Consider the following 57671-nt stretch of genomic DNA (forward strand, 5'->3'; position numbering starts at 1 on the left):
CGGCCGTTCTGGGGCGTGGCCCATCTGCTGAAACGGGGGTACGACGTCGCTTCCGATCGGGATTCCGACGTTGTCCTGTTACAGCGTGAAATGCTCTCCAGCTTTTTCACCTGGGAGCGGTTTACCCGCCGTCCTCGCGTGCTCGATGTCGACGACGCCATCTGGCTTTACCGCGGCGGTCACTTCGCGCGCCGTCTCGCGCAGTGCAGCGACGCCATCATTTGCGGGAACAGCTACATAGCGGATTGGTTTCGCCAGTGGTGCGATCGCGTGCGCATCGTGCCGACACCGGTTGACACCAGCCGTTTCAGACCGATTGCCTCGCCGCCTCGCGGTCGGGTGGTGATTGGCTGGTCAGGCACACGCGGCGGCTTCGTCTATTTCAAGGAGCTTGCCGCGGCGGTCGCGGAGGTTTTGCAAAAGGTTCCGGGCGCCGTCTTCCGGATCATTTCCGATGCCTCGCCGTCGCTGCCGCACATACCCGCCGAGCGAATCGAATTCATTCCCTGGTCGCAGGCCACGGAAGCAACCGCTTTGCAGGACATGACGTTGGGACTTATGCCGCTCGACAACAGCGAGTGGTCGCTCGGCAAGTGCAGCTACAAAATGCTTCTCTATATGGCCTGTGGCGTTCCCGTCGTGGTCACTCCGATCGGGATGAACGTAGACGTGCTGCGCCGGGGGCAGGTGGGCTATGGCGCCGCCACCCACAAAGAATGGGTCGACGCGATGATGGCCATCATCGAAGCCGAACCGCTGCGTGGCAGCATGGGCCAGGAGGGTCGGCGGGTCGTCCTGGAGCATTACAGCCTCAGCCGCTGGATCCCCGCCATGGCAGCAGCATTAAAGGATGTGGCGGCCAATCATTCTGCATTAACCGCTATTGCCGCCCAGCCCCAGGCTCGTTGATTCCCCTTCACATGCTTTGCAGAACGAAATGTCCACCTTGGGGCAGGTGGATCATCGTCCTGGCGCCGTTTTCGGTGAGTGTGCCTACGATGGTCGAGCCGTTGACGGACACGTTGGCGCTGCCGCTTGGCGTTGGCATCGATACCCAGGCATCGACGGCCGCCGGAACATCGAGCACAACGGCCGTGCCTCCGGGTTGAATATCGACCGAGATCGTTCCGTTGGGCGTCGATTCCGTTCCCTTTGCCCACTGCAGCCCGGCGATGTCCGGGCGGATCATGACGGAAGAGAATCCTGGATTTAACGGGTTAATGCCCAATACCTGCTGATGAAGCCAGGCCGCAGGGCCGCTGGACCAGGCGTGTGCGAGGCTGACGAACAGGCGGTTACTGCCTTGATCGGCGAACGAGTTTACCAGAGCCACCAGGCAGGAATGATACTGGGTTGCGCTGGCGCATGACGGATCATAGACCTCAAAAAAGCTGGTCGCTCCCAAGTTGACCATTCCGCCCCAGTACTGACGCATCAGGGCCAGCGCTTCGACACGATGTCCGGCTTGCGCCATCGCGCTGAGCACGAAGTAATTGAAGTAAGGGGACACGGGAAGCTGCGGCGGTTTGCTGAGCACCTGGTCGTAAATGCGGGAGGTGGCATTTTGATCCGCGATGCCGGCAAATACGGCCATTGCGTTGGTCTGCATGATGGTGCCGAACGTGCCGGTGGTCGTGTCCAGGTACGCGGACAATGCAGCGGCGCGAATCGCGCCCGCCTTCTGCTCGTAGCTGCCCGCCAGGGCATCCTCTCCGAGCGCTCGCAGCAGTCTGGCGCCTGCCACGAATGCGTTGTAATAACTGAAAGTTGTGATCTTCACGGCGTCGGGAACGGTTTTGGCGCCGAACTGCACCAGCGTCCAATCCGCGAATATCGTTGCGCCCGGGGTGAGGGCCGGATCGAACAGGTTCGCCCCATTCACCTCGGAGGCCATTACGCCCAGAACCTGCACCAGGTTGTCCCGGGTGCCGCGAAGGTAAGTAATGTCTCCGGAAAACTGGTATTCATCGGCCAAGTCCAGGACCCAGTACGCGTTGTAACCCGGGATGTTATTGATGTCGGTGCTGGTGAAATCGTTCACCGACGCGGTCACTCGCCGCAGCAATTCCGTCAAGGTGTCGCGAACAATCGGCAAGCTGCCGAAGGCGGCCTGCGTGGTGCGCGCGGAAACGAACATGTCTCCCGAGAACGGATTTCGGTCCCGCTTGGGCGCATCCCAGAATGTCGCCTGCAATCCCAATTGCGCCGTGTAGACGCTGGTTTCCCAAATCGTGTTGATGGTCGCGTCGGAGGATTGGAATGTGCCCTTCCGCGGAACATCGCGGAAGACCACATCGCTTGTGACGTGCACGGCCGACAGGCTCTGCGGAGCATCGACCGCGATTTGCGCATACCGGTATGCGGTCATCGGACCTGGCACCGTCGCCAAGGGCGGCACGAAGATGTCGACAGTGCTCAAGAACGAAAGATCCGGTGTCGCCTCCTGCAACGACTCACCGAGATTGACGTGTACTGTCACCGGGATGGAGGCCGATGACGTAATCTTCAGCCGCCCGGAAATCTCCTTGCCGAAATCGAGAATCGCCGATTGCTGCGACAGGGCGCTCACCTGGACAGGGTCCAGCTGCGCATGGTTGAGCTGCGCCGCCAATCCTTGATATCCCGGCCATTGGTACATACGGACGTCGTAATTGCCTTGGAAGCGGTGCCAATCTGCTTCCAGGCCTCCCAGGGCCTGCGCCGTATTCCAGCTGCTGTCATCGAATGCCGTCTGCTCCCAGCCTGCCGCGGCGGTAGTCGATGCTTTCCAACTGCCCTCGGAAACCAGCAAGGCAGGGGCCTCGACTCCCTGCCCAGCTGACATCAAGCTGGCGGCAATGGCTTCGCCTGCGGACGCCGAAATGGCAACCGCGTTGAGCCCCTGGTGCAGATTGGAACTGACGTTGGCAACTGTGACCGGCCGGTCGTGCAGCAGTCTTGGACCGCCGAGCAGAACGTGATTGACCAGAGCACCGTTCACATAAACGTCGAAATTGTACGGGCCGACAACGTAGAGGGTGGATTGCGCCGGTACCGAGTTCACCGTGAATGTCTTGCGGAAATAACGCGGGAAATTGGTGTCCGGTGAAGGCGCTGCAAACCATATGTATTGTGCGGCCCCTGCAATCTGGTTGGCTGCCGGAGCGGCGGCCGGGGCTTGCGCACCGGAACCGCCTGAACCGCACCCGATGAGCAGGAGCAAGGCAATAGCAACCGGAACGCCGAAGAAAAACGCAGCCGATCTCATCTGGTCGCTTGTGCCCACGGCACTCGACCGCTGGTTACGGATTGTAGCGGCAAGTTGCACACTCCGGCGTTCGCGAATCCATTCGGCTTAAAGCATGTTGAATTGCACTGCACGACACTGTGCCACAAAGCTACACAGATCGGTACCCAATTTCCACGTTGGGGACAGAGTCGAGCCAAGAATGGAGACCCAGGCATTTTCGCATGAAGTAAAGAAGGCTTTGAAAAATGTGGTTCTCAGTCCGGCTTCGGATCAGCTCCGAATCTGTGGAGCACGTTGCGGGTAATCTGCTGCGCCGCGGGGCTAACAGGAACATGCTCCGGCTCGTCAGGAGCGCGATATTCGTCAAGCCCGAGGTTCCAATTCATGGAGCCAGTAGCAAAGACGGTGGGCGCGTTGGACGCGGACCATACGGTCATGTCCGAGTACGCGGCGGTTCCGCGCGACCGGTAGGGCGAATGGGCAATGCGTTGCGTCCCTTGCGGCGCGTTGCCGTATACGCGGTCGGCTTCATAGCCCAATAAACCCTGAATGTGATCCCCGTTGTGCAGCCCCGTGCCCTCAAACGCCCAGTGGGAAGCATCCTCAACCACCACGTCCCCGTGAACTGGCGAGTGATAGTACATGACGCCTACCATCGCGTCCTCCGGACGTCTGACGCGGAAGTTGCGGAACAGTATGGTAGTCCGCCGTGCCAGTTCCGGGTCCGACGAGCGACTCATGGGATCCAGGCTCCAGCTTTTGTAGCACACGATCGTGCGATCGGGCGCACCGGTAATCCGGCTGGGCTCGAGTCGAATTTGAAAATAGGACACGTTGGCCCCAAAAAATCCCAGGCTGACACCTTGATCGCGCGCGCTTTCGACGTGGTCCCGCATCTGCCATGACCAGTATTCATCGTGGCCAACCGAGAGAAACGCTTTGTGATTCAAGAGCAGTTCGCCGCGAGCGTGGGTATCGACATCGGTGGTGTAGGTGACGTCGTAACCTTCACGTTCCAGGAAGCGCAGCATGTTGTATTCGAAATGCCGTATGCCCAGGAACTCTCCCGCGCTGCCGCGTTTTTGACCGTAGGGACGGTCAAAAGAGATTTGGTACGCGCGCGGCTTGCTGTAAAGAGAAAAACCACCCCACTCGTTATAGGCTTGAAACGTAGTAACGCTCGACTGAAATAAGAGATCGGAGGCGCGCGCGTCGTCGCGAACGACGAACACGACGTAGCTTTGCTTGCCGCTGCTCAGCCCGGTTAATTTTGCGAGATAGATGCCGCTGGCCCAATCCGTAGGGTCGGAGCTATGCGGGATGTGCAATACGAACGGATCTTTCCAGTCACACTCCACCAGCCGCGTGTGGGGATCAAATTGCGGTTTAGGCTGGACTTTCCCGGCGCGGATGGTTGGCTCCATCACTCTTCGCCCGCCGGCGCCGCCGTACCAACCCATCCGGAAAATCTCGATCAGGTAGCTCGGCTCGGCCGTATTTACGAATATCTGGATGTCCTCGCCACGATTGACGCTCGCCGCTGACGCATAACCCTCAATTTCATGCTCTAACGAGACGTCGGTAAGGACCCACTCCGTGGATCCTGGTTTTGCATTCTCCTGTCGAATGGCCGTCGCAACCGCAGCACGCGCATCGTAGTGCGGCGCCGACGGATGAATCGTCGTCCCCAAAGGCTCACACGCCGTCCAGATCATCACCGGGACGACAAAATAAATCCAACCTATAACAGACTGCCACCTCAGGCTCATAAAGGCGAAAGGCTTAAAGAAATCAATTTGCCGGCCGACAGCTGGCGACGGAATTCCCTCGGATTTCATCGACCGACACCAAGCGCATCTGATTTTCAAACTCCATCGATTTCGCTGACCGAGAGGAGCCTTACCGGCGATGTTTCGTGGCTGGGCCGGTTAGGCACCTTAGCACAAAAACCGCAATCCGCGTGATGTTTGCGGCATCCTGGCACAAACGTGCTACTCGCGTTGCTGAGATGCCGAAGATGGGACCGTGGGATGCAGGCCTGGTGTGCAGGGCGCGCGACGCAGTCTCAAACACCAAGACGTTCACACTGTGGCTGCGGAGCGCAAACTCATGAATTGATGCAAGATTTCTTCGAGTGACACGCGGATGCGCCAGTTGGGATAATCGGACTGGAACCGCCGCAGGTCGCTGATGTAGCAGATGTGGTCGCCGACGCGGTTCTTGTCGACATACTCGGTTTTCAGGGTCTTCCCAAGCAAGTCTCCCATACGGCCGATGGCTTCGAGAATTGAAATCGAATTGCTACGTCCACCGCCCAGGTTGTACACCGCCGCACAGCGCGGCGATTCGTAAAAGGCATAGAAAGCATCGCAGACGTCCCGCGAATGAATGTTGTCGCGCACCTGCTTGCCCTTGTAACCGTAAATGCGGTAGGTGCGGTCTTCGTGGAAGCAGCGCGCCAGGTAAGCGAGAAAGCCGTGCAGTTCAGCGCCGGAGTGATGCGGTCCTGTCAGGCAGCCGCCTCGGAAGCACACCGTGGGCATGTTGAAGTAACGTCCATATTCCTGGACAACGAGGTCAGCCGCCGCTTTCGAGGCGCCGAACAAGCTATGCAGGGTGGCATCGATGCGGCAGGACTCGCTGATTCCGTTGTAGTTTTCCGGCTGTGCGTAGTCCCAGCGAGTTTCCAGTTCCTGCAGGGGCAGTTCATTGGGCGCGTCACCGTAGACCTTATTGGTGCTCATGAAAATGAAAGGCGATTCGGGGCAATAGTGGCGGGCTGCTTCCAATAAGTTGAGTGTGCCGGTAGCATTGATTTCAAAGTCATCGAAGGGCCGGTCCTTGGCGAGATCATGGGACGGCTGCGCCGCGCAATGGATCAGCAGGTTCGGACGGAATTGCCTGACTAAGCCGAGAATGCGCTCACGCTCGCGGATGTCGAGTTCGTGATGCTCGAAATTGTGGGTCGTGTTGAGCAGGCGCTTCAGGTTCCATGAGGTATCGCCATCCGGCCCGAAAAAAGACATGCGCATGTTGTTATCAATACCGTGAACGTGCCAGTCGAGGCGATCGAAATAGCTAACACATTCCGACCCAATCAAGCCCGAAGAGCCGGTCACCAAAACAGATTTCATGAGGCCACCTTGGCGATGAATAGGAAACGCAAGTTTACAAGAACTCCTCAAATTGCCAACCCCGGGGAGCGCTCGATACACTCGCGGGGAGCACATCGTCTCTCATGGAGTCCGGATGAAGGCATTGGTGACAGGTGGCGCTGGTTTTCTCGGTTCGCATCTTTGTGAAAAACTCCTGAGTCACGGCTGGGAAGTGGTATGCGTGGACAATGAATCGACTGGGGCTAGGAGCAATATCCGGCAGCTGGAAAACAATGAACGCTTGGAATTTGTTCGGGCCGATTGCAGTTCCGGACTGGCCTATCCCGGCACGCTTGACTATGTGCTGCACTTCGCGTCGCCGGCCAGTCCCCCGGATTACCTGCGCCTGCCGATTGAAACCCTGCAAGTCGGTTCCTCCGGAACGTACCACGCCCTACGATTGGCGGAGGAAAAGGAGGCCAAGTTCCTGAACGCCTCCACCTCGGAGTGCTACGGCGATCCCGAAATCAGCCCGCAGCCGGAGTCCTATTGGGGACACGTCAATCCGGTCGGCCCGCGCAGCGTTTATGACGAAGCGAAGCGCTTTTCTGAAGCCTTGACCATGGCCTTCCACCGGTCACGCGGAGTGGACACAAGAATCGTTCGCATCTTTAACACTTATGGCCCGCGAATGCGGCTGAACGACGGACGCGCTTTGCCCAACTTCCTCTACCAGGCGCTCACCGGAAAACCAATCACGGTGTATGGGGATGGGTCACAGACGCGCAGCTTCTGCTACGTTTCGGACTTGATCGAAGGCATCTACCGCCTGATGCAGAGCGACGAACATCATCCGGTAAATATAGGCAATCCAAACGAAATCACTATTCTGGACTTTGCCCAACGGGTGAAGTCACTGACGGGTTCCGACGCGCCTATCGTGTTTAAACCGCTGCCCCAAGACGACCCGAAGCAACGCTGTCCAGACATTAGCAAAGCCAAAAGGCTGCTCGGCTGGGAGCCAAAAGTATCGTTGCAGGAAGGGTTGGAACGTACCTTGCGCTACTTCCGCGATCAGGTCAGCGACGAGACCAGCTCGGTTACGGAATCAAATCCCACGCCGGGCTAAGCCGTTCTTACCAATCGCTGCTCCCGGTTACCGCGCGGCGGCCACTGCTTGCGTGCGGTACCACTCCACGGTGCGGCGCAGGCCTTCTTGAAACGTAACCACCGGCTTGTAACCGATCGCCGCCTGAATGCGCGAAATGTCCGCGTGCGAGTGCTTGATGTCGCCGACGCGTTCCGGCCCGTATTCGGCGGGTCCAGAGTAGCCGGTCAGCTTCTGCAGCTCCCCATACATTTCGTTGATCGTGACGCGGCGGCCGGTAGCCGCGTTGAAGGCTCGTCCGGCAACCTGTTGCGGCGAGGCGATGCAAGCTCGCAGGTTGGCGTCAACGACATTTTCGACGAAGGTGAAATCCCGGCTTTGCTCCCCGTCGCCGTAGATGGTCGGCTGCTCGCCACGCAGCATCGAGGAGATGAACTTGGCCATCACCCCCGAATATTGCGACGTAGGGTCCTGGCGCGGTCCGAAAACATTGAAGTATCTCAGGGCCACCGTTTCCATGCCATAGACCCGGTAGAACGACGCCATGTAGTATTCACCGGCGAGCTTGGCCACCGCATAGGGAGAGATGGGCGCGGGCAGCATGCCTTCGTGCTTGGGCAGGGTCGGCGTGTCGCCGTAAAGCGAGGACGAAGAGGCATATACAACGCGCTTCACCCGCGCGTCGCGCGCCGCCACCAGCAGGCTGACGGTGGCGTCTATGTTGGCCCGGTTGCTCTCCATGGGGTCCTTGACGGACCTGGGCACGGAGGGAATGGCGGCCTGGTGCAGCACGTAGTCGACGTCACGACATGCCTGTGCGACGGCGGCGGGGTGGTTCAGGTCAGCCTCGATGAACTCGATGCGCGAACCAATATCGGCGACATTGGCGGCATTTCCGGTGCTCAAGTTGTCGATGCCGCGCACGCGCTCGCCACGGTCCAGCAGGGCGTGTGCCAGCGACGATCCGATGAAGCCGGCGATTCCGGTAATTAAGTAGAGTGCCATCGTGATATGGGCAGGTCAGCAGCGAACGATATTGTTTCCCTGGAGGCCGCGGGTCGCGTTGCGGCTGTCCACCACCAGCTTCGATTCGCGCACAATGCGGGCATAGTCGTAGTCAGAGTGGTCGGTGACGATGAGCACGCAGTCGTACTGGCCGAGATTTTCCAGCGGCGTATTTTTCATCTGCAAGTCGTATTTCCGTCCTTTGCCGACGAAGGAGAAATACGGATCGTTATAGGAAACCGCCGCTCCCTCGCGCTGCAACAACTCGATGATGGTGAGCGACGGCGATTCGCGCAGATCGTCGATGTCCTTCTTGTAGGCGACGCCCAGCACCAGCACCTCGGCGCCATTCAGCGCTTTCTTGTGCCGGTTCAGCGCCGCCGAAACCGACGCCACAACGTGGTAAGGCATGGCGCTGTTCACATCGCCGGCCAACTCGATGAAGCGCGTCTGGAAGTCGTATTCCTTCGCCTTCCATGAGAGATAGTAGGGATCGACCGGAATGCAGTGGCCGCCCAGCCCCGGACCCGGATAAAACGCCTGGAATCCGAACGGCTTCGTCTTGGCCGCCTCGATGACTTCCCAGATGTCCACTCCCATGCGCAGGCAGAGCAGCTTGAGTTCGTTCACCATGGCGATGTTCACGCAGCGGTAAATGTTCTCCAGCAGCTTGGTCATCTCCGCCACCGCGGGAGTGGAAACACGGACCGTGCGCCGGAAGATGGCGCCGTAAACCGCTGCCGAAAGCTCGCCCGCCGTGCTGTCCAGCCCGCCCACGACTTTCGGAATGTCATGGCGCTCGATATCGGTGCGTCCGGGATCTTCGCGCTCCGGGGAGAAGGCGACGTAAAACATGTCATCCCCGGATTGCCCATTGCGCGCCGCTTTCAGCGCATGCCGGTTTCCCTTCTCCAGGATCGGGACCAGCACCTCTTCGGTGGTCCCCGGATACGTCGTGCTCTCCAGGATGATGAGCTGGCCGGGATGAATGTGCGGCGCAATCGACTCCGCCGTATTGATGATGTAGCTCATGTCCGGCTGGCGAAACTCGTCCAGCGGCGTGGGCACGCAGATGATGACCGCATCCATGTCGGCGATATGCGTAAAATCGCAGGTCGGGTCAAACCCGTTCGCACGCGCCGACTGGATGTGCGCCGCCTCAATGCGGACGATGTAAGAACCGCCCTTGTTCAGCGTTTCCACCTTGCCCTGGTCGACGTCGAAGCCGGTGATGGCGAACTTCTGCTCGGAAAAAAGAAGTACCAGCGGCAGGCCAACATAGCCGAGACCGATGACGCCGATCTTCGCGGTGCGGGCCTCGATTTTGGACAGGAACTGGTCAGGAGTACGGACGGCGGCGGTGGTGGGCATTCAGCTCCTCTGCAGGGACAACTTTCAGGATTCTAGCATTGCGAGAAGATGCTGTTGGGTGATGATTTATCGACTTGGCCGTCAGCAAACTCGACAAAAGTCCGGAGCCTGGCCACCTTCTTCGCCTTCAGTCCATGGTTGCGGCTGCCGGTCGTGAGGCCGGTTCAACATCAGCCCGTCCCACGCTGTAATACTGAAAACCCCGCGACGCCATGGTGGCCGGGTCGTACAGGTTGCGGCCATCCACGATGATGGGATAGGCAAGAGCGCTACGAATGAGTCCCAGGTCCAGGGAGCCAAACTCGGCCCAGTCGGTCAAAATCAGCAAGGCGTCGGCTGCCTTGGCCGCGTCGTAAGCCGAGTCGGTATAGGTGACGCCGGAAGCTGGTAAGACCTGTCGCGCGCTCTGCATCGCGGCGGGATCGTAAACCTGGATTGTGCAGCCCTCTTTCAGCAGCATCTCGGCGATCGCGATCGCGGGGGACTCCCGGATGTCGTCGGTCCCGCCCTTGAATGCCAATCCCAGTATTCCCAGACGCTTTCCGCGCAGAGTCCAGAGAGCCTTGCGCACCTTGCGCAGGAAACGGTGGCGCTGGTCTTCATTGATATTGATCACTTCATCCAGGAGCCGAAAATCGTATCCGCACTCGCGCGCCACCGCCCGGAATGCCATCAGGTCCTTGGGGAAGCAAGAACCCCCGTAGCCGATGCCCGGATTCAGAAAACGGTGCCCGATGCGGGAATCGGCGCCGATGCCGTCGCACACCTGGCGCACGTCGGCACCCACCGACTCGCACATGTTGGCGACCGCATTGATGAAGGAAATCTTCGTGGCCAGGAATGCGTTACAAGCGTGCTTGATGAGTTCGGCGCTCTTGGCGCTGGTTTCAATCAGACGGGGCGGAAGCTGGGCGTTGTCGGGGGCAGGAATCGGATTGCCTTTGCTGTAGTATTCGCCCGTCGTCAACGGCGCATAAATCTCGCGCAACATGGCGGCCGCGCGTGGGGTATCCGCGCCGATCACGATCCGGTCGGGATACATGAAGTCGCTGACCGCGGTGCCTTCCCGCAGAAATTCCGGGTTGGAGGCGACGTCGAATGAGTCGGCGCGCGCTCCGTTCAACAACATCACCTTGCGCACCCAGTCGTGGGTAAACACCGGGACCGTGCTCTTCTCCACGATCAGCTTGTAGCCTTTGATCGAGCGCGCCAGCTCGCGCGTGACCGACTCCACGTACGACAGGTCGGCGTATCCGTCGCCTCCCTGGGGCGTGCCGACGGCGATGAAAATGGCGTCGGTTACTTCCACCGCTTTCGCCAGGTCGCTGGAGAAACACACGCGGCCGTTGCGGTGCCGGGCCAGCAATTCGGGCAGGAACTGCTCGTGAATCGGAATCTCCCCACGCTGCAGCTTCGCGGTCTTTTGCGCATCGTTGTCAACCGAAATGACTTCGTGTCCGAGTTCTGCAAAGCAGGCGGAAGCGACTAATCCTACGTAGCCGGATCCGACAACCGTGATCCTCATGAATTCTTGCTCCATCCGGGGGACGAAGACTTTGAGTGGAATTTCCTTCTTCAGGGTACCACGACACCCTGCGGCCAAGCGCTGCTCATAGCGGAATTGCAGCAGGAAAATCCGGGGGAATCCACGGAAGTAACCGGCACGCCGCTCCGATCAGCGATAGTATAGTGGTACTGCTGATGTCGATCTACAGCCTTATTTTCCCCGCCTTCAATGAGAGCGAGCGACTCGCGCCCACTCTTGAGAAAGTGCTGGCCTACGTGTCGCAGCAGCACTGGCAGGCGGAAATCATCGTCGTCGATGACGGTTCCACCGACGGTACTGCGGACGTGGTGCGGGAGTTCGCGCGCAGCCACGGCATCGTTCAATTGGTGCAAAATCCCGGCAACCGCGGCAAGGGATACAGTGTCCGCAACGGAATGATGCATGCACATGGTGACGTGCTGCTGTTCAGCGACGCGGACCTGTCCTCGCCGATTTCGGAGGCGCAAAAATTGATTGCCGCTATTGAAAACGGCGCCGAGGTTGCGATCGGTTCGCGCTGGCTCCAATCCGAGGTGCAGACCCAGCGGCAATCGCTGGTGCGGCAACTTTTCGGCCGGGTTTATAACCTGCTGCTGCGCCTCGTCCTTGGCCTCGACTACAAAGACACGCAGTGTGGATTCAAAGCCTTTACCCGCCAGGCCGCGCGGCTGATTTTTTCGGCGCAAAGGATCGAGCGCTGGGGGTTCGATCCCGAGTTGCTGTTCCTGGCACACACCTACGGATTGCGCGTCGCCGAAATTCCGGTGGAATGGGGGCACGCAGGCGCCTCGAAAATCAACCCGTTCAGCGACGGCATACGCATGTTCGGGGAAATGCTCAGCATTCGCTGGAATGCATTGACTGGAAAATATGCCTCGCCGGCGATCACGCGGGCGGCCTCTCGCTGACACCCATTCGACAATGTAAAAAGTAAGCCGCCTAGCCGGCGCCCTGGGATATTCGGACGGGGCAGTCGTCGCCACTCCTCCGGTGCAGCTCGCACCAACAACAAAATTAAGGTCAAAAATCCTACAGTACTAAGTAATCCTGATTAATGCGGATTAAGGCCGCCGGCAGGATACTCCGCGAACCGTTTCCCATCAGGCTTCCCGGAGAACATCCGTATGCGCCCAGCTGTCTTCGTCGCCCTGGCTGTAGGACTATCCCTGTCCACCGCCTTTGCCAGTACGCCGCTGCAAATCACGCCCACAACCACGCTGGCCGCTGAGACTGGCAACAACACCAGCACCTCGAATCTATTTGCGACTACGGGCAATGGCGACATGGCTGCCGGCAACGTGAGCAAGGTGGATACTCACACCCTGCTCTACCCCGGCTTCGACGGGAAGATCTACGCGCACCTGATGGGCTGGTTCTGCATGACCGCGGGCTCTACCGCCACCGGCGCCGGGACACTGTGCGGAAGCCATGTCCAGGTCGGCTACAACTCCAACGATCCTGCCGTGGTGCATGCGCAGGTGAACGACATGATCAGCCGCGGCTTCGACGGCGTAATCCACGACTGGTACGGTCCCGGCAACTCGAGCGACGACATCGAAACCACGAACTACATGAACGAGGCGCAACAGCACCCGAATTTCACATTCGCGTTGATGATCGACAAGGGCGCCATCGAGTGGTACTCCTGCTATCCGACCTGCACGGCGACGCAGGCGCTACTGAACCTGACGCAATACGCGGCCAACACCTATTTCAACTCCCCCGCCTACATGCGGATCAATGGCCGGCCGGTGCTGACCAATTTCGACATCGACCTGCATTACACCGTCGATTGGAACTACGTCGCGGCCAACACGCCGGGAAACCCGATTTTCATCTTCCAGAACAGCGGTGGATTCACTCACACCCTGAGCGCAGGCGCTTATTCGTGGGTCATCATCAACTCCCAATACGGCTTGGACTATCTCACCAACTTCTACAACACGGGCCTGCAGTATCCATCCGAGCTGACCGTGGGCGCCATGTACAAGGGGTTCAACGATACCCTGGCGTCATGGTCGGGAAACCGCGTAATGAGCCAGCAGTGCGGGCAGACGTGGCTGCAGACCTTCGCCAAGGCCAACTCCATGTACAACAGTTCCAGCCAGCTTGGCGCCATCCAAATGGTGACTTGGGATGACTACGAGGAAGGAACGGAGCTAGAGACCGGCATCGACAATTGCCTTGCGGTGAGCGGCGGCATGTCGAACACCACGTTGAAGTGGAACATCAGCGGCGACGAGAGCACCCTGGATCACTACACCGTGTTCATCTCGACCGATGGCCAGAACCTGATGTCGCTGGGCGATTTCGCGGTGGGGACACGGCAGCTTGATCTTGCCTCTTACACCCCGGCAGTAGGAAGCACCTACACGCTGTACGTGAAGGCGGTGGGCAAACCGTCGATGCGCAACCAGATCTCAGGTCCGGTGACGTTCTCCTACACGCCGGGCGTGCACATGACGCCCAGTAACGGCGCGACCGTGAGCTCCCCGATGACGCTGAGCGGCTACGCAGTGTCAGCCAACCCAATCTCGGCCATGATCGCCTATGTTGACTACAACGAGGTATACCGGACTTACTCGGGGTCGCTGAGCACGACCCTCTCTCTGAGTTCGGGCGCCCACCTGGTCGTCATCAATGCCTGGGACAGCACCGGGGCGCTGATGCAGGCGCAGGCAAACATCTCGGTGGCTTCGCTGTCGCCGAATGCAGCACTCACATTGTCGAGCACGAGCGCCGTTGCGCCGGCAACAATCACTGCGTCCACCTCCGGTTCCACCGACCCCAACAGCGGCGGTACCATCTCCTCGTCCACCATTAACTGGGGCGACGGCGCGACTTCGTCCGGTCCGAATGCTTCCCACGTTTACAGCCAGGCCGGCAATTACACGGTGAGCGCCACGGTGACGGACAACTACGGGCTGAGCGCAACGACGACCAAGGCGCTGACAATCAGTGCGCCGTCGATAACCATCAGCAGTCCGCTCAATGGCTCGACCGTTTCTTCGCCGGTACAGGTGACCGCCAAGGCGGTTTCAGGGCTTCCGATATCGGCAATCATCGTTTACCTGGACAACAACGAGGTTTATCGCACCTATTCAGCGACGGTGAACACCAGTATTTCGATGGGGTCGGGCCAGCACCAGATCGTCACCAACGCGTGGGACTCAGCCGGCACCTTGATGCAGGCCAAGGTCTCGATCACGGTAAAACGGCGGCACTGAACTTCGGCAAGCCAGGGACTGCAGAGCTGGAACAGGCTGAAGTGACTTCAGCGGAGCACGCGCGCGGAGAACCACCACGCCGCGGTGCAAGGTTCGGGTCGCTAGTGAATCGCCTGTTGAGGAAAGAAATAAGACCGGCATTGCCGCCGCATGCCGGTCTTATTTCTTATTCCTGCGATGCGTAATAACCCTGCTTGGCGTGCAGGTTGAGCATGGGCAGGCCGCGGGGAGGCAGGAGCTTGACCTTGATTTTGTGCCACTTGCCATCCCTGGGCTTGGCGACCGGCTTGTAGGCAATGACGTATTGATTGCGCAATTCGGTGCCGATCTTGGTGGCCACATCGGGCAATTCATTGGGATCGTTCAGGGTAAAGGTGCGTCCGCCGGTGACTTCGGTCATATCCGAGAGCAGCGTGGGACCAAGGCGCTCTTCCTGCGTCCGCGGCGCCTGGTCGAACAGGCCGATCGCGAAGATCTGAACGTCGGCTTCCTTCACGGCCGACTTGATTTCGCTTTCGCTGTAGCGGCTGTGATTGTCGCCGCCATCGGAAATGATGAGCAGCGCCTTGCGTTCGCGCTTGGCCTGCTTCATCTTGTTCATGCCCATGTAAATGGCATCCAGCAGTGCGGTCATGCCCTTGGGCTGCGCCATCACTAGCCTGCTCTGGATGTCGCCGACCGAACCGGTAAAGTCAGACAGCAGCAGCGGACGGTCGGAAAAACCGATAATGAAGAACTCGTCTTCCGGATTCGCAGTCTGCATGAATTGCACGACCGCTTCCTTGGCCTTGTCGAACTTGTTGTTCATGGAACCGCTCATGTCCAGGATGACGCCGACGGAAACCGGCGCATCCTCGGAAGAGAGGTTGTGAATTTGCTGCTTCTGCTTTCCTTCGAAGACTTCGAAATTGTCCTTCTCCAGTCCGGTTACCAGGCGATCCATGGGATCCGTGACAGTGACCGGAACCAGGATCAGCTCCACATCCGAACGCAGCGGCTTGGTGTGCGTCTTCAGCGACGGATCGATGGAAACGTCAGGAGACGCGGCTGGCCTGGAAGCGATACGCGGCGTGATATGTACGTCCGCGTCCTGGGCGATGGCCATGCCCGTGAGCAGGATGGTGAGCAGCACTGCGAAAAAGACAACGCCGCGTCGAGAATCGGAGGTGGTCTTGCGACGCCGGGGCATACGCGAAATTAGGGGACCCATAATGCACTCTGCCGGCCAGAGGTGTCACTGCTCATAGGATGTAAGTTTGCGCCAAGCAGTTATCCGTGGGATGGACTACTGCTGGCCTGGTTCGGCCAGGGCGGGGATTTCGTCCCTCTTTCCGCTCTCTTGTTATGCTGTTGGGCCGGAGGTGATCATGATCTCTCGCGGAACGGGCAGGTTTGGGTGGCTGCTAGGGTACGGATTGGCGATTGCGGCGTTGGCCCTGCCGGCTGCACCCCAGTACAAGGTGGTCAAGCACTTTGCCCTGGGCGGAGAGGGAGGCTGGGATGCCCTGACCGTGGACAGCTCGGCGCGCCGCGTGTATGTGTCGCGGGGGACTCGTGTGATGGTGGTGGATGCGGATACAGGCAAGCCGGTCGGCGAGATTCCGGACACTCCGGGCGTGCATGCCGTCGCGCTGGCTCCCAAGCTGAACAAGGGTTTCATCAGCGCGGGACGAGCGAACAACGTCGTGGTCTTCGACCTGGAAACCCTGAAGTCGTCCGGCACCGTGGCGGCGGGCGAAAATCCGGATCTCATCCTGTACGAGCCCCATACCAGGCGCGTCTTTGCCTTCAATGGGCGCAGCAAGAATGTGACGGTCATCGACGCGGAGTCGCAGAAGGTGCTCACAACCATCCCTCTCCCCGGCAAACCAGAATTTGCCACCTTCGACGGCCATGGACGCGTCTTCGTCAACATCGAAGATAAGGGAACAGTCGCGGTGATTGACGCTTCCAGCATGAAGGTCGGCAAAGAAATGTCGATGTCGCCGTGCGAGGAACCAACCGGCCTGGCGATGGACCGCAAGAAGGGCCGCCTGTTTGCCGGATGTTCTGGCAACAAGGTGATGGCGGTGATGGAGGCTGGCAGCGGTAAGCTGCTGGCTTCGGTGCCGATCGGCGCGGGCTGCGACGGAACGGAGTTTGACGCCTCTGTTGGACTGGCGTTCGCCGCGAATGGGCGCGATGGCACACTGACCGTAGTCGGAGAGACCTCGCCGGGAAAATTTGAAGCCGTGCAGACGGTGACCACGCAGGTCAGCGGGCGGACGCTTGCCCTCGACGAGAAAACACACCAGTTGTTTATCCCTGTAGCGAAGTTGCAGCCGCCGGCAGCTCCAGGCCAGCGTCCGACGATGGAACCGGGGACCTTTGAGCTGTTGGTGGTCGGCCGCTGAAGGGACATACAGAAGGTACGACAGGAACTCAAGAATGAGGCTCGTACGCGGCGGCGGCTACGTCTGGTACAGCACTTTGCTGCTGGTGTTCTGGGCGGGGGCAGCCTTCGCGCAGGGCGGTCCGCCCATGCGGACCGACGATCCCGGCACTCCCGGCAACGGCAATTGGGAGATCAACACCGGCCTGACCACCGACCGGCGCGTCCAGGAACGCAACTTCGATGCGCCGGTGTTGGACATCAACTACGGCGCCGGCGATCACCTTCAACTCAACTTTGAAATTCCATATCTCGTGCGCGGCACCAACAACGGCCCGACGCAAGCGGGACTGGGAAATTCCGGCATCGCGGCGAAGTGGCGGTTCTACGAGAATGAAAAACTGGGATTGGATATCTCCATGTACCCGCGATTGGAATTTAACAATCCGACCGCGTCGGTGCGTAGAGGCTTGGCGGACCGCGGACAGAGGTTCCTGATGCCGTTTGAGCTCTCCAAGAAATTGGGGCCCATCCAGGTCAACCCGGAGGCCGGGTACTGGTTCACCCAACACGGTCCCGACCTGTGGATCGCGGGAATCGCGGTTGGTCACCAGGCAAGCGAGCGCCTGGAGTTGCTGGCAGAGCAGTACAACACCGGAGATGTCGGGGGGAGTTACCACGAGAGCACGTTCGGCGGCGGCGGACGTTTGCGGCTTCACGGGCCCGTGCTGCTGATCTTCATGGCCGGACGCAGTTTTCGCGGCGCGGCCAGCGGCGAGCCCCAGCTCATCGGCTACCTCGGCCTGCAAATTCAAATCAAGAAGAAGCCTGCGCCTGACCTGCAACCAAAGCACAAGTAATCGGCGGCGCAGAATTCGTGCGCTGAGGATCGGCGAGCGCAACTCAAACGATACCGGCTATCTCGCCGGGCTCAGATCATTGCCTCCGCCCTTGAGTGCCTGCCGCATCATGGTGTCAACGTCCTGCTTCAGCTTCGCCAGCGAGGTCACCTGGATGTACACCATGTGCCCGGCGGGATACTGGGCGGAGGTGATGTTCTTGCGCATCGACGGATCCAATCCCATGTGACCCAGCGTGTACTCGATGCCAAGAATCGGGGTGGCAGCGTCGTACCAGCCTTCCGCGACCAGCACGTGCATGTAGGGATTCTTGACGAAGGCGCGGCGAAGGGCATCGGCAGTTTCAGGAAACCCGCCGCGCGCCGACACCCCCATGTCCCACTGTGCGCCGATGCCGCCGCCGAGAATGTAGTAAATGAGATCGGACTTGTAGCCGAGATCGGAGCGGACGTACTCGTTAAACACGGTGGTGAAGGGGGGGCGGATAGCGGCTTCGCTCGGGTCGAAGCCGAACGGTCCCATCTCCGGCGATGCCGGGCCGACAAAGCGGCTATCGAGACGTCCGACCTGAAGCTTGCGGTCGCGCAGCAGTTCGCGGCTGAAGGTCTGCTGGTCGATGCGCAGGTCGTGCTCGTCAAGAATGATATTGCTCAATCCGGTGTAGCGGGCCAGGCGGTCGATGGCAGCACGGCGCTCCTCGGCCGTTAGACGATCGCCCTTCTGCAACGCCTCCGTATAGCCGGTGTTCGCCCACTGCGTTACCTCGGCCAGCAGCTTCGCCGGATCCATTTGCTGGACCTCGGCGGGCAGGCGCTTGTGATATTGCGCGGTCATGGCGTAGGTCGGCAGGAAGGCGATGTAGGCCAGGTCGTTGCCGCGGGCGAAGCTCAGGGTCTCAAAATTGAGCACCGAGGAAATCAAAGTGATGCCGTTGAGCGGGATGCCACGATCGATGAGGTAGCCCGACAATCCCGCGGCGCGCGTGGTACCGTAGCTCTCGCCGGCAAGGAACAACGGCGAGGTCCAGCGCTGCGAGCGCGTCAGGTACATGCGGATGAATTCGCCGACCGATGCGATGTCACCCTGCAGTCCCCAGAATTTCTTGCCCAGCTCCGGCGTGAGCGCGCGGCTGTAGCCAGTGCCGACCGGATCGATGAAGACCAGGTCGGTTGAGTCGAGCCAGGTGTACGGATTGTCTTCGAGCTGGAATGGAGGCGCGGGCATGCCGCCTTCGGGCAGCATCTTGACGCGCTTGGGCCCGATGGCGCCCATGTGCAGCCATACCGAAGACGAACCCGGCCCGCCGTTGAAAGCGAAAGTAAGCGGACGTCCCGGCTGCGAATTCTCGAGCGCGTAGGCCACATAGAACATGTGCGCCTCGACCTTGCTGGTCTGCTCGTTCTTGATCGGCATCGTGCCGACCGTCGCCGTGTAACGCAGCGCCTTGCCGCCGACGGAGATCTGGTGATGGGTGACCACCGGCTTTTCCTCCGGCGGCTCCTTCTCCTTGTCTTTTTCCTTGTCGGCAACGGGAGGCTTAGGTTCCTCGGCATCGGCAGGCGCCTCGGTGACGCGTTCAGCCGGCGGCGTGCCACGGCGTTCCGCGGCCCGCTGCTGTCCCATGGCAAGTGACGAAATAACGGCGAAAAGCACCAGAATGACGAAGTGGCGCATCTCAGCTCCTGAAACCTTTGTCCGCAAAGCGGGCATTGTACGCTACCGCACTGAATTTTCATTTCGTCAATCGATGCTTACCTGGGACGTGTACGGCTTGGCCGAGCCGCGTGAGCTGTCATAAAATCCAGAGTTCGTTACGGGAGGCTGATTGAGCGGTCGCGCGCTAATACTGGTGTTCTGCCTGCTGGCGTTAGTTGCCGGCGGCTGGGCGCAAACTTCAGTGGAAGGAACCGTCAGGACCAGCGATGGACGCGCGATTGCGGGCACACATCTGGTCCTGCGGCATCTCAACGGAAGCGTCGCCGAGGAAAGTACCGCCGACGCCTCGGGCGCCTTCCGCCTGTCCGCGCAGCAAGCCGGCGCTTACGAACTTCTCGCCGACGCTCCCGGCTTCTTCACCGTCCAGTACCACTTCATCGCGAGAGCGCGCCAACCGGTAAGCGTGGAGATCGAACTCGAGCCGAAAGCGGCGCGCAAGGAATCGGTGGAAGTTCGCTGCAGCTTTGCCGCGGTCGATCCGGAAAAAACTGGCAGCTCTTACAGCTTCGCGCGGCAGCAACTGGAAACTCTGCCCGATCCCATGGTTGAAACCGCCACTCGACTGGCCACGAACCTGATGCCCGGCGCCACCCAGAGCCACGACAACTTTATTACCGTCCGCGGCACCGAGTTTTCGCTGCACCAGTTCATCAACGGCGTGTCGTTCCTCGACAACGAGCAGCCCCAGTTCAGCCCCGGCGTGAGCCCGCAAATTTTCGAGACGGTGGACCTGCTGACCGGCGGCTTTACCGCCGAGTATGGCAACCGTTTCGGCGGGGTCATGGACATCACCACTCGCTCCGGACGGGAGATGGCCAAGCACGGCTCGGTGAACTTCATGGGCCTCACCAACGATAACTACGACGTGAATTCCGAATTGGGCGGCGCCAAGGGAAAGCTCGGTTATTACTTTTTCGCCGATGGGTTTACCTCCGGACGCTACCTGGACCCGCCCACGCGGAAAGAACTTTTCGATACCGGCCGCGGTCTTCGCGGCACCACCCAACTCGATTACCAGGCGGGGCATGACTCTTTCAAGCTGCTGTTGCTTGGCGGCGGCGTACATTTCGACCAGCCGAATATCGCGGATGACCAGGACGTGGGACGCAACGCCACGCGCCATCTCGGTTCGCAAACCGCCATCGTGACCTGGACGCACGCCTTTTCCCAGGACTCCGTCTGGCAAACCTCCGCCTACCAGAGAATCAACGGCGATCGCATTCATCCGACCAGCGACCTGGTAACGCCGTTGTCGGTGGGATCGCGCAGCACGCTGACTGCCGGGATGAAGAGCGACTACACGCGGAACTGGCGCGGTCACACGCTAAAAGCCGGCATCGATCTTGTCCGCTTGCGCGAAAAAGAAAGCTTCTTCATCGACGGCCGCGGTGACCCCGAAGTCTTCCCCATCGATTTCCGCGGCGCTGTCCTGGGCGGGCAAGCCAGCGCGTACGTGCAGGATCATTTTCACCTGGCCCCGAACCTCACCGTCGATGCCGGCCTGCGTTACGACTACTTCGACCTGGTGAACACGGAGGCGCAGGTCAGCCCGCGCGTCGGCCTTGCCTATCACATCCTGGCGACGAAGTCGGTGGTCCACGCCTCCTATAACCGGTTGATGTCGCCGCCGCCTATCGAATATTCGCTGCTGGCGAGTTGGATCGGCCACAACGCGCCTGATCCAACCCAACGTGTCGGCAACGTCCACGCCTATAAGCAGAACGCCTTCGAAGTGGGATGGGCACAGGAGTTGCACCGCACCGCGTCGCTGGAGTTGAACGCCTGGCAGCACACCGGGCACAACGCATTCGAGAACCACGAGATCAGCGTGTCGCGGCTGTTCCTGCCGATTAACTTTTTCGCTGCCCGCGCGCACGGACTGGATTTCGTGCTCAACCTGCGCCCGCTGGAACGGTTCGGCATTACCGGCAGGCTTTCTTACACGGCGCAGCGGACATTCTTCTACGGACCCACCACCGGCGGATTCACCGGAAACGAGCCCTTGGCGGCCGGCGAGCGAATCATTCCCGCCTTCGACGAGACCCATGTCGGCGCCGCCTACCTGGTGTATCAGAAACCGCGCTGGCGCAATTTCTGGGCCTCCACCAACATGCGTTACGGTAGCGGCAGCAAGCCCGAGCAGGCCCTCACGCGTCTGCCGCAGCATTTCACCACCGACCTGGCCACCGGCTTTGCCTTGTGGAACTCCGAGCCGCGACGTCTGGATTTGGAGTTCAACGCTACCAACGTCTCCGATAGCCGCTATCAAATCGCCAAGGAAAGCGAAGAGATTCCCATCCAGTACTCCCATTCGCGCGCTGTCGGCGGCAGCCTGAAATTCCATTTTTAGGAACCAGATTCCGCACGCGACCGGCGCCGGATTGCTCACATTTGAATCTGCCTCCAGTCTAAGGAACCTGTAGGGCGTGCGCTCCGTAACTATCGAAGAGAGCCCGTGCAACTGCGCTTGGGAGGTCCTGTGAACCTGCGAGAAATCGCGCGTCAAACGCTCAGCTCGATGCGGGCGCACAAGATGCGCAGTTTCCTCACTATGTTCGGGATCATCTGGGGCATTACCTCGGTGGTGCTGCTGGTCGGGCTGGGGCGCGGCTTCAATCAAGACCAGAAGCGGCGCATGCGGACCATCGGCGTGGACCTGGTCATCGTTTGGGGAGGGCGGACCAGCACCGGCGAAGGAGGCTACGCGGCCGGCCGGCCGATTCGCCTGAATATCAGCGACGTTTACGCGATCAAGCAAGAAGATTACCTGATTAAGTCGGTCAGCCCGGAGATGATCCGGCCGGTCCCCCAGGTGAGCGCGTTCAATGCCTCCAACCGGCCCGTCCGCGGCGTGTGGCCGGAGTATCAGGGTTTCCGGTCGCTGAAGGCGACGGAAGGCCGGTTGATGACGAGCGAGGATGAAGACCAGGCTCGGCGGGTTGTGATTCTTGGCGACGAAGCCCGCCAGCAACTGTACCGCGGCAAGCCCGCTGTCGGGGCGACCCTGGAAATTGCCGGTTATCCCTACGAGGTCATCGGCGTACTGGAGAGGAAAAAACAGAACGGCAGCTACGGCTCCGGGCCTGACAACACGCAGTTGTTTGTTCCCTACTCCGCGATGGCTCGGGACTTCCCGCCGCCCAGCAGCCCGGAACGTCCGTGGATCGACAAAGGTTATCTGAACAACATTGTGTTTGAAGTTGCCGACCCTGCGCAGCACGAAGCGGCGATTGCGCAGGTCTATCGAACGCTCGGCCGCGTACATCACTTCGATCCCCAGGACAAGTACGCGCTGTTCACCTGGGACACCATGTACAGCGCGAAGCTGACGGAGCGCATTTTCAATGTCATGACAATTTTCTTTGCCATAGTGGCATTGATGACGTTGTCGCTGGGCGGCATTGGGGTGATGAACATCATGCTGGTTTCGGTGACCGAGCGAACGCGCGAGATCGGCGTGCGCAAAGCGCTAGGCGCAACCGCAGGCGATATCCAGCGTCAGTTCTTCGCCGAATCGGCGACGCTGACGGCGCTGAGCGGAACTATCGGACTCATGCTGGGCCTGGCTGTCTGCATCGTGATGCAGAAGGCGCCTCTGCCCGACTTCATGCCGGCGCCCATGATTGTGCCTGGGGCGATCGTGGCCTCCATCGTGACCTTGTCGTTGATCACGATAACGGCGGGAATGTATCCCGCCCGGCGGGCCGCTTCCCTTTCACCCATTGAGTGCCTGCGCTACGAGTAAACGATCATGTGGCTGAAGGAAATCATCGTCGAGAGTTGGCAGTCGCTGGCGCGCAACCGCCTGCGCAGCACCCTGACCATGCTCGGCATTACCTGGGGACTGGTGACCGTGGTGCTGCTGCTCGGCTACGGGCAGGGCGTCGGCGAGAGCGTGCTCAATGCCTTTCTTGGCATCGGGAACAACGTGATTCTCTCCTGGGCCGGGCAGACCAGCATGCAGGCGGGCGGCGAACGCGCCGGCAAACGCATTCATTACAAGTACGAAGATATCCAGGCCATCCGGGACGAGGTTCCCATCCTGAAAGGCGTCAGCGCCGAGGACGACAACAACCTGCCCTTCAAGTACGGTAACAAGGTGATCACGATCTCCAGCAAAGCGGTGCAGTTCCCCTACGGACAAATTCGGAAGTTGAACGTGGAGGAAGGCCGCTACTTCGAGGAGGGGGATTTCATCGAGCACCGACGCGTCTGCATCTTTGGGCCGCTCGCCGCGAAACGAATCTTTGGCGGCCTGAACCCGGTCGGGCAGTATGTGACCGTCCGCGGCCAGGATTTCCAGATCATCGGCCTGCTGCAGATGAAGATCCAGGATTCTTCCAATAACGGTCCCGACAATCAGAACGTGTTCCTGCCATTTGAGACCTATCGCGACGTGATGGACATTCGCGACCCGGGGATGATCGTGTACGCGCCCATCAATCCGGCGTTGCACGTCAAGGCGAGGGAAGCGGTGCGCGCGGTGCTGGCGCGGCGGCACCACTTCGATCCCAAAGACGAAAAGGCGACAGCGGACTGGGACACGGTGGAAGATGCGGAGGAGCTGGCGCAGTTCTCCATCGCGCTGCAAATCGTGCTGGGACTGATTGGCGCGCTTACGCTCGGCGTCGGCGGCGTGGGCGTGATGAATATCATGCTGGTCTCGGTGACCGAGCGAACCCGCGAAATCGGATTGCGCAAGGCGGTGGGCGCCCGCAAGTCGGATATCCTCGGGCAGTTTCTGGTCGAAGCGCTGGTGATCACGTTCATCGGCGGCGCGCTCGGCATGCTGCTGGCAACCACCATCGCTCACTCCGTCCCGCCGATGCCGCTTTACGCGGAGCAGTTCAAGATGGCCAACCACGAGGGTGACATTTTCTTAAGAACTTCGCCGGTCGTGTTGACCGCGTCATTCTTAATCCTAGCTGCTGTGGGAGTGGCTTCAGGATTCTGGCCGGCACTCAAGGCCGCCAGGATGGAGCCAGTGGAAGCTCTGCGCTACGAATAAAGCCGCTAACCCGCGGAGTTCGAAAATCGCGCACGCAATCGTGCCCGCAATCTTCCTGGACATCGGAAACAACTCCACGAGCGTTCGGAAACCGGGTTCTGGCAGGCAGAAATGTTCTTTTCGGGTCTTCCCTTCCCGACCGACGCGACACGCGAAACGTGAAAGGTCGGCTGATAAAATTTCCGCATGGACGCCTTCCCCCAGCTGCGCGGGCACAAGTACATCGACCTGGTCACGTTCCGCAAAACCGGGGTGGGCGTGCACACCCCCGTTTGGTTCGCCGAGGGTGGCGGCAGAATCTACATCTTCAGCAATCGCAAAGCCGGAAAGCTGAAGCGAATTCGCAACAATGCGAGCGTCGAGATCGCTCCCTCCACTATGCGCGGCCACCCTCTCGGCCCTTACGTTCCCGCCACTGCCCGCATCGCCAGCGACCAGGCGGCGGGGCGGGAGGCGATCCGCCGCAAGTACTGGCTGGCGCGGATTCCATGGATTTGGAGCAAGGACAGTACCTACCTGGAACTGTTGGCCCGGTGACGCACCCCGTCAACTGTGATATAGAGTCGGCAGTTACTCCCGCTTCATGCTGGACATCGCAGCCCTCGTGGCCGGCCTTGCGTTGCTCTCCATACCTGGCATTTTCATCTGGCGTGCCGTATTCCCCGAACATGACTTAGCAGATCTCCTCACCTGGGGCGCCACTGCGGGGCTCGCGCTCGCGGTGCTGGTTGCGTTTTACGTTTCGCTGGTCCGCCTGTCCTTATTCTGGCCGCTGTGGATGGGCGTACTCGCGGTGAGCCTGCTGCTCGCCCGGGTTCGTTCGTCGCGGCGGCAACCGCCTGCGCCAGATCGCACGTGGTATTGGCTGGCATTACTGCTGGCGATCGTTGCGGTCTCACGGTTCTTGCCCACTTTTTTTCAGGCTATTCCTCCCGGTTTTGATCCCAGTCTCCATCTTCTGCTGGCGAAGAAGATGCTGCTCGCCGACAAGCTCATTTACGACCTCACGCCGTTTGAGAGCATTTCGCTGAACTACCCTTTGGGAAGTCATCTCCTCGTCGTCGTTCTCTCGCGCCTGACCTCGATCTCGCTGCACCGCGTTTACCAGTTGCTGATCCCCGCGCTGGGCGTAATCACGACCGCCCAGGTGTACGGCCTGGCGCGGCGGGTTTTCCGCTCCTCCGAGATCGCCTTGTATGCCGCGCTGGCGTATGGCATGTGGGCTTTCCTCGGCAGCATCGGCTATTACGCCTGGGGCGGGCTGCCCAACGAACTGGGCATGGTGTTTCTGATCGCTGCCATCGCCATCCTTGCCGAGTCAACGTGCGATCTCCGTTGCGCCGCTGCCATCGCCGTCTTCCTGGCCGCCGTATTCCTGACGCACCATCAAGTGACCCTGGTGGCGGCCATCACGATGGGCGTTGCTGCCGGGCATCTACTGCTTTCGCCCGCCGGCGCCGATCCCGGGCAACGAGCCAAGTTGCGCGCGCTTGTCATGGGAGGGGTGGGCAGCGTCGGGTTGGCTTCCGCGTTTCTGTTGCCGGAAGTCGTCAAGCTGCGCCAGATCGGAGAAACCGATGCGCTCCGCTTCCAAAGCGCGCACTCGTTCCTGTTGCTGATTGCCGGCATGGGTGTGATCTTCCTGGCCTTCGCAAGCTGCGGCGTTGTGTTGGCGTGCCGGCGCGATACGGAGAGGCGCACCGGCATGCTGCTGGCGATGTCCGTCGCGCTGTTTGCTGCGTACCTGCTATGCGGCCCCATCTATCAAACTTACTCGTTGCACCGCTGGGGAGAGGAGCGCACGGCGCTGGAGCCTTCGCGCTTCCTCACCGACCTGGTGTACTTGCTGAGCGTGTTTGCCGGTTACGCCATGTACCGCCTGGCAAAGCGTTACCGAGTGGCGCCAGGCACGGCATTCGCGCTCGGCTTGCTGCTGTCGCTCACCAACATCCCGATGTGGCGCGACAATTTTGTCGCAGATCGCGACCCCGATCGCTGGCTTGCCTACACCTGGATTCAGCAGCACACGCCGCCCGACGCGGTCGTCCTGACCAGCGATCAATGGGCGCCCTACGCAACCTGGCGACAAACCCTGCTGACCCCTGTCACCGCATCGGACGTCCGCGCCGGCGACAACAATGCGCGCCGCGCGGCAGCGGCCTTGTCCGCGGGTCATCCACCAGCCGTCGGAACCGCGATCGCGGTGATTGCTCCCGGTGGCAAATGGAACCGGGGGTCGGTTATCTGGAAATCGCCATCAGGATGGACGGTCGTGCAGCAGTGGCCGGACGCGGATTTCAGGGCCACGGCGCTGCGCTGAGCGGTGGCGGCTATATCCTGCTGTTTCGCGCACTCGCTCCCGCTTACTTAGCGCCGCCGGAAATCTGTACAGGCGCCAAGTTTGCCGACCGCAGTTTCTCGTTAAGCGCCGGCACATCACGCGTCTTGATCTGCTCCCATTTATCAAGCAGCGGAGACAACGCCCGCTGCAAATCCCCGACCGTCGCGACCGCCTGCGAAGTGGGCTGCGCGTCCGCGCTATCCACGTGCTCGTACACCGTCGCCAGGCTGCTGTTCAGCCCTGCCAGGCTGCTGGAGTCAGCGCGTGAGCCGAACTCGCCCTCTTTACCTTCCAGCGAAGCCAACGATTTCTCCAGATCGTTAATGCCCTCGGCAACCGGGCCGGGAAGAGACTTGGCCGGCATCAGCAGGTTTTTCAACTGCGCGCGAACCGAGCGCACCTGCTGTAGCGCGTCGTAATCCTGCCGCAGCGCTGCGGCGATTTTCATCTCCGTTTCGAATTGCCGCGCCAGGCCAGCCGCGGGCGTGGTGACGCGCGGGTCCATTTTGACCGTGAACTTCTGCGACAAAGTCCGACCACCCGCAATGAGCTTTACCGTGTATTCGCCCGGCAGCGCCCTCGGCCCTTGCGGCGCAAACGGCGTGTCGTGCGGAATCGCCGAAATCGGCAGGTCCTTTTTCATCACTGCCGGCGAAGGATAATGCAGGTCCCAAACCCAGCGATGCATGCCCGCCGATGTGGGCGGCACTCGCGGCGACCGCGCCCAGGATGCAGGTACGTTCAACTTCCTGGGATCTATCTCCTCGGGCGGATCGGTACTGGCATAGCGGCGCACCAGCTTGACCGAGGAATCGTAAATCTCCAGCGCCACCGGCCCACTCTCCGCTTTCAGCAGGTAATCGATGACCGCACCGTCGGGGGGATTTTGCCCGGCGGGCTCCTCTGGCGGCAGCGGCGTGTCGGTGTTGGTGCTGCGCCGCATGCGATATGCGACCTGCGGCCGGAACAGGTGCGCCGGCGCCTGTGCAGCCTCGGCCGATATCTGGCGCAGCGGCGTAACGTCATCCAAAATCCAGAACGAGCGCCCGTGAGTGCCCACCACCACATCGTCGCCATGCACCACCAGGTCGCGCATCGACGTTGCCGGCAGGTTCAGCTGCAACGACTGCCAGTGATCGCCGTCGTCCCATGAAATCCAGATGCCGGTTTCGGTGCCGGCAAACAACAGGCCCTTGCGCTCCGGATCTTCACGCACGGTGTTGACCGGCGAGTCGGGCAATCCGGTGGTGATTTTTTGCCACGTCTCGCCACCATCGTGGGTGCGGTAAATGTAGGGATGCATGTCGTCGAGACGGAAGCGGTTCACGGCGGCGTAACAGGTGTTGTCGTCGAAGTGTCCGGCCTCGATCTGCGCCACCTTGCTCCACGGCGTCAGCTCCGGAGGCGTAACGTTTTGCCAGGTCTTGCCACCGTCACGTGTGACGTGGATCAGGCCATCATCGCTCCCCACCCAAAGCAGGTTTGCATCCTTGAACGAAGGCCCGATGCTGTAGATCACGCCACGATGTTCCGTCTTCTCCTTGGCCGCGAAGTTGCCGAGGTTGGGCGGCACGCCGGGATGGTCGCGGGTCAAGTCGGGGCTGATGATCTGCCAGCTCTGGCCTCCGTCGGTCGTCTTGAACAGCACGTTGGAACCGAGATACAACGCGCGCTTGTCCACCGGGGAGAAAATCAGCGGGGCCGTCCGGTTGAAGCGATATTTCCCGGTTCGCAGAACCACCGGCGAGATTTCCTGCGCCTGGGTTGTCACCAGGTCGTACCGCGACGCTTTTCCGCCGTAGATAAGGTTGGGGTTCAGGGGATCGGGCGCGACGTAGCCGTACTCCTCTACCCCGACCGTGTGCCAGTCACGAAAGGTAATTTCGCCGTAATCGCTGCGGCTCGCCGTGCCAACGGAGCCGCTCTCCTGCTGGGCGCCGTACACCCAGTAGGGAAAGCGGTCGTCGGTGATCACGTGATAGAACTGCGCCGTCGGCTGGTTATACCAAGTGCTCCAGGTTGCGCCGCCGTTGACGCTGAGCGTCGCGCCCTGGTCACTGCCCATTAGGATGATGTCGGGATTTTCGGGATTGATCCAAATGCGGTGATAGTCATCGCCGCCCGGCGCGCCCTTGATCGCGGTAAATGTGTATCCGCCGTCGGTGGAGCGATAGGTCGAGGTGTTGGCGGAGTACACGACGTCCGGATTTCTGGGATCGACCTTTACCTCGGCAAAGTCGTCGGCGCGGCCATAGACACGATTCTCGTTGTTGACGCGGTTCCAGGTCTGGCCGGCATCGTCGGAGCGGTAAATTCCGCCGTGCTCCGCGTTCGCCTGCACCGTGGCGTAAATGCGGCTTGGATGATTGGGCGAGATTCCCAGCCCGATCCTCCCCAAGCCTTCCGCCGACGTCGGCAGGCCCTTGGTCAGCGGCTGCCAGGTATTGCCGCCGTCGGTGGATTTGAATATCCCGCTGCCCGGACCCAGCATGGTTCCGCCGGTCGTCCACGGTGGCCTGCGTCCGGACCACAGTACGGCGTAGAGCGTTTGCGTGTTCTTGGGATCGAAGGCAAGGTCGACCGCGCCCGTGTTCTCATCCTTGTAAAGAATCTTCTGCCAGCTATTCCCGCCGTCGGTGGAGCGAAAGACGCCGCGCTCCTGGTTCGGCCCATAGGGATGACCGAGGACGGCGGCGAACACGCGGTTGGGATCGCGGGGATCGACCAGGACCACCGGGATCTGCCTGCCGTCGCGCAATCCGAGATGTTGCCAGGTCTTGCCGCCGTCGGTCGATTTGTAGATTCCGTCGCCGGTGGAGAGGTCAGGGCGCTGCAGTCCCTCGCCGCTGCCGATATAAATGATGTCAGGATTGGACGGCGCTACCGCCAAGGCGCCGATCGAACCGCTCGGCTGCCCGTCGAATATGGGCTGCCACGTGCGCGCGAAGTCGGTGCTCTTCCACGCGCCGCCATTGTTGGCCGCCATGTAGAAGACGTTCTGCTTGCCGGGAACTCCAGTCACGGCGACGGTCCGCCCGCCGCGAAACGGGCCAATCAATCTCCAGCGCATGTCCTGGTACAGCGACGGACTGACCTGCTGGGCAACCAGGGGCGAAGCCAGACCAAGCAGCACGAGCAACCAGCGCAAACGTTTCATCCATTCTCCTCGCGAGCCAATCGGCAACCGACGATTGTACTCGCGCCGGAGGCGGTGATCCTGGCCGATGGCGTCTCGGTGCACGCTTCGCCTTGACATCAGCTTTGCCGGTGATACCATCCGGCACTTTGCAGAAAGGTGAGGTGGTTTTCATGAAGCGAGCCATGGTCGTGGCGGTTCTGCTATTGGCGTGCGCTGTCCTGGCGGAGGATGTCGGCACCATCACCATCTACCGGCTCTCCGATCATCGGCGTGGATGGAAACCGGCGGCCTTCTGTGACAATCAGCAGATCGCCGAGATGCAGGGCGGCAAGTACGTTACCTTGAATGTGAGCGCAGGCAAGCACACGTTCACTTCGAGCAAAGAGAAAAACCGCGTCGAGATCGACGTCAAGCCCGGTGAGCAGTACTTCATCCGCATCAATGAGCCCGGCGAACTGGAGTTGGTTCCAGGCGTGCAGGGCAGGCAGCAGATCGTTCTCATGTCGCCCCTGGAGCCGGCGAAAGTTCACCCCGGAGTCTGCAGGGCAGGCGCCGCGCAATGACCCCGGCCGCTTGGCCAACCTCACCATCCGGTGATAATTTGATAGTTTGTCGTACAGGAGAAGAAGCCTCATGCTGAAGCTCGCAATTGGAACGTTGTCGCTCGCGTTTCTGCTCGCCTCCGCCTTCGCGCAAAATTCCGCCGGGCCCACCAAGGTCGAAGGCAAAGCCCACAAGACCGCCGACGGCCTGGAATACTGGGACATCAAGGAAGGGACCGGCGCGGTCGCCAAGAGCGGCGACAAGGTCAAGGTCCACTACACCGGCTGGCTGACCAGCGGCAAGAAATTCGACAGCTCCGTCGATCGCGGTCAGCCATTTGAGTTCGCGCTCGGCGCAGGCCAGGTGATCAAGGGATGGGACGAGGGCGTTGCCGGAATGAAGGTCGGAGGCAAACGCCAGTTGCGTATTCCCCCGGAACTCGGTTACGGCAGCCGCGGCGCTGGAGGCGTGATTCCGCCGAACGCGACGCTCATCTTCGACGTCGAACTGCTCGGCACGGGAAAATAGCGAAGTTTCGCTACAGTGATGAAGCCGCCCCCGATGGGCGGCTTTTTCTCTGACCCACTTACCACTAGCCACTTTGCTTATGCCGCGGCCACCTTCTTCGTGATTGCTTCAACCTGCTTAACGTGGTTCAGGTCGTGGCCGGCCATGGTTTCGATGATCTCGCCGAAGCTTCCCTCGCCCCGTTCGGGATGAGTGTTCTTCTTCGACAGCGCCGCCTTGCCGGCCTGCTGGATCAACTGCAGGTTCCAGTTGCGCACCGCCGAAAATACTGCCAGGGCGGCGTGCGCATCGTAACCGGCATACACCCGCGCCCACTTGTCCTGGTCGAACGGCTGGATGACATGATGGTCTTCCGCCAGCGTCTGCCGCAGCCGGAACGCAAACACCAGCTCGCAATCCGCCAGGTGACAGAAAATCTCGCGCGCGCTCCATTTTCCAGGCGCCGGGGAAATATCGATCCGCTCCCGCCCCAGCAAGTTGGCCAGCGCCTCCAGCCGCGTTGGTGTTCCCGTGATCACCTCGACTGCTTCCTTGTCTGCTAAGAACGAAGCGTACGGATTCATGGTCGGTTCTCCTCTAATTCTCAACCGTTACTGAAGGGATTGGATAATCCGGCAGCGCTCCGGGCTTCAAAACAGGGCCACCGACTCGATACATTTTACAAACGATCAGCGGCATCGCGAGTCGCGGCTTTGCCGCCAGTATATCGGGAGCGGGCCACAAGAAAAGCAAGCTCGCGCAAGGTCCCCCTCACGCGAGCTGCGCAATCGGAAAAAGCGAAGCGTCAGTGCCTGTCATGATCGCGGTCGCGGTCGCGATCGCGATCGTCATCAGGATGGTTGTGACGCCAGTTCCAGTACTCCTGCTGCTCTTTGCGTTTCAGCTTGGAGTAGGCACGGTAGGGCCGGTGATTTTCGTTGAAGTAGTTGCGGTACGCCCGGTCCTCCCGCGCGTCCCAGTTGTGGTAATCGCGATGCTCGCGGTCGTAGTAGCGCTGGCCCTTGTGTTTGTCGTCGTCGCGCCGTTCACGGCGCTCGTCATCCCGGTCCTGCGGCCTCGCAATGGCAACTGGCGCGGTAAGAGAAAACAGCAGGCAGATGGAACCCAGATACAGAAGCTTCCGACGCATCAATCCCTCCTCCACGCCGCCTAGAAGGCGAGTTCGACACCCGAAGTGTCTGCGGGCGTGTTCATGGTTGGATGTGGCCGGCGAGGGAATTTACTGCCCGCAGCTCGCGACGGCAGCGAATCAAAAGGACTTAGCCAGCATCCGACGGAAGCAGGTACTCACGCGTCAACGGCAGGCCGCTGTGACCACCCGCACACTTCGAAAGCAGCGTTTGATACACGTTCAGATGGCCTTTCTGGAAGCGGTGGGCGGCAGCGCACATGTAGATCCGCCACACTCGATAGGTGGTCTCATCGGTAATCCGGCGCGCTTCTTCGGCATGGTTCTCCAGGTTCCGTACCCAGTGGCGCAGCGTGAGCGCGTAGTGCTCCCGCAGACTCTCCACATCTCTAACCTCAAAGCCGCTGGTTTCCGCCGCCCGAAGAGTGTCATGGATGGGGAGCAGTTCGCCGTCGGGGAAGACATACCGGTCCGCGAATGAGGGGCCGATTCTCTGATAGGTGGCCGAGGTTGCAATCCCGTGGTTGAGGAATAGGCCGCCCGGCATCAACAATTCCGCGGCGCGGCGGAAATACTCCGGCAGAAGCGCCCGCCCGACATGCTCAAACATGCCGACGCTGGCAATCTTGTCGTATGGCTGCTCCGGCGCAACGTCGCGATAGTCGCAAACCTCCACCCGGCATCGGCTTTCAAGACCTGATTCGCGTATGCTTTGCCGCGCCCGCTCCGCTTGCGGCACGCTGATCGTGATGCCGACGCTGTGGACACCATAATGAGCGGCGGCGTGCATCACCAATCCGCCCCAACCGCAACCGATGTCAAGAAAACGGTCGCCGCGGCGCAGCCGCAGCTTCCTGCAGATCAGGTCCAATTTGCGCGTTTGCGCGGTATCCAGGTCTTCCTTCCCCTCCGCAAAATAGGCGCACGAGTACACCATGTGCCGGTCCAGCCATAAGGCGTAGAACTCAGGCGGATAATCGTAGTGATAGCCAATTGCCTGGCGGTCCCGATCCTTGGAGTGAATCGAACCGGACAAATTTGCCGGAGGACGCTTGGGCAGAGTGCTCGCGGGCAGCAACCGGAGCAGGTTAGTAAGCAGCCATTTCTTGTGTGCGCTGACCCGTTGCTGGATCAGGTAGTCGCGCAGTTCCATGGCTGATTCGACATCACCCTCAATGTCGAGGTCGCCATGGATATACGCCTCTCCCAGGCTGAGTTCGCTCGGCGCCAGCAACATCGCGCGCAGCGCTGCCGGATGATTGATCACGAGTGTGAAACGCGGCTGCTTGTCGCTGCCCCAGGTGCTGCCGTCCCACCAGCGCACCTGAAAGTTAGCGCTCTGACAATCCTGCAACAACATTTCCAGGAACCGAATGCCAAGCCGGGCCACCGGCATTTCGGGGAGGGTCTGTACGGATCGGCCCATATCGTTCCTCCGTCAGACGGCTTGCACCGCCAAAATTACCGTCACTTCTGAAGCATATAAGACCGCAGAGGCTCCCTTCGGAGGGTGGTATGAAAACGCAAGCCAATACTAACTAAGGGAGATGCTGACATTCCAGTATTCGGTTTCCTGCTGCGCCGGGGTCCAGAGAAACTTACGACGCCAGCGACTCAGGGTTGGTCACTGCGCCTCGCCAGAGTCGGCCGTTGCTCAGCCAAAATATTGTACAGAGAGATGCAGAGAGGGCTGGCCGAAGCCAGCCCTTTTTCTGCCCAGGAACCCCCAAACAGGCGGGCTAGAAACGCGTCGTCAGACCGAGGGTGACCATGCTGGCGTCCTTGTAGGTCGGGAATCCGAGCAGCGGCGTGGAATCGAGCCGCTGGGGAGCGCCGATATGCCACCCAGAGCCGGACCAGGTGTAGTTGTAGCGCTGAAAAGCGGCCTTGAAGATGAAACGTTCGCTGATGCGGTGCGTCAGGTACGTTTCGTAAACTTCGCCGCGGGTTTGGGTCTTGGGGGCGATGATGTCGTCCTCCGCATTGGCAAAGTTGAACCAATACTTGGACCCCTGGTTGAACTCGAAGCCGATTTTCGTTTTACCGTCGTTTTGCGGGAAGCTGTAACGCAGTCCCACGTAGAACATGTGCCCCTCTTTGTTGGTGGGAACATCAAAGGGATTGCTGCCCAGGCCGCCGAAGGGCGTAGTGGTGCCATTGGGGCGCAGGCTGTCCCAGTTGCCGCTCACAAACATATCCACTGGGCCGAACTTTTTTTGCGCGACAATCCCGAACAGGTTGATGCCGCCCAAGTTCGCCGATGGCGTGTAACGCATGATTACCGGCGCCCCGATTGCCTCACCCGTAACCGGGTTGTTCGGGAGGACGATCTCGCCGTTGAAACCGTCGGTCACATTCCAGGCATGTGCCGCCAGCACCTGGACAAAAGCGCTGTCGCTTTCATACAGGTCGCTCATGACGCCCATGAGGTGAACGCTCTTGAGGCGGTCGGCCGGCGTTTTGAGCAGGTTCCCATTGCCGAAACCGGAGGAATAGCCAACGCCATAGCACGCCCGGAGCGTAGTTTTCGGGGTGAGATGGTAGCCCAATGTCATGCCGTCGTATTGATAGTCGAACAAGGCGCCGGCAGGGGTTCCGCCGCGTGGTTCGTCTTGCCGGAAATTAAGCGGCGGGCCCCCGGTGGAGGGGCGGCGCCCGATCGAGAAATACAGGTTGGAACCGCCGATATTGGTCCAGTTGAAGTACGCACGCTCGACCCGAACCATGTCGCCGGAAGGCACGCCAGCTGTGGCGCCGTCAATTGCCAGCGTGTTGGGCTGGCCATTGAACATCTGAACGCCGGTGGAGTCGCCGAATACCTTGTACATACTGAGCCGCGCATCCACGCTGACGTTATCCGAGACCTTGGCGTTGAAGCGCAACCGCAGACGATTGGTGAACAGGGCGTCGGTGTCATCCTTGTAGCCGGGGGTGTAAACCCCGGGAGCCTGCATCAGGTACCCCATCAACTGCTGTTGCATGGCCGCCGGGAACTGTCCCATCGACGACTTCAGTTGGTTGAAGGTCAGATTGTTGCTGAAGTATTGATAGGAGCCGTAGTTGGTGGCAACCTGGCCATCCAGGAAGCCCTTGAATTGCGCCGGAGTCATGGCTTGCAGCATGGCCGGATCAAAGGGCATGCCGAGCCCGCCTTGGGCAGTAGGCGCCGTCGCCCACAACGTGCGCACCACCAGGTTCTGAAGGTTCATGCCGTCATAGTAAGAGGGCACATTGCCGCGGATGGAGTGTGCCTCGAAGCGGTAGTCCCCGCTCCAATTCAGCCGGTCGGCATAGGACTTCTTTTCCGTCTCGCGAACGCGTTCGTCAATGTCCTTGACGTTGGCCTGGAGCTCGGGAACAGAAACCGTATCCTTGGCCGAGGATTGCGGCTGCTGCGAGGATTTCTCCTGCGCCGACAGACGCTGCTCCAGGGCCGTAATCGTCTTCTTGAGTTGGTCCACTTCCTGGCGAAGCTGTGTCGTGTCGTCCGCCTTGGGGGGCGGCGATTGCGCCCACAGCCCCGTCGTGATCAACAGTACCAGGACTGCCAGTATGAGCCTGCGCATGATGATTTCCTCTCCGCGATGAATTTCGAGCACCTACGAAGCTTCCGTGAAGGAGGGTGGTCGGCCTCTCCTGGAACGGAATGTTGCGCCGGTTCGGTTGCCGTGGCTGTGATGCCGGTCACGGATTGCTGTGTTGCGAAATATCGAAACTGAGAAGTTGCGAAACTCACGCGACAACGTGAGGCGCGTCACAGACGTTTTCGGGCTTCGCGTCCAGACTCTGTTCAAACAGTTGCGAAATATCGCAACTGTGCAGGAGAAGAAAACATGCAACGCAGCAGGCCGACCATCCTCATGCTTGCACTCATCCTGGCTCTCGCGGTGGCCGTATCGGCCGCCAGCAAGGGCAGCGACACCAAGGGCAAGTACTACTTCAAGCAGAATTGCAAGACCTGCCACACCAAGGGAGCTGCCGGAGGCGAGATCACGCCGCTGAACAAGAAGATGTCGCAGTGGACGACGTACTTTCAATCCGGCAAGCACGCGCACGGCAAAGAGCCGCTGACCAAGTACATGTCCGAGGAGCAGCTGCGCGACGTGGAAGCATTCTTGACCAACCACGCCGCGGATTCGCTGCAGCCGGAAACCTGCGGCAAGGACTAGCCGCCTCCACCAGCGCCGGTCCGGCATGCGGGCGGGCGCATCAGGCGAGGAACTATGGACCGCCGACGATTCTTGACTTTCGCGGCGGGAGGGGCGGCGGGCGCGGCACTGGCGTCATCGGTGTCATGCGTCCAGCCCTTCCTGAAGAAGCAGCCGGTGGCGGCTGCGGCGCGCCAGGATATTCCCACCACGTGCGAGATGTGCGTCAACAAGTGTTCCATCATCGCGGTGGTGGAAAACGGAAAAATCAGCAAGCTCAATCCCAACCCGGAGAGCCCGCGCTCGCGCGGCATGGTCTGCGCCCGCGGCAATGCCGGGCTGCAGCAGGTCTATGATCCGGCGAGGCTGAAGAAGCCGCTCATCCGCGCCGGCGCTCGCGGCGAAGGCAAGTGGAGGACGGCGAGTTGGGAGGAAGCTTTCGATTTCGCCGCCGGCAAGCTGGCCAAGGTCAAGGAGCAGTACGGTCCCCAGGGAAGCATGTGGTCTTCGACGGAGAGCTTCGCCGAGACTTTCTTCAAGAGCCTGGGACTGGCCTTCGGTTCGCCCAACGTGGAGCGCCATCCCACGCTCTGCCTCGCCTCGGTGAACCTGGCCTACTCGCTCACCTTCGGCACGGTGCCATCTTTTGATCTCGCCAACGCTCGCTACATCATCATGTCGGGCGCGAACCGGTTGGAGTCTTTCATCATGCCGGACACGGTGGACCTGATCGGGTCCACGACGGAACGCAAGGCCCGCCTTATCTACCTTGATCCGCGTTTCACCGTCACTGCCTCGAAGGCAGACGAGTGGTTCCCCATCAAACCCGGCACCGATCTCGCTTTCGTGCTGGCCATGTTGAACGTCATCATCGGCGAGCAGCGTTACAACAAAGAGTTTGTAGCGAACTACACGTCCGGCTTCGATCAACTGGCCGAACACGTCAAATCCCACACACCGGAGTGGGCGGAAATCGAAACCGAAATTCACGCCAATGACATCCGGCGCGTGGCGCGCGAGTTTGCCGATGCCGCCCCCCGCGCTGTGTATTATGCCGGACGCCGCTCGTCGTGGTACCGCGAAGACTTCCAGTTCCGCCGGGCGCAAGCCATCCTCAATGCGATTGTGGGGAACTGGGACCGTCAGGGTGGGATGGTTCCAAACGCCAAAATCGCCCTCGGCGAGTTGCTCTTCCTCCCTTGGGACGATCCGACAGCGCCGCGCGTGGATGAAATGGATAAGAATTTTCCGTTAGCTGCCAAGGGCGATGGAGCGTATTTGAAAATGCGCGAGAACGTCCTGGCCGGTGTTCCCTACCCGGTAAAGGCGTGGATGGTGCACAAGCAAGATCCAATGAACGCGTTGCCGGAGCAGGCGAAGACCGTGCGCATGATCGAGCAGATGGACTTCCTTGGCGTCATCGACGTACAGATGAGCGACACCGCCTGGTACGCGGACGTTGTTTTTCCCGAATCCAGCTATTTGGAACGCCAGGATCCGATTGAAGTGCTGCCCGGAATCGTGCCGGTGGTTGTCTACCGGCCTCCTGTCATCAAGCCTTTGCACGACACGAAATCGACATTGGAAATCGTGCAGGGACTCGCCAAGCGGCTAGGACTGTCACAGTACTTCGATTACACCATCGACAAATGGGTGGATGCGCAAGCGAAAGGTCTGCCGCTGGACACGCCGTTGGAGTACCTGAAGCACCATGGCGTGTGGTCGCCGCCGGATGGAGCGAAATACGGCGCCACCCTGAATCCAGATCACCGCTTCGTGACCAAGTCCGGGAAGATCGAGCTTTACTCCGAGCGGTTGCAGGAGGCGGGTTACGATCCGCTGCCCGTTTATCACACGCCGATGCAACCGCCAACCGGCACCTTCCGCCTGATCCTGGGTCGACGCGCGTACTTTACCCAGGCAAACACTACCAACAACCCGTGGCTGAACACGTTCGCGCCGGAGAACGTGTTGTGGATGCATCCGCGAGCGGCGAGGCAAGCCGGGATCGACGACGGGCAGATGGTTGAGGTCGCCAGTTCCGTGGGCTCTTTGCGGTTGAAGGCCAGGGTCACACAGGAGATTCGTCCCGATTGCGTGTTCACCATGCACGGGTACGGGAAGCGATCGCAGTGGCAGCGCCTGGCCGCGGGTCGCAATGCGTCGGATGCAGAGATCATCGAAACCGCGTGGGACAAAGTGTCCGGCGGAGGCGCTTTCCACGAGACCTTTGTGAAGGTCAGAAAGGCATAGGGTCATGGCGGCAAAGCAAAGACGCTTCGCGATCGTCATTGATGGCAGAAAATGCATCAACTGCAAAGCCTGCAACGTGGCTTGCCGCGCCCAGCACGGCGTGCCGATCAAGCACAGTCGCAACTGGATGAATGAGGAAACGCGCGGCGAGTTTCCCCGGCTGCTGGCGGTGTTTGAGCCGGAGCAGTGTCACCACTGCGAACACCCGGCTTGCGTCAGGGTGTGTCCGACCGGCGCGTCCTACCAGCGTCCCGACGGCATTGTGGCGGTCAACGATTCCGACTGTGTCGGCTGCCGCTATTGCGTGATCGCTTGCCCGTATGACGCCCGTTTCTTCCGCGAGGACCGGGGTGTGGTGGAGAAGTGCGATCTGTGCGCGAAGCGAGTTGACCGCGGCGAGCTGCCGGCATGTGTGGAGACATGTCCAGGCAAGGTGCGCACCTTCGGCGACATCAACGATCCTGACAGCAAGCTGGCGCAACTGCTGGCGACGCGTCAGTACCACTTTAAGAAATCGGAAGCGGGTACCGGCCCGCACCTTTACTACCTTTTGTGAGGAGCCGCCCGTGAAGACGATGGAGTGGGGATTTCTCATCATCTTGTACCTTTTTCTCGGCGGGCTTTCAGCGGGCCTGTTCTTCGCCTCCGCCGTCGCGACGTTCTTCAACGATGCCGACGACCGTCTCAAGCGCATTGCGCGCTGGGGCGCCTTGCTGGCGCCGTGGCCGGTGGCGCTGGGCAGTACCGTCCTGATCTTCGACTTGGGGAATTGGTACCGGTTCTACAAGCTGTTCCTGCACTTCCGCTGGGTGAGCCCGATGTCAATCGGGGCCTGGTTGCTGATGCTGTTCACGCTGGTGTCGCTGGTTTATGCCTATGCCTGGTTGCTGGAGAAAGAACGGCAGTGGCTGTTTTCGAAACTGCCGCGGCCCTTCAGCTTCCTGCAAGCGCTGAACGTTGACATTGACACCTACCGGCGCACGTTGGCGGCTATCGGGACACCTCTCGCGGTGGGAGTGGGAATCTACACCGGGGTGCTGCTGGGCGCGGTGCAGTCGCGACCCTTCTGGAACACGAATCTTGTCGCGCAGTTATTCCTGTTTTCGGCTCTTTCGACTGGTTGCGCGGTCCTGATGCTGGCATTCGCCCTCAGCAGAAAGGCGGTGGCCGTCGAGGAACTGCGCATGTTGTACGTGCTCGACATTGGATTGCTCACGCTCGAGTTTTTCATCGTGCTGCCCTATCTGGTACACGGACAGCTTTCGGTGGAGGCGGTCCGCGATTCCCTCCATCTCATCTTGGGTGGGCCGTTTACGGTCGTGTTCTGGGTGTTTTTTCTCTGGTTCGGCCTGTTGCTGCCGCTGGGGATCGAGATTGGCGAAATGATGCCGGCACTCTTGTATAAGTCCTCGCTCCACGCGCGCAAGTGGCTGGTTGGCGCCACCGCAGTGCTAATTCTCTCCGGCGGCTTTCTGCTGCGGTATGTCTTCGTGTTCGCGGGCCAAATGAGCGCATTTAAGTAAGCAAAGGTCTCATCATGCACAATGGAAATCATCAGGCATTGGAAGACGAGATTTACGACCGGCAGGTAGGTATCTGCAAGGCCTTCGCCAATCCCACCCGGTTGCGAATTTTGGACATGATCGCCACTCGCGACCAGACCGGCTCTCAGCTGCAGCGCAAGCTCGGCGTCAGTACCGCCAACCTCTCGCAACACCTTGCGGTCCTGAAAGCGGCCGGCGTGATCATCACGCGCCGCGAGGGGAAGCACCTGCACTGCTCGTTGGCTATCCCGGAAGTGAAACAAGCGTGCCACCTGATCCGCAATGTGCTGCGGGCGCAGCTGCGCAATGGACAGCGGCTTGGGGTGTAACCCCAATGTGACCAGCGTCACAGAGCGGGCGGACATGGGTCGTGTACCATAGGCTCAGTTTCGCAGTTATGAAACTGATAAACCTATGACACGCAAGAACAACGGAGTCAAAAACGAAATCTTCGAGCGGCAAGCCGCCATCTGCAAGGCTTTTGCCCATCCCACTCGTCTGCATTTGCTCGATCTGCTGGGCAAAGGTGAGTGCGGTGTAGGCTCGCTGCAGAACCGGCTCGGCATCAGCAAGGCCAACATCTCACAGCACCTGACCGTGTTGAAGTCGGCGGGCGTGGTGATCACCCGCCGAACCGGCAAACAGGTCTATGCCGCGCTGGCGATCCGCGAGGTCAAGCAGGCCTGCCATCTCATCCACCGAGTGCTTCGGACGCAGATCCGCAAGCAGCATCGGCTCGCCGGCTAACCTTTCTCTCCCAGCCGATCATGCGAACCGATCTCAAGAACGCGATCGCGGAACTGCGAAAAGGCGATTCCGATGCCATGGAGCGGGCGCTGGCGTCACTGCAGCAAACGGCGTTTGCCTTCAGCATGAAGGTGTGCGGCCATCGGGAAGATGCAGAAGACACGGCCCAGGAGACCCTGATCCGTGCCATGCCGGAACTCGCGCACTTCGACAGCCCGGAAGCGCTTGCGGTCTGGCTCTACAAGGTTGCGCGCAGCCACTGCCTGATGCGCCGCCGGCGCAGCAAATTCGCGGGCAAGCAAGACCTGTCGCTGGAAGAGCTCATGCCCGACCGCGCCGAACTGGAAGCATTGACCGCATCACGGCAGTCCGGCCCGGAGCAACAGCTATTGCGCGAAGAAAGCCGCGAAGAGCTGCAGCGCGCCGTGCTGAAAGTTCCGCCCGACTATCGCATGGTGCTGGTGCTGCACGACATGGAGGAACTGTCCACGGAGGAGGTGGCGCAGGTGACCGGCCTGCGTCCGGGCACGGTGCGCGTGCGCCTTCATCGCGCACGGATATTCCTGCGCAACGAACTGGCACTGAAGGGCAAGCCGATTGTTACCCGCCGGAAGGCGCAACCCTCGGCGCGTTGCAAGCGGCTGTTTGCGATGCTGTCGGATTACCTCGACCAGGAAATCGATCCCTCTCTCTGCGACAGCGTGGATGGCCATCTCGGGGATTGTCCGCCATGCAAGGCATACCTCGCCAGCCTGGAGGAAACCGTCCGCCGCTGCCGGCGCCATTGCACCGAGGAACTCAAAACTGAAGTCCGGGCGCGAGTGCGCGAACTGATTCGGGAATCCGCCCTCGCCAAGGCCGCACGCTAGCCGCCATGGATCACCGACCCGAAGCCAAGTTTCTGTAACAATTCTCCATTGGAATGCATTTATCAGTGCTCTCTTATGGAGGTTTGCCGTGATCCAAGCTTCAGTCGTGCTGACGCATCCCACGGGAAACGGGCGTCAGTTTGTGGTCACCACCGGCAGCGGACATCACCTGATCGTTGACGACGCGGTCGGCGCCACCGGCCCTAAGCCCATCGAACTGGTCGCTGCTGCCCTGGCCGGTTGCACAGCCTTTGACGTCATCAACATCCTGCGCAAGAAACGACAGAACATTACCGCCTATGAGGTGCACGTCGAGGCGGATCAGCCGGCCGACCCACCGCAGGTGTTCACGAAGGTTCGCATCCGCCACATCGTCACGGGAGTAAGTGTTGACCGTGAGGCGTTGGAGAGCGCCATACACCTATCGGAGACGAAGTACTGCTCCGTAGGCGCCATGGTGCAGAAGAGCGCCGAGTTGAAGACCACCTACGAAATTATTCCTGCCAACGTTGCCGAACTGGTCGAAGTGGGAGTCCACGGGCAATGAAGCAGCCGGCAATGATGCTGGTGGCGCTGCTGGCCGTCCTGATTCTGCCGGCGATCGCTCTCGCTGAAAACAAATTGACGCTGGAGGAAGCCGTGACCACGGCGCTGGAGAAAAATCCGGCGCGCAAGGCGACGATCTACGAAAAGCGCGCCGCCTCCGCTGATATCGGTTTGGCGAAGTCCGCCTTGCTGCCGCAACTGGGCTTCAGTGAAGGGTTCCAGCGCGGTAATGACCCGGTATTCGTGTTCGGCAGCCGCCTTCGCCAGCAACGCTTTTCCTCCGCTGATTTCGCACTGAACCGCCTGAACACCCCCACCCCGTTCAGCAACTTTGCCACGCGGTTTTCCGGGCAGTGGCGGTTGTTCGATTCCGGCGTAAGTTGGTTGCGCCTGCGGCAGTCGAAGCGGATGGACGAGATCGCTGCGCGCAAGTTGGAGCGCGTCGACCAGGAGTTGGTCATGCGCGTCATCGACGCGTACACAGGTCTGCTGCTTGCGGCAAAACAACAGCAGGTCGCCGAAGACGCGTTGAAGACTTCACAGTCGATTCTCGATCGCAGCCGCGCCAACGTGCAGGCCGGGATGGCGGTGGAGAGCGATCTGCTCAGCTCACAGGTGAGTTATGCGAGCCGCGAGCAGGAACTCATTCGGGCCCGGCATGCCGTTGCGCTGGCTCAAGCGCAACTGCGCCATGAAATGGGCATTGCGCCGGACACGCAGTTCGAGGTAGAGGAACTTCTCGCGGAGAAGGTATTTCCGTCCGTCCCGCTCGCTGAATTGGACCAAATGGCGTTGCAGAACCGGCCGGATTTGCGAGGCTTGGTCGCGCAGCAAGCGGCGCAGTCCGACAGCGTTCGCGCCGCCAAAGCCGCCTATGGCCCGCGCCTGAATGCAATCGCAGACTGGGAAGCGGATAATCCGCGCTTGGGCGGGGCCGGAGGCAACAACTGGCTGGCCGGCGTGGAGATTCAGCTCGACTTATTCGACGGAGGAGCAAAGCGCGCGCGATTGCAGCGCGAGCACGCCGTCAAAGACCGCGTTGACGCTCTGCACGATGCGGCGGTGAGCAGTATCCGCCTCGAAGTACGAAAGGCATACCTCGACCTGGACGCTGCGCGTCAACAGCTGCAAGTGGCGCGCGCCGCGGTTGAACAAGCACAGGAGAGCCTCCGCATTGGGCAGAACCGTTATGAAGCGGGGCTGAGCACAATCACCGACCTGTTGCGCATGCAGGACGCGTCGGTGCGAGCGCAGACCGATTACGCTCAGGCAATCTACCGCCTGCGCACCAGCTACGCCAACCTCGAGTTGGCGACCGGCACTCTGGGCGTCAGCTCACTCGTGGTGAAGCAATGATGAGAGAAACCAGTTTCGTGATGCTGCTCGTCGCAGCGATGTTGTTATTCGGATGCAGTGCCGACAAGGCTAAGCCTGTGCGCGCGCCGGAAACGGTAAGCGGTCTCGAGCTGCTGGATGTCCAGCGCAAACCGCTACCCGATTATTTGGAAGCGGTCGGTACCGTGCGAGCATTGCAGACCAGCCAATTATCAGCGCAAATCGTCAGCGCCGTGGTCTCGGTCCCTGCACAAGAGGGGAAGCGTGTTCGCAAGGGCGAAGTCTTAGTTGTTCTTGATGACGCGCAACAGCGGGCGGCACTGGAACGGGCGTCCGCGGCGGTCAACGCAGCACAGCAGGACGTTGTCGCCTCCGAGGCGGACTACACGTTGGCCAGCTCGACCCTGGGCCGGTACCAGAATCTGTTCGACAAAAAATCGGTGAGCCCACACGAGATGGACGAGGTGCAGGCGCGCGCCAAGTCGGCCGCGGCACGCCGCGAGCAGGCCACGGCCGCAATCGCGCAAGCCAGGGCCATGGAAGCGCAGGCACGTGCGGCTTTGGGGTATACGCGTATCCGGGCTGCGTTTGACGGCATGGTGACCGCTAAGCAGGTGGATCCGGGCATGCTGGCCTCACCCGGCGTGCCGCTGGTCACAATCGAAGACACGCGAGGTTTCCGCCTGGAAGCTTCGGTCGATGAAGCCGATTTGCGGACGGCCAAGCTCGGTGAGGCGGTGCCGGTCGCGATCGACGCCCTCGGAAGCGAATTGCAATCCAAGGTCGTGCAGATTGTTCCCGCAGCCGATCCGGCGAGTCGCAGCTTCATCGTAAAGCTGGAACTGCCTCCCGACGCGCGACTGCGTTCTGGCGTTTTTGGCCGCGCTCGCTTTCCGCGGGGACGCCATGACGCCGTGATTGTGCCGCGTGCAGCCGTCATTGAACGTGGACAAATCCAGGGAGTGTACGTGGTCGGGAAGGAGGGCCAGATTGAGCTTCGGTATGTGACGCTGGGACGTCTATCCGGCGCCGAAGTTGAGGTTCTCTCCGGGCTGTCGGGTGGAGAGCGCCTGATTGCATCGCACGGAGGCCGCGAACTTTCAGGAAAGAGGGTCGCGAATTGAGCCCGGGCATGAACAATACGCTGGGCGCCGCCGGCAAAATCGCGCGCGCCTTTATCGTCTCCAAGCTGACGCCGCTGATGATCACCGCTGCGCTGCTCCTGGGCGCGTTTGCGATCTGGCAGACGCCGCGAGAGGAAGAGCCGCAAATTGTCGTTCCAATGCTCGATGTCTTCGTGCAGATGCCAGGCGCTTCCTCGGCCGAAGTCGAGCAGCGCGTCACCATCCCGATGGAAAAGCTGATGCGGGAAGTGCCGGGCGTGGAATACATCTACTCGATCTCCCAGCCCGGCATGAGCATGGTGATTGTGCGTTTTTACGTCGGGCAGAAAGAGGAAGACGCGATCGTCCGCACGTACAACAAGCTGTACTCGAATTTCGATCGCATTCCGCCCGGTGTTTCCCAGCCGGTGATCAAGGTCCGTTCCATCGACGACGTCCCGATCATGGCACTCACGCTCTGGGGGAAGAACTACGATTCTTTGGCGCTTCGCCGCATTGCGGGTGAGATCGAGAATTCGATCAAGCAGCTCGACGACGTTTCGGAAACGAAAATCGTCGGCGGGATGCCGCACAAGGCGCGGGTCGTGCTCGACACGGAGCGACTGGCGGCGTATGGACTTTCACCGGCGCAAGTGGCAGCGCGATTGGACTCGGCCAATCAACAGGCGCGTGCCGGGGAGTTCGCCCGCGACAACCGCGAAATCCTGGTGGACGCAGGCCGTTTCCTATCCAGTCCAGAAGAATTGCAGCAGGTTGTTGTCGGCGTTCACGGGGGTAAGCCGGTTTACCTGCGAGACGTGCAGAAAATCCAGAACAGTCTCACCGAAGCGGACAACTACGTTCTCTTCGGTAATGGCGCCGGTTCAGGCGATTCCCGGCAATATCCCGCAGTCACGATCACCGTCGCCAAGCGCAAGAACACGAACGCCAGTGTCATTGCGGAACGTGTGCAAGACAAAATTGATTCTCTTCATGGTTACCTGCTGCCTTCCGACCTGAACGTCACCATCACACGGAACTACGGCGAGACCGCGAAAGATAAATCGAACGAGCTTTTGAAGCACTTGCTGCTGGCCACGATCTCGGTCACGCTGCTCATCGCGCTCGCGCTGGGGTGGCGCGAGTCGGGTGTGGTCCTGGTTGCGATTCCGGTGACACTGGCCCTCACCCTGGCAATTTTTTACTTCTTTGGCTACACGCTGAACCGCGTCACCCTGTTCGCCCTAATCTTTTCGATCGGCATTCTGGTGGACGACGCCATCGTCGTGATCGAAAACATCGTTCGCCATCTGCGTCTGCCGGCCAACGCGGGCCGGGAGAGAATCGATATAGCAGTGGAAGCGGTGGACGAGGTTGGCAATCCTACTATTCTTGCCACCTTCGCTGTGATTGCCGCAATCCTACCCATGGCGTTTGTCCGCGGCCTCATGGGGCCGTATATGCGACCCATCCCGGTGGGTGCTTCGGCGGCAATGATCTTTTCGCTGCTGGTCGCGTTCGTGATCTCGCCATGGGCAGCCCTGCGACTCATCGGCGAACACGCTGCCCACCATGGCGCCAAACACGAAGCCGAAGGCTGGACCACCCGCCTCTATCGGAGAGTGATGAACCCGCTGATAGCAAGCGGGCGCAATCGCGCGCTGTTTTTCGTCGCCGTAGTTGCGCTTCTTGCCCTGGCAGTACTGCTCATCCCACTGAAACTCGTTCGCGTCAAAATGCTGCCATTCGACAACAAAAGCGAATTCCAGGTCATCGTCGATATGCCGGACGGCACGACACTGGAGCAAACCACGGCGGCCGCGCAGGCAATGGCGGCGAGGATAGTGCAGGAACCCGAAGTCGCTAACTACCAGATCTATTCCGGCACCTCGGGACCGTACAACTTCAACGGTCTAGTGCGGCATTATTTCCTTCGCAGCGGCACAAACCAGGCAGACATACAGGTCAATTTACTGCCAGGCAAGCAGCGCGGCGCGCAATCGCACGATATCGCCCGGCGTGTTCGTCCGAAACTGCAAGCCATCGCGCGGCAATTCGGCGCTCGAATCAAGGTCGCCGAGGTGCCACCCGGGCCACCGGTTCTGCAAACGCTTGTTGCCGAGGTCTACGGTCCAGACCGCCGGCAACAGGTTGACCTCGCGCGCCAGGTCAAGGACGTCTTTCAGAGCACTCCCGGTGTGGTGGACGTTGATTGGTACGTTCAAGATCCCCAAGACCAGTACACGTTCAAAGTAAATCTCGACAAGGCGGCATTGAACGGCGTTTCCGCCGCCGACGTCGCCCGCACCATGCAGATCGCGCTCCACGGCGGCACCGCCGGTCTCCTGCATCGCCCGAATGCGCGCGAGGATGTTCCCATCGAGGTGCGCCTCTCCCGCAGCAGTCGTTCCGGGCTCGACGAATTGCGGGCTCTTAAAGTGCCCGCCGGCGGCGGGGGCATGGTTGCTATCGGCGAAATCACCGAGGTCGAGAAGACAACGCTCACGCCTTTCATCTACCGCAAGAACCTGCGTCCCGTGGTGTATGTCACAGGTGATGTCGCGGGCGAGGAAGAGAGCCCGGTCTATGCCATTCAGAAAATGAAGGAGGCCGTCGGCAAAATCAAACTGCCGGCGGGGTACGCGATTGAGCAGGACATGGGAACGGCGCTCCCAGAACACTCCGAACGTTTTGCCATAAAGTGGGACGGCGAGTGGCACATCACCGTTGAAGTATTTCGCGATCTCGGCTTGGCCTTCGCCGCCGTGCTCGTGCTGATTTACGTGCTCGTGGTCGGCTGGTTCGGATCCTTCCGAACGCCGCTGGTCATCATGGCGCCGATTCCTCTTACGCTGGTGGGAATCTTGCCGGCCCACGCCCTGCTGGGTGCGTTCTTCACCGCAACCTCGATGATCGGCTTCATCGCGGGCGCGGGTATCATCGTTCGCAATTCCATCATCCTGGTCGATTTTATTGAACTGCGTCGCAAGCAAGGCATGTCGCTGGAGGAAGCGGTCGTAGATGCCGGAGCCGTGCGCTTCCGTCCTATGCTGCTGACCGCCGCGGCTGTTGTTGTGGGCGCGAGTGTCATTCTCTTCGACCCCATCTTCCAAGGGCTCGCGCTTTCGCTGATGGCCGGTGAAGTGGCTTCCACCGTGCTTTCCCGCATGGCGGTTCCGGTGCTCTACTACATAAGCCAGCGCCCCGGCAGAGGAAGAGGCACGTTGTCATCGCTGAAAACCGCAGTAGTGAATGTTCCTGAGGAGGTCGCTCCATGACCATTGATCGATACTTGCGCCTGATTGCCGGTTCATTTGTCACGCTGTCGGTGGCTTTGGGTTACTGGATCAGCCCGTACTTCTTCCTTTTTACAGCCTTCGTGGGTTTGAACTTGTTTCAGTCCGCTCTGACGAACTGGTGCCCGATGATGACATTCCTCCGATGGCTAGGAGTCCCGGAACGGCGTTCCGCAGCAGAAACTGCCGTGAAGGCGTGTTGCGGGCAATAGTGCGGTTTGCATTGACGCCCGTCACTCGCTAACGATTCGCGGAATGTGCGTTCCACTTCCGCTCTGACGTAGCGGTTGGAGCAATCGCCGTTACAATACGTTCATGCCCGAAACCAAGGCCGAACGCGCCTCCCTCCTGGCGCGCGTGCCGATTTTTTCCGATCTCTCTGATGCGGAACTGAAGTTTCTGTCGGACCGTGCGGTGAATAAGCGCTATGCGGCGGGCGAACTGATCTTTGGCGAAGGTGATCCCTGCTCCGGGCTGTACATCGTCGAATCGGGCGCGGTACGCATCTTCAAGACCTCTGCGGGCGGACGCGAGCAAGTGCTGACCGTTGAGCAGGCGGGCAACTCGATCGCGGAACTCCCGGTCTTCGACGGCGGGGCCTATCCGGCGTCGGCGGCGGCAGTCGACGAAGCAGCCATCCTATTCATCAGCCGCAGCGATTTTCGCGCCCTCTGCCTGCAGCATCCGGAGGTCGCGCTCAAGGTGTTGCGCATGGTCGGCCTGCGCCTGCGGCGGCTGGTCAACATCATCGAGGAACTTTCCTTCACCACCGTCCGCCACCGCCTGGCCGCGCTCCTGATGCGCTTCGCTCACGAAGCCGGACATCGCTCGGGCTCAGCACGGTTCACGCTCAAGGCCAACAACCAGGAATTGGCGTCGCAGATCGGCACCGTGCGCGAGCTGGTTTCGCGAAACCTCAGCCGCTTCCAAGCCGCAGGCCTCATCCAGATGGATGGCAAAGACGTAACCATACCCGACCTGGCAAAGCTTGAAGCCGAGGTCCGGTCCGAAGAATAGGGCGCGTCGAGCGGAAGATTCAGCCCGCGTACGACATTCTCCGCTGTGACATAAGTCATCGGCGGCGGTCGCTTTTCCCCTTTACTCTCGTCCCGGGAGTTGACGATGGGACCGAAATCACTACAGGTTCTGCTGACCGAGCACGAGGATGCCAGGAAAATCCTGGCGGAATTGGGCGCTTTACTGGGCGGCATGTCCTCCGATGTCTTAGACAAACAGAAAGGAAACGCAGTCATGCCAATCACTACGAGCAAGACCGTCCGCGAACTCGCCGTTGAAAACCCCCAGGCTACCCGCGTATTCGAGAAACTCGGCATTGATTACTGTTGTGGAGGCCACAAGTCTCTGGAAGAGGCCTGCGCAACCGCGAACACGCCTGTAGACCGCGTGCTGCTGGCGCTGGAACAGGGGTTCGATGTGGCGGCGCCCGCGAAGGAGCGCGACTGGAACACCGCCGGTCTTGATGCTCTGGTAGATCACATCGTCGACAAGCACCACTCCTACGTGAAGAGCGAAGTTCCGCGTCTGCAGGCGCTGCTCTCCAAGGTCATCGGCGTCCACGGCAAGAATCATCCTGAACTCGAGCGCGTGCGGGACGCATTCACCGAGCTCGGCATTGAATTGGCGGCGCACCTGATGAAGGAAGAGCAGATTCTGTTTCCGTACATAAAACATATGGCAAGCGGAGAGAAATGCCCGTCGTGCTTCGGCACGGTGCAGAATCCCATCCGGATGATGATGATGGAGCACGATAATGCGGGAGTAAAGCTCCGCGAAATCCGCCAGGCCACCAGCGACTACACGCTCCCGCAGGACGCCTGCTTCAGTTACGGCACGCTTTTCAGCGCACTCCGCGAGTTCGAGGCCGACCTGCACGAACACATTCACCTGGAGAACAATATTTTGTTTCCGCGCGCGATTGCGGCGGAAGGTCAGTAAGCCGCTTCCCATTTACGGTTTCCTCGCGGCCAGACCAGAGCGGAATTGTTGAGTAGAATGTCTGGGATGAATCGGGGTCGCGCGATCCAGGGTCGCGCGATCCAGGTACTCCTATGAACAGCAGCCCGTCCAGCGCGCGGCATCTCGCGCTCGGCACCATCACGTTCGCCATATGCTTCGCCGCGTGGGGGCTGATCTCCGCGTTCGCTCCGATATTCCGGCAGCGCTTTCACCTGACTGCTTCGCAAACCGCGCTTCTCGTCGCCGTGCCGGTCCTGCTCGGATCGCTCGCTCGTATCCCGGTGGGCATGCTGACAGACCGCTTCGGCGGGCGGATCATCTTCGCGCTGCTAACGGCATTCGTTGCCTTGCCTCTCCTAGCTGTCCCCAACGCGAGCGGGCTGCGCCAGCTGCTGACCGTCGCTTTCTTCCTCGGAATGGCAGGTTCTTCCTTTGCGACCGGCGTCGGCTATGTCTCGCGCTGGTACCCGATGGAACGCCAAGGGAGTGCGCTCGGCATCTACGGATTGGGGAATATCGGCCAATCGGCAGCGGTGTTCCTCGGCCCGGTCATCGCGCTGAGGTACGGTTTCGGGACCGTGTACCGCGGAATGGCGACCCTGTGCGCCATTTGGGCCGTCGTCTTCTTTGTGTTGGCCCGGAACGCGCCGGTTACGGTGCGTCCGAAATCGGTCGGCGAGATGCTACGAGTGCTCGGGAGTGAACGGCTGGCATGGGTGTTGGCGGCGTTCTACTTCCTAACCTTCGGCGGCTTTGTTGCGTTTTCGATTTATCTACCCACGCTGCTCAAGGATGACTTCGGTCTCAAGCCGGCTGATGCCGGACTGCGCACCGCCGGGTTCGTGGTTCTGGCGACGCTGATGCGCCCGATGGGCGGATGGCTTTCCGACAAGATCGGCGGCGCGCGCGTGCTGAGCGGCGTCTTCTTTGCCATCGCATTATTCGCGCTATTGCTCGGATGGAAAGCGATGGTGCCGTTCACCGTCGGCGCGCTAGGCTGCGCGGCCCTGCTGGGAATTGGGAATGGCGCGGTATTCCAGTTGGTGCCCCGATACTTTCCGACAGAACGCGCGACCGTCACCGGGTTGGTTGGCGCAATGGGCGGCATGGGCGGATTCTTTCCTCCGCTGCTGCTGGGATTGTTCCGCGACCGCATCGGCGTAATCTGGCCAGGATTCATTCTGCTGGCGGCTACCGCGCTGGCAATGTGGTGCATCAATCGCATCGTTTTTGTGCCCCAGCAGGAATCGCTGGAAGCTATCTTGCCGCCGCAGCTGCGGCGCACCGTCGATTCCATTCGCGCCGGCGCATGGGCGACCACGTGGACGGCGCTACTGGTCGCCGCGATCGTCGTCGGCTCGCGCAGCCTGGAGAATTTCGACCCGGCGCTGGTGGTTTACACGTTCGCCGTGATCTTCGCCGCCTGGGGCGTGATCTATCACTACCACGTATGGATACAGAAACCGCCGACCAAGGTCTACTGGCGCCGCGGGTGGCAGTTGTTCTGGCAACGAGGACCGTTGCGCGGCCTGGGGCGGATTGTCATCACGGCCGGAACCCACATTTTCGCGCAGACATTCATCGGAAAGCGGTCAAGGCTGCGCTGGCTGATGCACCAGTTCATCTTCTGGGGCTGCTTGCTGGCGGTTGCGATCACCTTCCCGCTGGTGTTCGGCTGGATCAACTTCACTACGCCGCTCTCCGATCAGAACACTTACATCGTTCACCTCTTCGGGTTCGACGTGGGACGCGTGCCGATCCACTCATTGGCGGCGGAGATCATGTTCCACGGGTTGGACATCGCCGCATTTCTCGTCATCGCCGGCATCGCGCTGTCGTTCTGGCGTCGCCTGCGCGACGAAGGCGCACAGGCCGTGCAAACGGTCATGATGGATTTCTTCCCGCTGGTCCTGTTATTCGCGATCTCCATTACAGGGGTGGCACTCACGGTTTCGCAGGTGTGGCTTGGCGGCGCGGCGTACTCGTTTCTTGCCATTCTTCACGCCATCACCGTCATCGCGGGCCTGCTTTATCTGCCGTTTGGCAAGTTCTTCCACATATTTCAACGCCCGGCGCAGCTCGGAGTGAAGCTCTATCAGCGCGTCGGCGAGTCCGGCGAAGGCGCAGCCTGCGCGCGCTGCGGGCAGCGGTTCGCCTCGCGCATGCACATTGACGATCTGAAAAAGGTGCTACCGCAGCTTGGGTTCGACTACACCATGCCGGGGCCGGCGGGAAACTGGCAGGAGCTCTGCCCGGCGTGCAAGCGCAAGGCGCTGGCGACCGCGCAGCTTCGGCTGCAGGAGGAGGCCCGTGGCTAAGCCACCGCTCGCGCCCGACGTGCTGATCGCACAATTCGGTCCGCACCAGCAATTTGAGCCGCCCGGCGGATGGCGAAACGAATCAACTCATCCCGCCGAGAAGCTGGTGAAAACGCATTGCTGTTTCTGCGGCCAGCAGTGCGGCATTCAGCTGAAAGTCCGCGAGAACACCATCATCGGGTTCGAGCCGTGGGAGGAGTTCCCTTTCAACAAGGGGATGCTGTGCCCTAAAGGGGTCAAGCGCTACATGCAGTCGTCGCATCCCGACCGGCTGCTGCATTCGCTGATGCGCACCGACCAGGGATTCCGCCGAGCGACATGGGATGAAGCGCTGGACTTCACGGTAAAACGAATCCGCGACATCCAGGCGCAGCATGGAAAAGATGCAGTGGCGGTGTACGGCGGTGCATCGCTCTCGACCGAGAAATCGTACCTGCTGGGCAAGTTCGCGCGGCTGGCCGTCGGCACCCGGCATATCGATTACAACGGCCGGCTATGCATGGTTTCGGCGGGTACGGCGTACAAGCTTGCGTTCGGAATTGATCGCAGCACGATTCCGTGGAGCGACATCCCGAAAGCGAATGTGCTGTTCGTGATCGGAGCCAACATCGGCGATTGCGCGCCGATTACAACCGATTACATCTGGCGCTGCCGGGACAACGGCGGGCGGCTCATCGTGGCTGATCCGCGGATGACGCCCATCACGCGTAATGCTGACCTTTACCTGCCGATTCGTCCCGGCACTGACCTGGCGCTACTTTTGGGCATGCTGCACGTCATCGTGCGCGACAAACTGGAAGACCCCGATTTCATCGAAAAATACACGACTGGGTGGGGCGAAATGGCTGCTTCGGTGCAGGGCTATGACCCGCGTACGACAGCAGAGATGACGGGCGTGCCGCCCGAGGCCATCGAAAAAGCGGCGCACTGGATGGGCGAATCGGAGCGCGTGATTGCCCTGCATGCACGTGGCCTCGAACACCAATCCAAGGGCGTCGAGAACTGCCTGGCGGTGATCAATATCATGCTCGCGCTGGGCCAGATCGGGCGCGAAGGTTGCGGACCGACGATGATCACCGGCCAAGGCAATGGCCAGGGCGGCCGCGAGCACGGACAGAAATGCGATCAACTCCCCGGCCAGCGCTCGCTTACCGATCCCGCCGCGCGCAGATACATCTCGCAGGTATGGGGGATCGCCGAGAGCGAGTTGCCGCAGCCCGGCCTTTCAGCGCAGGAGATCATGAACGCCATCCATGGGGGCGAGATCAAAGCGCTGTTCTCGATCTGTTTCAACCCGCTGGTCTCGCTCCCTGATGCCAACTTTACGCGCCAAGCGCTTTCCAAGCTGGAGTTCTTCGGCGTCATCGATTTCTTCATGAGCGAGACGGCGGGATACGCGGACGTCGTGCTCGCAGGCAGCCTGCACGAAGAGGAAGAAGGGCTCGGATGCAGCGCCGAAGGTCGCGTGATTCACTGGGTTCCGAGCGTGAGTCCACCGGGCGAAGCGCGGCGCGATTCCGACATTATTGTGGATCTCGCCCATCGGCTGGGCCGCGGGGAGAAGTTCCCGTTTCACTCGCCACGCGAGATTCTGGAAGAGTTGCGTGTCGCCTCGAGGGGCGGCGTCGCCGATTATTTCGGAATCACATACGAGAAGGTGGACGCCAACAAGGGCGTGTTCTGGCCATGCCCTGCACCTGAGCACCCCGGGACCCCGCGCCTCTTCGACGACAAGAAGTTTTACACCAGCGATGGCAAGGCGCACTTCAATGTGACGACATGGCGTGCCAGCGGCGACCCCGTTGATAACGATTACCCCATATATCTGACGACCGGCCGCGTTGTGAGCCAATATCTGAGCGGCACACAGACACGGCGCATCGGGGCGCTGCTCGAACAATATCCCACGCCCCGTGCCGAGATCCATCCGCGGCTTGCGGATCAGCACGGAATCAAGGACGGCGACCTGGTCACAGTTACGACGCGGCGGGATGAGATCACCGTGCCTGCCATGGTGGTAAGAACAATTCGCCCAGACACGGTTTTTATTCCTTATCACTGGCCCGGAATTCGCAGTGCCAACCGCCTCACCCATCGCACCCTCGACCCGCGGAGCAAGATTCCAGAATTCAAAGTGTCGGCTTGCCGGATCCGCAAGGGCGCAAGCCGTGATGCCGGCCCCGATGACCGCGAAGCGAGCGGAACGGAGGCACTGTAGTGTTCGGGTACAGCTTCTACATTGACCCGTCGCGCTGCATCGGCTGCCGTTCATGCCTGCAGGCATGCGAGGAATGCGAGACCCACCGCGGTAAGTCGATGATCAACTTCGACTACCTCGACCGCGCACAATCGATCAGCACCATAGCCATGGTCTGCATGCACTGCGACGAGCCCACGTGCGCACAGGTATGTCCGGCCGATGCCATCAAGAAAGGCGACGACGGCATTGTCCACTCCTCGCTGAAGCCGCGTTGCATCGCCTGCAACAACTGCGTCCTCGCCTGCCCATTCGGCATTCCAAAAATGATGGAAGCGGAACAGCAGATGATGAAGTGCGACATGTGCTACGACCGGACTTCGATCGGCAAGCGGCCCATGTGCGCCACCGTCTGCCCCAGCCAGGCGCTTGCGTATATCCGTCCTGAGGACGCCGCGCGCCGGCCGACCCGGCCGGCAAACGTGTTTCAGTTCGGCAACCAGACCGTGCGCACGCAGGTCGGCATCATGCTGCCGGCGCAGTTCGACGCGCTCAGCGTGGATGTCGCCGACTACATCTGGGAGAAGGAAACCGCATGAGCCCGCAGGATGCGAGCAGCCCTTTATGGAAAGACGAATTCAGCGTCCACACCGCTGACGAGCGTTACGTCAGCCGCCGGCAGTTCACCAAATTCCTGGTTCTCACCAGCCTGGCGATGTTCGTCGGGCAGCTATGGATCCTGGTGAAGTCCTGGCTTACACGAAAGCCAAGTGCTCCGCCCGCGCAGTCCGTCGCGCGAATGGGAGAGATACAGGTTGGCGAGGTGAAGCTCTTCAGCTACCCGACGGCGCTGGATCACTGCATCATGATCCGCACGGCGGCCGATACTTACGTCGCCTACAGCCAGAAATGCACGCATCTGAGCTGCGCGGTCTACTACTCGCAGAAGAGCAACAAGCTTGAGTGCCCATGTCACAAGGGATTCTTCGCCGTGGATGACGGGCGCGTGCTGGCCGGCCCGCCGACCCGCTCTCTCCCGCGCATCCTCCTGGAAAATCGGGGCGATCAATTGTTCGCCGTCGGCATACGCGAGGAGGGCTGACGTGGCCTACGATCCCGCAAAGCTGCCTCCTCAGATGAGAGGATTAAACGCCATTACCGGCGCTATGTGCCTGATCGTGATCTTGCTGGTCGTGCAGATCTGGCTTCTGAGCGCGACGCTGGAATCGTATCTGGCGGGGCGGCACAACGCGGCATTGCCGGCCACCATCATCTCCGGCGTGATGTTTGTCTGTTGCTTTGGGCTGTACCTCTTTGTAAACGCCATCGACCGCAGGATCCACTAACCTCTGCGAATGCGACATCAAGGCGCTTAACTGTTGCTTCCATGGGCGCCGGGATTCAGTTCAGCTTCGCGTACTCCGCCTTGGCCTGCTGCAGGATGGGAATGTCGGGATCGGCCTCTTCCCAGAGCGCGAGGAAGTCCTGATACGCGCGGCGAGCGCCGACGGTGTCGCCGGCCTGCGTGCGCGCACGCGCCAGCCAGACGTAGCTGGTCGGCCCGATGGCCATATTGTGGGTGATGTGACGATGTTCGATGATCTTTTGAAACTCGACCGCGGCGACGCTACCCTGGCCAGCGCGTAGGGATGCACGCCCGCGGGTGTAACTGACATACAAATCAAACTGTCTCGGGGGAACAGGCAGGCCCTCCAGAAGTTCCATCGCCCGAGCCGCTCGTCCCCGCTCCATCTCGATAAGTGCGCGAACAGGTTTCCACGAGTCAATCCAATCCTTATTAGCCGGCCCTACCTTCTTAGCGGCGGAATCGAGCAGTGTTTCCGCCCCCGTGCTGTCGCCGATTTCCGGGTTGGCCAACACGGCAGCCGCCGAGGGCTGCACCGTATCTGGATCCAGCGTCAATGCCAACGCTGCGGCTGTCTCGCGGCGGGCGAGTGCCGCATTCCCCGCCCATACTTCGTAAGAGGCGGCAAACAGATGCCATTGTGCCGCACGTTCATTCGCACCGTTGCGTAGCGCAGAGTCCACCGCTCGTTTCGTGAACTGGCGGGCACTAGTGTACCGGCCGTAGTAGGCTTCTGTATTGGCCTGCTCCGCCAATAGCCAGTCCTCGGCACCGGGGGTCGCGATGGCCCAGTCCACTTGCTGCTTCATGCCTGTCGAGTCACCCTGGAGAAAGGCAAGCTCATAAGCGTCGTATCGGAGCAGCGGCCCGTCCAGCTTGCGTGCCAGGGCCTCGTTGAATATCGCTTTGGCTTCGCCCAACCGATTTGCGAGGGTGTAGTTATAGACGAGATTCACGTAGGCTGAATAGTAGTTGGGGTCAATGCGCAGGATTTCGCGCAGCTCGCTGATCGCTTTGTCGTACTGCTGCCGGTTGCTATAGATAAGGGCCGCTTTGGTGTGGGCACTCAGATCCCTCGGATAGTTCTGCGCCCATTGCGCATAAATTTGGAGAGCTCTGTCCATATCACCAATGACCACTGCGTAATAATCAGAGTCAATCATGAAACGCTCGCGGTCGCTGACGCGGTCACGGACGGCATAGGCTTTCTGCAAGGATTCGCGCTGCTGGGCTAGTTGCCGCCGGTTGAAGTAGGTCGCCGACAGGGATAGGTAAGCGCGGGCGAAGTTGGGGTCCAGCTCCACCGCGCGTTGATAATGGGCGAGAGGATCGCCGCCTTGCCGCCAGATACGTACGCCTTCATTCCACGCCTGCAGCGCTGGCAATGAAAAGGTAGTAGCTTGGTCCAACGGCTTGGCGATCTGCACCGAAGCCAGGGACTCGCCCAGCTTGTGGCGCAATCTGGCAACGGCGTCGCTTAAGGCGCGCAGGATATGCTCGCGACTGTCGGCCTCCGCCTGCACGCTGGCCAGCGAATCGCCGCTCTGGCAGTCTGAGGCCCGGAGCACGATCGCATAATGGCTGCCCAAGGCGGCAATCGAACCTGCCAGGGTCGCCTTACTGCCGTTGCGAATGCAAATCTCGCGGCCTAGTTCCTGCGTAATGCGCTCTCCGGCCGGCCGATTCATCATCTTCAGCGTGTCACCGATTTTCCGGTCGGAAAGCACGTTGAGAAACGGCGATTGCTCCAACTGGA

The 57671-nt window shown here is 60.5% G+C and carries 46 protein-coding genes (1 of these 46 running past the window's edge); 32 read left to right on the top strand and 14 right to left on the bottom strand.

The window, feature by feature from the left end:
• Nucleotides 1-909, top strand: a 909-nt coding sequence (locus tag VFI82_03060; protein HET7183635.1) for a glycosyltransferase family 4 protein, incomplete at its 5' end; no start/stop codon positions are given.
• Nucleotides 910-916: 7 nt separating this feature from the next.
• Here VFI82_03060 and VFI82_03065 read toward each other — a convergent pair.
• The 3 genes from VFI82_03065 to VFI82_03075 all read right to left on the bottom strand — a co-directional run bounded on the left by VFI82_03065 (nt 917) and on the right by VFI82_03075 (nt 6363).
• A complete protein-coding gene (locus VFI82_03065) occupies nt 917-3247 on the bottom strand; it encodes an alpha-L-rhamnosidase C-terminal domain-containing protein (protein ID HET7183636.1) in 2331 nt (776 codons plus the stop codon).
• A 236-nt stretch (nt 3248-3483) separates the two neighbouring features.
• Entirely contained in the window at nt 3484-5067 is a 1584-nt protein-coding gene (locus tag VFI82_03070; protein HET7183637.1) for a N,N-dimethylformamidase beta subunit family domain-containing protein, read from the bottom strand.
• Nucleotides 5068-5310: 243 nt separating this feature from the next.
• Nucleotides 5311-6363, bottom strand: coding sequence for an NAD-dependent epimerase/dehydratase family protein (locus tag VFI82_03075; GenBank protein ID HET7183638.1), 1053 nt, complete (start codon nt 6361-6363; stop codon nt 5311-5313).
• A 115-nt stretch (nt 6364-6478) separates the two neighbouring features.
• Between VFI82_03075 and VFI82_03080 the strand changes: the two genes are divergently transcribed.
• On the top strand, nt 6479-7453 hold the full coding sequence (locus VFI82_03080) for a UDP-glucuronic acid decarboxylase family protein (GenBank protein HET7183639.1): 975 nt from the start codon (nt 6479-6481) through the stop codon (nt 7451-7453).
• A gap of 27 nt (nt 7454-7480) precedes the next feature.
• On the opposite strand, the gene VFI82_03085 is transcribed toward VFI82_03080, so the two are convergent.
• The 3 genes from VFI82_03085 to VFI82_03095 form a co-directional block, all read right to left on the bottom strand.
• Complete coding sequence (locus VFI82_03085) at nt 7481-8437, bottom strand: SDR family oxidoreductase (protein HET7183640.1); 957 nt, start codon at nt 8435-8437, stop codon at nt 7481-7483.
• 15 nt (nt 8438-8452) lie between these two features.
• Complete coding sequence (locus VFI82_03090; protein HET7183641.1) at nt 8453-9808, bottom strand: nucleotide sugar dehydrogenase; 1356 nt, start codon at nt 9806-9808, stop codon at nt 8453-8455.
• Between the two features lie 127 nt (nt 9809-9935).
• A complete protein-coding gene (locus tag VFI82_03095; protein HET7183642.1) occupies nt 9936-11333 on the bottom strand; it encodes a UDP-glucose/GDP-mannose dehydrogenase family protein in 1398 nt (465 codons plus the stop codon).
• A 176-nt stretch (nt 11334-11509) separates the two neighbouring features.
• Between VFI82_03095 and VFI82_03100 the strand changes: the two genes are divergently transcribed.
• Both VFI82_03100 and VFI82_03105 read left to right on the top strand, forming a co-directional pair.
• Entirely contained in the window at nt 11510-12262 is a 753-nt protein-coding gene (locus tag VFI82_03100) for a dolichyl-phosphate beta-glucosyltransferase (protein ID HET7183643.1), read from the top strand.
• A gap of 216 nt (nt 12263-12478) precedes the next feature.
• A complete protein-coding gene (locus tag VFI82_03105; protein HET7183644.1) occupies nt 12479-14581 on the top strand; it encodes a PKD domain-containing protein in 2103 nt (700 codons plus the stop codon).
• Between the two features lie 166 nt (nt 14582-14747).
• On the opposite strand, the gene VFI82_03110 is transcribed toward VFI82_03105, so the two are convergent.
• On the bottom strand, nt 14748-15770 hold the full coding sequence (locus tag VFI82_03110) for a VWA domain-containing protein (protein HET7183645.1): 1023 nt from the start codon (nt 15768-15770) through the stop codon (nt 14748-14750).
• Between the two features lie 178 nt (nt 15771-15948).
• On the opposite strand from VFI82_03110, the gene VFI82_03115 reads away from it, so the two are divergent.
• Both VFI82_03115 and VFI82_03120 read left to right on the top strand, forming a co-directional pair.
• Nucleotides 15949-16974, top strand: coding sequence for a YncE family protein (locus VFI82_03115; protein ID HET7183646.1), 1026 nt, complete (start codon nt 15949-15951; stop codon nt 16972-16974).
• Between the two features lie 34 nt (nt 16975-17008).
• Nucleotides 17009-17812 (top strand): hypothetical protein, encoded by an 804-nt coding sequence (locus VFI82_03120; GenBank protein ID HET7183647.1) that lies wholly within the window; start codon nt 17009-17011, stop codon nt 17810-17812.
• 57 nt (nt 17813-17869) lie between these two features.
• Here VFI82_03120 and VFI82_03125 read toward each other — a convergent pair whose 3' ends face one another.
• Nucleotides 17870-19486 carry a peptidase S10 gene (locus VFI82_03125; GenBank protein HET7183648.1) on the bottom strand — a complete coding sequence of 539 codons (1617 nt, stop codon included), beginning with the start codon at nt 19484-19486 and terminating at the stop codon, nt 17870-17872.
• Between the two features lie 151 nt (nt 19487-19637).
• Here VFI82_03125 and VFI82_03130 point away from each other — a divergent pair, with 151 nt between their 5' ends.
• From VFI82_03130 to VFI82_03150, 5 genes are all read left to right on the top strand, one after another.
• Complete coding sequence (locus VFI82_03130) at nt 19638-21878, top strand: TonB-dependent receptor (protein ID HET7183649.1); 2241 nt, start codon at nt 19638-19640, stop codon at nt 21876-21878.
• Between the two features lie 129 nt (nt 21879-22007).
• A complete protein-coding gene (locus tag VFI82_03135; GenBank protein HET7183650.1) occupies nt 22008-23273 on the top strand; it encodes an ABC transporter permease in 1266 nt (421 codons plus the stop codon).
• Between the two features lie 6 nt (nt 23274-23279).
• A complete protein-coding gene (locus VFI82_03140; GenBank protein ID HET7183651.1) occupies nt 23280-24536 on the top strand; it encodes an ABC transporter permease in 1257 nt (418 codons plus the stop codon).
• A gap of 186 nt (nt 24537-24722) precedes the next feature.
• Nucleotides 24723-25073, top strand: a complete 351-nt coding sequence (locus VFI82_03145) for a PPOX class F420-dependent oxidoreductase (protein HET7183652.1) — start codon at nt 24723-24725, stop codon at nt 25071-25073.
• A gap of 46 nt (nt 25074-25119) precedes the next feature.
• Nucleotides 25120-26856: a hypothetical protein gene (locus VFI82_03150; GenBank protein HET7183653.1), complete on the top strand. Its 1737-nt coding sequence runs from the start codon at nt 25120-25122 to the stop codon at nt 26854-26856.
• A 43-nt stretch (nt 26857-26899) separates the two neighbouring features.
• Here VFI82_03150 and VFI82_03155 read toward each other — a convergent pair whose 3' ends face one another.
• Nucleotides 26900-30034, bottom strand: coding sequence for a glycoside hydrolase (locus VFI82_03155; protein ID HET7183654.1), 3135 nt, complete (start codon nt 30032-30034; stop codon nt 26900-26902).
• Nucleotides 30035-30186: 152 nt separating this feature from the next.
• On the opposite strand from VFI82_03155, the gene VFI82_03160 reads away from it, so the two are divergent.
• Entirely contained in the window at nt 30187-30579 is a 393-nt protein-coding gene (locus VFI82_03160; protein HET7183655.1) for a DUF2846 domain-containing protein, read from the top strand.
• A gap of 70 nt (nt 30580-30649) precedes the next feature.
• A complete protein-coding gene (locus VFI82_03165; GenBank protein HET7183656.1) occupies nt 30650-31087 on the top strand; it encodes an FKBP-type peptidyl-prolyl cis-trans isomerase in 438 nt (145 codons plus the stop codon).
• 77 nt (nt 31088-31164) lie between these two features.
• Here VFI82_03165 and VFI82_03170 read toward each other — a convergent pair whose 3' ends face one another.
• From VFI82_03170 to VFI82_03185, 4 genes are all read right to left on the bottom strand, one after another.
• Entirely contained in the window at nt 31165-31650 is a 486-nt protein-coding gene (locus tag VFI82_03170) for a DinB family protein (protein HET7183657.1), read from the bottom strand.
• Nucleotides 31651-31871: 221 nt separating this feature from the next.
• A complete protein-coding gene (locus VFI82_03175) occupies nt 31872-32216 on the bottom strand; it encodes a hypothetical protein (protein ID HET7183658.1) in 345 nt (114 codons plus the stop codon).
• A 130-nt stretch (nt 32217-32346) separates the two neighbouring features.
• Nucleotides 32347-33642 (bottom strand): cyclopropane-fatty-acyl-phospholipid synthase family protein, encoded by a 1296-nt coding sequence (locus tag VFI82_03180; GenBank protein ID HET7183659.1) that lies wholly within the window; start codon nt 33640-33642, stop codon nt 32347-32349.
• Nucleotides 33643-33955: 313 nt separating this feature from the next.
• Nucleotides 33956-35782 carry a DUF3373 family protein gene (locus VFI82_03185; GenBank protein HET7183660.1) on the bottom strand — a complete coding sequence of 609 codons (1827 nt, stop codon included), beginning with the start codon at nt 35780-35782 and terminating at the stop codon, nt 33956-33958.
• Nucleotides 35783-36049: 267 nt separating this feature from the next.
• Between VFI82_03185 and VFI82_03190 the strand changes: the two genes are divergently transcribed.
• The 19 genes from VFI82_03190 (at nt 36050) to VFI82_03280 (ending at nt 55895) form a co-directional block, all read left to right on the top strand.
• On the top strand, nt 36050-36385 hold the full coding sequence (locus tag VFI82_03190) for a cytochrome c (GenBank protein HET7183661.1): 336 nt from the start codon (nt 36050-36052) through the stop codon (nt 36383-36385).
• Nucleotides 36386-36439: 54 nt separating this feature from the next.
• Entirely contained in the window at nt 36440-38617 is a 2178-nt protein-coding gene (locus VFI82_03195) for a molybdopterin-dependent oxidoreductase (GenBank protein ID HET7183662.1), read from the top strand.
• Nucleotides 38618-38621: 4 nt separating this feature from the next.
• On the top strand, nt 38622-39173 hold the full coding sequence (locus VFI82_03200) for a 4Fe-4S dicluster domain-containing protein (GenBank protein ID HET7183663.1): 552 nt from the start codon (nt 38622-38624) through the stop codon (nt 39171-39173).
• A gap of 19 nt (nt 39174-39192) precedes the next feature.
• Nucleotides 39193-40140: an NrfD/PsrC family molybdoenzyme membrane anchor subunit gene (gene nrfD, locus VFI82_03205; protein HET7183664.1), complete on the top strand. Its 948-nt coding sequence runs from the start codon at nt 39193-39195 to the stop codon at nt 40138-40140.
• A 14-nt stretch (nt 40141-40154) separates the two neighbouring features.
• On the top strand, nt 40155-40490 hold the full coding sequence (locus VFI82_03210; GenBank protein HET7183665.1) for a metalloregulator ArsR/SmtB family transcription factor: 336 nt from the start codon (nt 40155-40157) through the stop codon (nt 40488-40490).
• A gap of 85 nt (nt 40491-40575) precedes the next feature.
• Nucleotides 40576-40908, top strand: coding sequence for a metalloregulator ArsR/SmtB family transcription factor (locus VFI82_03215; GenBank protein ID HET7183666.1), 333 nt, complete (start codon nt 40576-40578; stop codon nt 40906-40908).
• A 20-nt stretch (nt 40909-40928) separates the two neighbouring features.
• Entirely contained in the window at nt 40929-41777 is an 849-nt protein-coding gene (locus VFI82_03220; GenBank protein ID HET7183667.1) for a sigma-70 family RNA polymerase sigma factor, read from the top strand.
• Between the two features lie 88 nt (nt 41778-41865).
• Nucleotides 41866-42324, top strand: a complete 459-nt coding sequence (locus tag VFI82_03225) for an OsmC family protein (GenBank protein ID HET7183668.1) — start codon at nt 41866-41868, stop codon at nt 42322-42324.
• Nucleotides 42321-43679: a TolC family protein gene (locus VFI82_03230; GenBank protein HET7183669.1), complete on the top strand. Its 1359-nt coding sequence runs from the start codon at nt 42321-42323 to the stop codon at nt 43677-43679. The genes VFI82_03225 and VFI82_03230 overlap by 4 nt, the downstream gene beginning before the upstream one ends.
• Nucleotides 43679-44782, top strand: coding sequence for an efflux RND transporter periplasmic adaptor subunit (locus VFI82_03235; protein HET7183670.1), 1104 nt, complete (start codon nt 43679-43681; stop codon nt 44780-44782). Before VFI82_03230 ends, VFI82_03235 begins: the two co-directional genes overlap by 1 nt.
• 8 nt (nt 44783-44790) lie before the next feature.
• The gene (locus VFI82_03240) at nt 44791-48039 is read left to right on the top strand and encodes an efflux RND transporter permease subunit (GenBank protein HET7183671.1); all 3249 of its coding nucleotides are present in this window, start codon (nt 44791-44793) and stop codon (nt 48037-48039) included.
• On the top strand, nt 48036-48269 hold the full coding sequence (locus VFI82_03245) for a DUF2892 domain-containing protein (protein HET7183672.1): 234 nt from the start codon (nt 48036-48038) through the stop codon (nt 48267-48269). The genes VFI82_03240 and VFI82_03245 overlap by 4 nt, the downstream gene beginning before the upstream one ends.
• Nucleotides 48270-48372: 103 nt before the next feature.
• The gene (locus VFI82_03250) at nt 48373-49074 is read left to right on the top strand and encodes a Crp/Fnr family transcriptional regulator (protein ID HET7183673.1); all 702 of its coding nucleotides are present in this window, start codon (nt 48373-48375) and stop codon (nt 49072-49074) included.
• A 105-nt stretch (nt 49075-49179) separates the two neighbouring features.
• A complete protein-coding gene (gene ric / locus VFI82_03255; protein ID HET7183674.1) occupies nt 49180-50013 on the top strand; it encodes an iron-sulfur cluster repair di-iron protein in 834 nt (277 codons plus the stop codon).
• A 113-nt stretch (nt 50014-50126) separates the two neighbouring features.
• Nucleotides 50127-52352 (top strand): MFS transporter, encoded by a 2226-nt coding sequence (locus VFI82_03260; protein HET7183675.1) that lies wholly within the window; start codon nt 50127-50129, stop codon nt 52350-52352.
• On the top strand, nt 52345-54570 hold the full coding sequence (locus tag VFI82_03265; protein HET7183676.1) for a molybdopterin oxidoreductase family protein: 2226 nt from the start codon (nt 52345-52347) through the stop codon (nt 54568-54570). Before VFI82_03260 ends, VFI82_03265 begins: the two co-directional genes overlap by 8 nt.
• Nucleotides 54570-55148, top strand: a complete 579-nt coding sequence (locus VFI82_03270; GenBank protein ID HET7183677.1) for a 4Fe-4S dicluster domain-containing protein — start codon at nt 54570-54572, stop codon at nt 55146-55148. Before VFI82_03265 ends, VFI82_03270 begins: the two co-directional genes overlap by 1 nt.
• Entirely contained in the window at nt 55145-55651 is a 507-nt protein-coding gene (locus tag VFI82_03275; GenBank protein HET7183678.1) for a Rieske 2Fe-2S domain-containing protein, read from the top strand. The genes VFI82_03270 and VFI82_03275 overlap by 4 nt, the downstream gene beginning before the upstream one ends.
• A gap of 1 nt (nt 55652) precedes the next feature.
• Complete coding sequence (locus tag VFI82_03280; GenBank protein HET7183679.1) at nt 55653-55895, top strand: DUF6755 family protein; 243 nt, start codon at nt 55653-55655, stop codon at nt 55893-55895.
• Between the two features lie 55 nt (nt 55896-55950).
• On the opposite strand, the gene VFI82_03285 is transcribed toward VFI82_03280, so the two are convergent.
• A protein-coding gene (locus VFI82_03285) for a protein kinase (GenBank protein ID HET7183680.1) crosses the window boundary here: on the bottom strand, nt 55951-57671 show its 3' portion. The gene runs 1093 nt beyond the window's last position; only the last 1721 of its 2814 coding nucleotides appear in the window; its start codon lies off the right edge, out of view — the gene reads right to left on this strand; its stop codon occupies nt 55951-55953.

The organism is Terriglobales bacterium (assembly GCA_035691485.1).
GTDB lineage: Bacteria > Acidobacteriota > Terriglobia > Terriglobales > Acidobacteriaceae > JAIQGF01.

Bases quoted from the DNA above. Each gene is read 5' to 3' on its own strand.
- VFI82_03065 (HET7183636.1), bottom strand. From the start codon at position 3,247: ATGAGATCGGCTGCGTTTTTCTTCGGCGTTCCGGTTGCTATTGCCTTG.
- VFI82_03070 (HET7183637.1), bottom strand. From the start codon at position 5,067: ATGAAATCCGAGGGAATTCCGTCGCCAGCTGTCGGCCGGCAAATTGAT.
- VFI82_03075 (HET7183638.1), bottom strand. From the start codon at position 6,363: ATGAAATCTGTTTTGGTGACCGGCTCTTCGGGCTTGATTGGGTCGGAA.
- VFI82_03080 (HET7183639.1), top strand. From the start codon at position 6,479: ATGAAGGCATTGGTGACAGGTGGCGCTGGTTTTCTCGGTTCGCATCTT.
- VFI82_03085 (HET7183640.1), bottom strand. From the start codon at position 8,437: ATGGCACTCTACTTAATTACCGGAATCGCCGGCTTCATCGGATCGTCG.
- VFI82_03090 (HET7183641.1), bottom strand. From the start codon at position 9,808: ATGCCCACCACCGCCGCCGTCCGTACTCCTGACCAGTTCCTGTCCAAA.
- VFI82_03095 (HET7183642.1), bottom strand. From the start codon at position 11,333: ATGAGGATCACGGTTGTCGGATCCGGCTACGTAGGATTAGTCGCTTCC.
- VFI82_03100 (HET7183643.1), top strand. From the start codon at position 11,510: ATGTCGATCTACAGCCTTATTTTCCCCGCCTTCAATGAGAGCGAGCGA.
- VFI82_03105 (HET7183644.1), top strand. From the start codon at position 12,479: ATGCGCCCAGCTGTCTTCGTCGCCCTGGCTGTAGGACTATCCCTGTCC.
- VFI82_03110 (HET7183645.1), bottom strand. From the start codon at position 15,770: ATGCCCCGGCGTCGCAAGACCACCTCCGATTCTCGACGCGGCGTTGTC.
- VFI82_03115 (HET7183646.1), top strand. From the start codon at position 15,949: ATGATCTCTCGCGGAACGGGCAGGTTTGGGTGGCTGCTAGGGTACGGA.
- VFI82_03120 (HET7183647.1), top strand. From the start codon at position 17,009: ATGAGGCTCGTACGCGGCGGCGGCTACGTCTGGTACAGCACTTTGCTG.
- VFI82_03125 (HET7183648.1), bottom strand. From the start codon at position 19,486: ATGCGCCACTTCGTCATTCTGGTGCTTTTCGCCGTTATTTCGTCACTT.
- VFI82_03140 (HET7183651.1), top strand. From the start codon at position 23,280: ATGTGGCTGAAGGAAATCATCGTCGAGAGTTGGCAGTCGCTGGCGCGC.
- VFI82_03145 (HET7183652.1), top strand. From the start codon at position 24,723: ATGGACGCCTTCCCCCAGCTGCGCGGGCACAAGTACATCGACCTGGTC.
- VFI82_03150 (HET7183653.1), top strand. From the start codon at position 25,120: ATGCTGGACATCGCAGCCCTCGTGGCCGGCCTTGCGTTGCTCTCCATA.
- VFI82_03155 (HET7183654.1), bottom strand. From the start codon at position 30,034: ATGAAACGTTTGCGCTGGTTGCTCGTGCTGCTTGGTCTGGCTTCGCCC.
- VFI82_03160 (HET7183655.1), top strand. From the start codon at position 30,187: ATGAAGCGAGCCATGGTCGTGGCGGTTCTGCTATTGGCGTGCGCTGTC.
- VFI82_03165 (HET7183656.1), top strand. From the start codon at position 30,650: ATGCTGAAGCTCGCAATTGGAACGTTGTCGCTCGCGTTTCTGCTCGCC.
- VFI82_03170 (HET7183657.1), bottom strand. From the start codon at position 31,650: ATGAATCCGTACGCTTCGTTCTTAGCAGACAAGGAAGCAGTCGAGGTG.
- VFI82_03175 (HET7183658.1), bottom strand. From the start codon at position 32,216: ATGCGTCGGAAGCTTCTGTATCTGGGTTCCATCTGCCTGCTGTTTTCT.
- VFI82_03180 (HET7183659.1), bottom strand. From the start codon at position 33,642: ATGGGCCGATCCGTACAGACCCTCCCCGAAATGCCGGTGGCCCGGCTT.
- VFI82_03185 (HET7183660.1), bottom strand. From the start codon at position 35,782: ATGCGCAGGCTCATACTGGCAGTCCTGGTACTGTTGATCACGACGGGG.
- VFI82_03190 (HET7183661.1), top strand. From the start codon at position 36,050: ATGCAACGCAGCAGGCCGACCATCCTCATGCTTGCACTCATCCTGGCT.
- VFI82_03195 (HET7183662.1), top strand. From the start codon at position 36,440: ATGGACCGCCGACGATTCTTGACTTTCGCGGCGGGAGGGGCGGCGGGC.
- VFI82_03200 (HET7183663.1), top strand. From the start codon at position 38,622: ATGGCGGCAAAGCAAAGACGCTTCGCGATCGTCATTGATGGCAGAAAA.
- nrfD (HET7183664.1), top strand. From the start codon at position 39,193: ATGGAGTGGGGATTTCTCATCATCTTGTACCTTTTTCTCGGCGGGCTT.
- VFI82_03210 (HET7183665.1), top strand. From the start codon at position 40,155: ATGCACAATGGAAATCATCAGGCATTGGAAGACGAGATTTACGACCGG.
- VFI82_03215 (HET7183666.1), top strand. From the start codon at position 40,576: ATGACACGCAAGAACAACGGAGTCAAAAACGAAATCTTCGAGCGGCAA.
- VFI82_03220 (HET7183667.1), top strand. From the start codon at position 40,929: ATGCGAACCGATCTCAAGAACGCGATCGCGGAACTGCGAAAAGGCGAT.
- VFI82_03230 (HET7183669.1), top strand. From the start codon at position 42,321: ATGAAGCAGCCGGCAATGATGCTGGTGGCGCTGCTGGCCGTCCTGATT.
- VFI82_03235 (HET7183670.1), top strand. From the start codon at position 43,679: ATGAGAGAAACCAGTTTCGTGATGCTGCTCGTCGCAGCGATGTTGTTA.
- VFI82_03240 (HET7183671.1), top strand. From the start codon at position 44,791: ATGAACAATACGCTGGGCGCCGCCGGCAAAATCGCGCGCGCCTTTATC.
- VFI82_03245 (HET7183672.1), top strand. From the start codon at position 48,036: ATGACCATTGATCGATACTTGCGCCTGATTGCCGGTTCATTTGTCACG.
- VFI82_03250 (HET7183673.1), top strand. From the start codon at position 48,373: ATGCCCGAAACCAAGGCCGAACGCGCCTCCCTCCTGGCGCGCGTGCCG.
- ric (HET7183674.1), top strand. From the start codon at position 49,180: ATGGGACCGAAATCACTACAGGTTCTGCTGACCGAGCACGAGGATGCC.
- VFI82_03260 (HET7183675.1), top strand. From the start codon at position 50,127: ATGAACAGCAGCCCGTCCAGCGCGCGGCATCTCGCGCTCGGCACCATC.
- VFI82_03275 (HET7183678.1), top strand. From the start codon at position 55,145: ATGAGCCCGCAGGATGCGAGCAGCCCTTTATGGAAAGACGAATTCAGC.